Raw genomic sequence first — 57,671 nt, 5'->3', positions numbered from 1 at the left:
GATATCCAGCCAAGTGTCGTCCACCGCTTTATCCGTTTGCTCATAATATATTAAATTTCCGTCATCATCACGTTGTTGAACAGCCTTCTTTAATTTAGAATCCCACACCCTAGCAGTCTGTTGTCTCTTTTGTTCTACTGGGATCCTAATCTTATTAAATATTGGGTTTTTATTTTTTGTATACAAATATAATGTGTCATGATTCAATGGAAATCCAGTTGTTTTACCAGCAAATTTATTATAATGCCATACGATTTCATTTCTAAAATTTCCCTCGCCAAATATTTCATCCATTAACACCTTGATATAGTGAGCTTTATGCCAGTCTAAATGAACATAAATAGAGCCATCTGCAGAAAGAACTTCTCGCAACAAAATGAGTCGTTTTCTCAACCATTCTAAAAATTCTCCACCAGCCAACTTGTCAGAATAAGCTTTAGAATCTTTATTTGAAAAATCTTGCTTAGTTGCAAATGGTGGATCGATATAAACTAATCGAATTCCATCTGTCCCATCAGCATTCTTCAATTCGCCTCGATGCTTCATCTCTACAAGAGTTTTTAATACTTGAAGGTTATCACCAAAAATAATTTTATTTAACCAATCATTTTCAGTAGCATCACCAAATCTTCGATTTTCTTGCAAAGGAACTGCAAAAGTTTGACTAATAATAGCCTGTTCACTTTCTTTGCCGTAATAGGTCAATTCATATTCTTTTCGTGCTGGTGGAAAGAGCACTCGTGCAAATTCTGTTGAAACTTCATTTCCACCCATAACTTCTTCTTGTGCTTGAGCTAAAAGTTCCAAAAGTTCTTTTTGTCTGTCATTATCCATAAATTCTCCTCTATGTACGAGAGACTGTCAGGATTCCTTTGTTATGAATATAACAAAGGAGGCTAGCCTCCTTTGTTATGAATATAACAAAGGAGGCTAGCCTCGCTCTTATTGAAATTATATATACCCATTTTACCATATTTAACACTTAATTTCTCTAAATACCTAAAATGTCCCTAACGTAAAATTAGATATGATTTTTTACTCCACCACCAACTCACTGATATCTTCAATTACTTTGGCGTTCATGGTATTGAGGGTTTCGATTTCTGATTGGTTGTATGGGAATGTGTTAAGCAGGATACCGTCGATGCCTGCTGCTTGTGCGATTGCCATGTCGCTCGTAAAATCATTGCCAACCATAACGGTTTCTTCTGGGTTAAGTTGATTGTCGTTCAAGACCAGATTCATGAATTCAACTTGTGGTTTTTTCATTTTGTAATCAGACGAGATGTAAATCTTATCAAGAAATTCTCTGCAGCCTGTCATTTCAATTTCTGCTTGGGTGAAGGCTCGCTGGGCATTTGACAATAAAATAACTGTTGCTCCTACTTCTTTGAGTGTTTTCAAAGTCGCTAAGGTATTTTCGTAAGCTTGTAATTTCTTGCGTGACAACATTCTAAAAGTTTGAGCAATTAGATTTCCCCATGTTTCAAGGTCTAGAATAATGCTATCTGTGGCGTGTTTGTGCGGTGCTTCTAACAGCAATTCAATAAAAACAACCACCAAATCAACCTCAACATGTTCTAACTGAGAACGTTTGCGTAGCTGATTTTCTTGATGTTTAATAAGGTTATCATAATTTGCTTTAAGCTCCGCAGCAGAATAATCAGCGCCATAAGCGGCATAAAGCGCAGCCATTTGCTCCCAAAGCTTCTCGTCATCCTCGTCTGTCCAAATATCTACAAGTGTGCCATAAAAGTCAAAAATGTAATTCTTATATTGTAAATCTGCCATTTTTCCTCGCCTTTTTAATGATTATGATTACGTTTCCAAATTTCATTATAAAGAAAAATACGTGATTTGACTAGCCTTAGAATGTCAAAGAAAGCTACTTTATGCTACAATATGAGTAAGTATTATATTCAAAAGGAATTGCTATGTCTAAAAATATTGTCTATTTCATTTCTGCTATCATCTTTTTAGCTTATGGCTTGTTAGAGCATAAAGCAATCTTTATCATTCTGGGAATTGTTTTTGGAGTGATTGGGGTAGCAGACTATCTCAACCATAAAGGAAAATGAAATCGCTGAAAAAGCGATTTTTTCTTGACATTCTGCTTAGTTTTAGATAGCATTTAGTTAACCTGAATATTTTGTGGGTTAACTAAAATGGCTAAGGAGATTTTATGTCTAGAAATAAGCTTTTAACGCTCATCTTTCCAGCATTTGGTGCTGCTTTGATTGCAATACTTTCACAGATTGTAATTCCTATCGGAACGGTTCCGTTTACACTTCAAACACTTGCTGTTGGGCTTATCGCGTCGATTTTCCGTCCACGTGAAGCCACACTCAGTGTGGCGCTTTATCTACTACTTGGTGCTATTGGGCTTCCTGTTTTTGCAGGTGGTAGCGGAGGTATTGCAGCATTATCAGGTCCAACATCTGGTTTTCTCTGGGGCTTTCTTTTCTACGCTGCCTTAACTTCTTACCTAACCAATACGGAAAGCTCTTTGGTTAAGATTTTTGTTAACAATCTACTCGGTAATTGTTTAGCTTTCATTTGCGGAGTGATTGGCTTACATTTTTTAGCAAATATGAGCTGGCAAGCTGCTTTCTTGGCTGGCGTTGTACCTTTCATCATTCCTGAAATTGGAAAACTTCTAGCTATTACAGCTATCAGTAAACCTTTATTTATCTCTCTAAAAAATACTGCCTATTTTGCATAAAAAAGGGAGTGAGACAAATAAAATCTCCAGTGGAGACTTTATTCATGAGCCTAAAAATTAAAAAGCGAATCAGTAGTTTCGTAGAAACTTGATTTCTCAGCAAGTCTTAATTTCTTGTTGCTGACCTAAAACGGTCTATCCCCAGACCGTTTTTGACACTTACTTCGTAAGTTTTATTTCCCGATTATAAAGGTTCCCCGAACCTTTATAACCCACCCCCGCATGGCTCAAAAGGTTTGGGGAACCTTTTGAGGTTGGAAATGAAGTCAAGCGCAGCTTGATGTCAAAAGGATTGTAAAAGCTGATTTATCAGCGCATTAGAACCCACTCAGCAGTGATTGATTGCTCAAACAATTGAGAATTGTTTGAGGTTGGAAATCTAGCTTGCAAAGCAAGCGTCAAAAAGTGCCTAATCAATTGTGCATGGGAAACTCTAAGTTGACTAAAGTTGGTAATCGCTGTTTTAATATTTTTTGACATCGACCTTCAACAATCTATCCCCAGATTGTTGAAGTCCAAACTACTGCGCCTTGTAAATAATAACTATATAAATAAAGAAGCTGAGAATTTTGTCTCAGCCTCTTTTATCTCTAACTTAGCCGCGGAAAGCATCCAAAATGATTTTGAATTCGTCATTTGTGAGCGTAATGCCTTTACCCATTTTACTGTGGTCTGGGCTCCATGAACGAATGTCAAATTTTGGTTCAGCACCATTAAAGCTAACACGGTTCAATTCTTTTGTCCAACCTTTATCACTTTCTGATAGGGTAAGTAAGTGTTCAACGATTTCAAATTTAAATTCTGACATAATGATATCCTCCTACTTAATATATTCGTAAAAAATCTCTAAACTTTTGATTATTTATTTTTTTTCTTAAAAGGTGTATAATCATTTTATCAATTTTTAGGATAAATGACTATGAAAAATATTATCAAGCAATTTAAAAAGCAAGCACAAGCCTATATTGACTTTCGTGCACCACAAACACCAGAGATTAATCTAAAATCTAACAAAATCATTACAATTATCAAGGAAGCTCAAGAAAAGCACTTAGCCCTTCATGCTATCTATAAGGACGAAAGTTTTACAGGCGACTTGGTTAAATACGATGCCAAAAATAGCAAATTAATTCTGAAGAACTTTCAAAAGAATATTTCAACCATTATTCCTATCGATGACATTAAACGCTTGAGTCTTGTCCCACCAACAGTTAGAAAATCTCAACTTCAAAATCTTAACAAAAAATGAACGACCGAAACAAAAATGTTTTTAAGTCGTTCATTTTTTATTATTACTGCATTAATTATGCTCGAACTGTTTTGCTTGAGCCATCATTTTTATAAAGGTTAACTAGACCTTCTTTGCAAGCACGAATCATATCTCCAGGCAGAACAGCTTGTGGGACAGTGATTGTTAACAATTCCATTGGGTTTGGAGCGCGGTCAATTTTATTGCCATCAGCATCGTGCAAGTCTTTAATCGTTGTTTCAAAGTGACGAAGACCTGGACCATAAAATTCGACCTTATCTCCTTCGAGGATAACGTTACGTTGACGGATGGTTGCTGTCATTGTGTTTTCATCAAAGGCAACAACTTCTCCAACAAATTTATATTGTGGTATTTTACGACGAGCGCCAAAGAGTTGCTCGTTTTCTGTTGGTGTTTGGTAGTAGAAACCAGTTGCCAATTCACGTTGGGCAACTTTCCAAAGCTCATCAAGCAATTCACCTTTGATTGCTTCAAATTTTGCTGGACTTTCTAGGTAAGCATCAACAGCTGCGCGGTAGCAGTTTGTCACTGTTGAAACATAGTGAATTGATTTCATACGACCTTCAATCTTGAAGCTATCAACACCATTATCAATCAAATCTGGCAAGTGTTCAATCATACACATGTCAACTGATGACATTGAAAATGGTTCTGGAATTTCACCTTCAAGGCTCTTGCGTTCTTGACCAAATGGCATATCGTAAAGGTCATATTTCCAACGACAAGATTGTGAACAACCACCACGGTTGGCATCACGGTGACTCATATGGTTAGAAAGGACACAACGTCCTGAGTAACCGATACACATAGCTCCATGAACGAAAGCTTCAATTTCAAGTGATGTGTGTTTGCGGATTTCTGCGATTTCAGCAACACCGACTTCACGCGCCAAAACAACACGTGTCACACCAATTTCTTCCCAGAAAGCAAAAGCTTCATAGTTAGTTGTAGAAGCTTGTGTAGACACATGGACTTCTAAACCTGGTGCTTCAGTTAAACAAATAGTAATCATGGCTGGGTCTGATACGATAACAGCATCTAAGCCCATGTCACGAAGTTGACGGAACCACTCTCCTGCACCGACTTCGTTTCCTTCGTGAGTAACCATGTTGGCTGCGACGTGCACGCGAGCACCACGAGCATGGGCATAATTAATCCCTTCTTGCAATTCTTCCATAGAGAAGTTACCAGCACGGCTACGAAGACCGTATTGTTGACCACCTACAAAGACTGCATCTGCTCCATAATCAACAGCGACTTTTAATTTTTCAAGAGTTCCAGCAGGCGCTAAAACCTCTGGACGTTTAAACGTATTTTTTGACATTATAATCTTCCTATTTTCAAGATAGTAAAAATGATTTTTGATAAAAGCTAAGCTTTATCCATTTAACTTTGTTTTTTTTGCTTATCATGCCCTGAAATAGTAACTCAATCATGATAAAGCAGCGATTTGCGTGAACTTATTTCACTTCTTCTGGATCAAATTCGTAGAATCCAGTTCCAAGCGTACGACCTTTTGGATGTAATTTACGGATTTCTTCATCAAACAAGAAGGCTTGATCTGATGTAAATTCTCCAGCTTCCATCAATTCTTTTGTTTTCACAAAGATTTTTGCGATTTCAACAAAATCATGACCAGGACAATAAAGCCCTTCTAATTTCCAATGAGTGTAGTTATGCTCTACCAATTCTGTTAATTTTGGCATCATATCAAGGTCATCGGTATCAAAGATGTGTGTCCCGTGTTTGTCTTCATAAATAGAGTAGTGAGTGTCTTTATCACTTGGTTCAGCAAGGAAAAGACCACGTTCACGTGTTTTTTCATCATCGATGTGTGTAAAATTATAATAATTTTGCAACAACGGACGTTTTGAATGATGAATAACAGTTGCTCCGTAAACAAGCACTTCAGCTGGGTAACGAAGGTTTTCTGACATTTTGAATAATTCTTCTGATGGAATTTCGCGAGCTAAAACTGTTTCACTGGCACCGTGATCACCCCAGAAATTCACTTGACGACTTGATGTCACGAAAACTGATGCATCGTAAATCATCTTGAAGTTGTAGCCTTCATGTTTGTTGATGTGGAAAAGACCAGCATCACAAGCCACAACATAATCTGCTTTGATTTCTTTCAAGAAATCAAGGTATGGTCGAACGGCATTAATCATGTCTTGGTGCAACAAAGCATTGCAAGCAACACTCAATTCTTTACCAGCATCATGAACCAATGTCGCAATTTCACGAAGTTCATCGTAAGTGAAATTGTGCGGTAAACGCAAACCATAATTTTTTTCACCCACATAAATGCGGTCAACACCTGCTTCTAAGAGCTCTTTAACTTGCTCAATAGACTCAGCTGTCGCAGTAATAATTATTTTTTCCATAACGTTTTAATTATACCACTCCTATAACAATTCGTCACAGATCTCCTCAGAATCCTATTGTTATAGCTTTCTAAAGTATTTTAAGTAAGCTTCAGAATGAGCAAAACTTTATGAGAGGAGAGGCTCAAAAAGAAATCCTCATTTTGAAACAAAAAAGAGGAACAACTATTTTAAACATATTTTTAGGCAAGAGTCAAGGTCTTTTTTAAAAAAAGGTGACAAATTCATTAATTTGTGGTATCATATCAGTTGAATTAGAGGAGAGGGATTATGTCAACACCGTTAAAGCAACATAAAGACCTTGAAGAGCAACATCTTCAAGAAAACGATACCCCTAAATTTTACGAATTTCAGGAAATTAATCACAGAAGCGCTAAGCTCAAGGAACTCATGTTCTTTGCCCGTATCGCTTTATTTAGTGTTTCTACAGTTGTGGTATCTTTCTTTTTACTAGTCTTGAATCTAGCTCCAATCTGGGCTTTCCTATTTGCCTCTCTCATTAGCCTAGCAATTACTTCAGCTATTTCAAGTATTATTTGGTCACTAAGACATTGATAAACAAAACTCCCATTACTGGGAGTTTTTTAATTATTGTCATCATGACAATAAAAAAGGCTGAGACAAAATGCTCAGCCTTTTCTATTATTCTTTAGTATCTTCTTCTGATTTTTCAGATTCAGTTTTTGTTTCATTAGATGGTGTTTCATCTTTTGCTGTGTAGTCAATGATAATATCAGCAACTTCAGCTTCTGTATCTTCTTTCACATCTTCTGCTTCATCAACAGCATCAGACACTTTTGAAGTGAATTCTGATACTTTTTCAGATGCGTAATCAGCAGCAGCTTGTCCTTTTTCTTTGACTACTTCAAGAAATTCATCAGTTGTTAATTCACCTGATTCAAATTTTTGTTTGTAGTCATTGAATGTATCGACTGCCAAGTCAGTATATTCTGTTGCCTTATCTTTTGCTTTTTGATGGTATTCAGAAGGATTTTCTTTATAAGCTTGATATGCTTTGGTTGCTTTTTTCTGTAATTCTTTACCTTTTTCGGTAGATAGGAAATAGGCAGCAGCAGCGCCTGAGGCAAGACCGATAATCACATTTTTCAATAATTTACTCATGCTTTTTCTCCTTTTTTAAAATTTTTGAGGCAACTTTACCAACAGCAAAAGCTGCACTAGCTTTACCAACATTTGATGTCGCTTGAGAAGCTTTTTGAGATAAGTGTCGAGCTTGAGCATTCAAGTCAGAGACTGTCTCTGAAAGATCAGCGACCGCCACAAACAAAGGATCAATTGTTGAAACCTTACCGTTAACATCTTCTACTAAAACATTAGCTTTAGCTAAGATTTCATTAGCTTGGTGAAGTGATACATTAACATCACTAGTCAACACTTTAATCGTTTGTTTTGATTCCTCAATAGTCTCATTAACAACATCAACTGTTTTATATAGTTTAACACCAATTGGTACAAAAACGCCAACCAAAACTGCAAAAGCAATGGCTAAAATTAATAGAGCTACTTCTAACATCTTATCTCCTATCTACAAAACACCTATTCTTGATAGTATGGAATGTCTTTTTGCTTTCTTCTCCATACAATCATCACTAAACCAACCAAGATTAATATCGCTGACAACCATTGTGACACGCGCATGCCAAGGAACATCAAACTGTCAGTTCGCATCCCCTCAATCACAAAACGTCCAAAACCATACCAAATCAAATAAAAGAATGTCACTTCACCTCGTTTTAAGAAGTGTGGACGATGTCTTACGCTCATAATAATGATAAAACCAAGTAAGTTCCATAGCGACTCATATAAGAAAGTCGGAACCCGATAACTACCATCAATGTACATCTGATTCTTAATAAAATCTGGTAAGTAATTGAGGCTTTTAACAGCTTTACCGTAAGCTTCTTGATTGACAAAGTTTCCCCAACGACCAATAGCTTGCGCAATCATAACCCCAGGAGCAGCAATATCCAAAAAGTCAAGCGGGTTAATCGCATGGTAGTAAGAAAAGATAAATAGAACAATCGCTCCAGTAATCAATCCACCATAAATGGCTAAACCACCATGCCATATCGCAAAAATCTCTGTCCAAGGTTGGCTAGCGTAATACTGCCAATCAAAGATAACATAATACAATCTAGCTCCGATAATAGCTAAAGGAAAAGCCACCAAGATAAAATCTAAGATATCATCAGGAATAATTTTTCGACGAGGGGCTTCTTTCATGGCCAAGTAAACAGCAAGAAGCATACCTGACACAATGAAAAGAGCGTACCAACGAATAGCAAACGGACCAATTTGAATCGCAATCGGATTAATCATTAATTTTCCTCATTCTTGGTAATTAATTGTGTCAAACGTTCTTCAAATGTCTTAGTAGCATCAAATCCCATTTGTTTAGCACGATAGTTCATAGCAGCTGCTTCGATAACAACAGACATGTTTCGACCAGTTTGAACTGGGATGCGAAGGCGTGGGATTTTAACACCTGACAATTCAAGTTCTTCATTACCATTTCCAAGACGGTCAAAGACTTTTCCTGATTCAAAGTTTTCAAGATAGATAGCCAATTGAACTTGTGAAGAATCCTTAACAGCACTCGCACCGTAAAGACTCATCACATCAATAATCCCAACACCACGGATTTCTAGCAAATGACGTAGAATCTCAGCAGGTTCACCCCAAAGTGTTTCTTCATCTTTAGCAAAAACATCCACACGATCATCAGCCACAAGACGGTGACCACGTTTAACTAACTCAAGACCAGTTTCACTTTTACCAATACCAGAATCACCTTGGATCAAAACCCCCATGCCATATATATCCATTAGAACCCCATGAACACTAGTACGTTCTGCCAAACAAGAATCTAGATACCATGACATTTCACCAGATAAGCGACTAGTTGGCACATGACTTTGTAAAATAGCAATGCCTTTTTCCTTAGCAGCAGTAATCATTTCTTCTGGAATGGCCAAATTACGTGCCACAATAAGGGCTGGTGTTTCTGGCTTTATCATTTCTCTCAAAACATGACGACGATTATGTGAGGTCATTTTTGTGAGATAAGACCACTCTTTCATTCCCAAAAGTTGCAAACGCTCTGGTGAATAATAATCAAAATAGCCAGTCATTTCAAGACCTGGACGTGAAATATCTGACGTTGTAATCTCTTTTGATAATAAGTCATCATCACCGTAGATAACATCAAGTTTTACCTTGTCTACTAACATTTTTACAGTAACTGACATGTCTCATACCATGAACTTTTTACAAAAAATGTAAATGAATTGAAAACATCAAAAATAGGGAACTAGTCCATTTTCAATGATTTAACAATTCTGTTCAATCCTTTTCCTCTTTTTTCATTATTATATCATAATCATGCTAAAAAGTAAGCGCTCACGCAGGGTTTTCAAAGATTAATTATTAGCCACTACGTTCACGAAATAATAAAAAAGGCTTAGAAATTTCCAAACCTTTTCTTGTTTCTTAAGACTGCAATAAGTTCCTGTTATACTTATCTAGTCTTTTTGACTGCAACATTAAAAACTCAATCTGTCAGTGATTACCAGAACCAGCCGTCATTGTCATCGTCATCATCGACAACTTCAGCATCCTTTCTTCTACGCGGACCAGTACCATATTGATCACGTGTAATATCTTCTTTGTAAGGAAGAAAAATTGCTAAGAGGATGTAAAGCACAATGCCAAAACCATAAAAGTACATTAACAATGCTGCCAGGACACGTGTTAACGGTAAATCCCAGCCAAACTTATCAGCAATTCCGGCACAAACACCACAAACCAGTTTATTTTTTCGCTGTTTATAAAGAGCTGATTTCACCATTATCCCTTCCTTCTTTTACTATAACTATTATACCTAATCCCTTCTAAAATAAAATCAGCCTTACGACTGATTTTTAGAAGCAGGATTTTTTTCAAAAAAAACTTGTCACTTCTACTTTGATTAATTTTCCGTGACAACGGCCACAGCGGTATTTTTGGGTATTAACGCGACGTTTTCTGTGATAATTTTGTCCACATTTTTGACATTTATAATAATAAAAATGCTCATTTCTTGTCATTGATGGAGCATAGCGAAGACCATCTACTTTTTGCAGTAACTGCTTGAAATCCGCATCAGTATGCTTGTAACCTTTTCCTTCAAAGTATAGATGATAGTGACAAAGTTCATGCCGAACAATTTTTCGGAAAATATCATTTCCAAATGTCTCAAATATCTTGGGATTAAAATCAAGATGACCATCAGAAGGAAAAAATCGACCGCCAGTTGTCCGTAAACGGCTATTCCAAACAGCTATATGACGGAATTCTTTGCCAAAATCTTCTAGTGATACTCTTTTGACGTAATCAGTTAAGTTCACGTAAATCTACCAATGAAAGATTAATTTTTTCACGCTCTTTATCAATTTTTGAAACCCAAACTGTCACCACATCCCCAACTGAAACAACTTGGCTAGGGTGTTTAACAAAAGATTTACTCATTTGTGAAATGTGAATCAAGCCATCATCGTGAAGCCCAATATCAACAAAAGCTCCAAAGTCGACGACATTTCGGACAGTTCCTTCAAGTTTTTGACCAATTTCAAGGTCTGAAATATCAAGCACATCTTGACGAAGAACTGGCGCTTCAAAATCATCACGTAAGTCACGACCGGGTTTTAGAAGATCGGCAATAATATCTTTCAACGTTTCTTGTCCGATATTAATAGTTTCAGCCATTTCTTCAATAGAAACAGCCTGTAATTTTGCTTTAGCCGAATCATCTAAGTCAGTAATCGCTAATTCTTTCAGCAAGCGTTCAACAGCCTTATAAGACTCTGGGTGAACACTCGTATTATCAAGGATATTTTCAGCTCCTGGAATGCGTAAGAAACCAGCGGCTTGTTCAAAAGCTTTAGCTCCCAAGCGAGGAACTTTCTTAATTTCTTCACGTGAAGTGATACGGCCATTTTCATCACGATATTTAACAATATTTTCTGAGATTGTCTTATTAAGCCCTGAAACGTGCGATAGAAGTGCTGGGCTTGCTGTATTGATGTTAACCCCAACTTGGTTAACCACGGTATCAACGACGAAATCAAGATTTTCTGCCAATTTTTTCTGGCTAACATCGTGTTGGTATTGACCAACCCCAATTGATTTTGGATTGATTTTAACCAATTCCGCAAGTGGGTCTTGCAAACGACGTGCAATTGAAATAGCTGAACGTTTTTCAACAGTCAAATCTGGGAACTCATGACGCGCTAACTCAGAAGCTGAATAAACAGAAGCTCCGCTTTCATTGACAATAACGTAAGAAACGTCTGAAAAGTCTTTTAGGACTTCTGCCACAAAAGCTTCGCTTTCACGGCTAGCTGTTCCATTTCCAATAGCAATAATTTCAACGCCATAGTTACGGATTAATTCAGCCAAATCTTTTTTAGATTGTTCAATTTTAGCTTGGCTAGCTGGCGGAACAGGATAAATCACTTGAGTTGTCATCAATTTTCCTGTCTGGTCAACAACTGCTAGCTTGGCACCTGTACGAAAGGCTGGGTCAAATCCCAAGACCATTTTACCTTTTAGAGGCGAAACCAAAAGAAGGTTACGAAGATTTTCTGAGAAAAGTGCGATAGCGCCATCTTCAGCACTTTCTGTTAATTCACTATGAATACGACGTTCCATAGCTGGAACAATTTTTTTCTTAATGGTTTTCGCGATGACATCTTCGATATAGGCATTTTTATTTTTGAAACGAGATTCCATAAAACGCACCATTTTATCGATGTTGTGTTCAAAACCAACTTTCAGAACTCCCAATTTTTCACCACGATTAAGAGCTAAAATTCGGTAGCCTTGAATTTTACAAACTTTCTCTGAGAAATCATAATAAATTTGGAAAGTTTTATTATCATCAGCTGATTCGTCTTTAAGGCTTGAGACGATTGAGCTATATGACCAGATTTCATTGTAAACCCATGAACGAAGGCGATTATCTTCTGAGAATGATTCAATGAGAATTTCACAAGCGCCGGCAATAGCTTTATCAGCTGTCTCAAATCCTTCTGTTATAAAGTCTTGGGCTTCTGTTTCTAAAGAAGCTTTGCTTTGCAAAATTAATCGCGCTAATGGGAATAGCCCTGCTTCTCTAGCAATGGTTGCTTTAGTGCGACGTTTTTCTTTGTAGGGAAGATAGAGTTCTTCAACATCAGCTAATTTTTCAGCTGATTCAATAGCTTTTTTTAGTTCAGCTGTTAGTTTGCCTTGTTCTTCAATTTTTGCAAGAACAGTTGCTTTTCGATCAGCTAAAGCTGTCATACTTTTGTCCAAATCAATAATAGCTTTGATTTGAACTTCATCCAGATTACCAGTCATTTCTTTACGATAACGAGCAATAAAAGGAATAGTATTTCCTTCGCTTGTTAACTCGAGAACTTTGGTAATTTGGTTCTCTTTAATAGATAAGTCTTGAGCAATTTTTTGTATATTTTCATTTTTCATAGCTTATCTATTATAACAAAAAAACGGTTAAATCTGTGTTTTTTACTGATTTATTGATGATATTTAACTTAAGTTTTACCGAATTTTATCAAATTCATTCTTATAAATATCCGCTTAGCTTTTGATGATTTTTTTAAATGATAGTATAATAACTGGTGACTATATTTAGAAAAGAGGTGCCCAATAATGGCTATCACTCATAAACGTCAGGACGATTTAGAGTCAATGTTTGCAAGTTTTGCAAGTTTTCCAAAAGTCTCTAGCGACCCTGAAAAAGAAAAGGAAAGCAAGGATAAAGAAGCGAAGAAAGCGACTCATTAAGTTTTATGGACATTTTTAATCAATTACCGGCTAGTGTCTTACAATGGTTTGCAATTTTTATTTCCATTATCATTGAGGCACTTCCTTTTGTTTTACTGGGAAACATTCTTTCTGGTTTCATTGAAGTCTACGTAACACCAGATTTAGTTCAACGTTTCCTTCCTAAAAATAAATTCCTACGAATTGTTTTTGGAACCTTTGTCGGCTTTGTTTTTCCATCTTGTGAATGTGGGATTGTCCCTATTATCACACGTTTCCTGGAAAAGAAAGTTCCAAGCTATACTGCAATACCTTTCCTAGCGACTGCACCTATTATCAATCCTATTGTGCTATTTGCGACCTATTCTGCCTTTGGAAATAGCTGGCGCTTTCTTGGATTAAGGCTACTTGGTGCCATCATCGTTGCCATGACACTTGGTATTATGCTTGGATTTGTCGTTGACGATAATATTTTAAAAGAAAATGCAGCCCCTTGCCATTTTCACAATTACTCAGGAGAGCCGTGGCATAGAAAAATTCTTCTTGCTCTTGGACATGCTATTGATGAGTTATTCGACACTGGACGTTATTTAGTCTTTGGATCTCTGATAGCATCCGCTATGCAAATCTATCTACCGACACATATCTTAACCAAAATCGGTGGTAACTCTTTAACAGCTATTCTCATTATGATGCTTCTAGCTTTCATCCTGTCACTTTGTAGTGAAGCAGATGCCTTTATCGGCGCTTCACTTCTTTCTACGTTTGGGACTGCACCGGTTCTTGCCTTTCTTTTGATTGGTCCAATGGTTGATATCAAAAATCTCATGATGATGCTAAAATCATTTAAAGTTCGCTTTATTGTAGAATTCATCAGTGTTTCTGTTATCATGATTGTGATTTATTGTATGCTTGTGGGGGTGATTGGATGATTCGATTTCTAATTCTAGCTGGTTATTTTGAACTGACCATGTATTTACAAATCTCAGGAAAATTGAACCAGTACATCAATACCCATTATGCTTATCTTGCTTATATTTCTATGGTTCTGTCATTTCTTTTAGCAATTGTCCAACTGATTGTCTGGGTAAAAGATATGAAAATGCACAGCCATTTACATGGAAAATTTGCTAAGATTACCAGCCCAATGATTCTAGTTATTCCTGTTTTTATCGGACTTTTAGTACCTACAGTAAGTCTTGATTCAACAACGGTTTCAGCTAAAGGATATCATTTCCCGCTAGCTGCAGGTTCTGCAGGAACAGTCAGTGAAGATGGAACACGTGTTCAATATTTAAAACCCGATACTAGCCTTTATTTCACTTCTTCAGCTTACGATAAAGAGATGAGAAAGGAAATGAAGAAATATCAAGGTTCCGGAGATGTGAACATTACCACAGACAACTACATGGAAATCATGGAGCTCATCTATCTCTTCCCAGATGAATTTGCTGGACGAAATATCACCTATACTGGATTTGTCTACAATGAACCAGGACATGAGGGTTATCAATTTCTCTTCCGTTTCGGAATCATCCACTGCATCGCTGACTCTGGCGTTTATGGACTTTTAACAACAGGTAATACCTCAAATTATCCGAATAATACTTGGATTACCGCGACAGGAACTATTAGCCTTGAATACGATAAAACCTTGGAGCAAACCTTACCTGTTTTATACATTTCAAAACTAAAAGAAACTGATGCACCTGATAACCCATACGTTTACCGTGTCTTTTAGAGAATTCAAAACACCTTCCAATTTGGAAGGTGTTTTTTTATGAATGCTTTTTATAAGCAAAAACTAATCTAGCAATGTTAATCAAGGTAAAAGCTCCCCAAATTAACATGATAGTCCACTTACTTTCTGCTAGATAAATCAGAGTTAAAACCAATGTCGACGAAGTTAAAAGGATTGTCGATAAATGTGCTTTAACAAAATTAAGCATGTCTTTAAATAATCCCTTCTAGGAGACCACGGATAAAGTCTTCAGAATCAAATTCACCAATATCATCGATTTTTTCACCAAAACCAATGAATTTAACTGGGATATCAAGTTCTTGACGGATAGCTAGAACGACACCACCTTTAGCAGTTCCATCAATTTTAGTTAAGATAAGACCTGTCAATGGTGTAATTTTAGAGAATTCTTTAGCCTGGCTAAGTGCATTTTGACCTGTTGAAGCATCTAAAGCAAGAAGTGTTTCATGCGGAGCATCTGGTACCACGCGCTTAATGATACGACCAATCTTTTCTAGTTCTGCCATCAAATTATCTTTGTTTTGCAAACGACCAGCAGTATCAATCAGCAAAACATCAACATTTTCAGCAACGGCTTTTTCCATTCCATCAAAAACAACAGAAGCTGGATCAGCTTTTTCAGGACCAGTCACGACTGGAACACCCACACGGCGTCCCCATTCGGCAAGCTGAGCCACCGCACCTGCACGGAAGGTATCAGCAGCAACAAGCATGACTTTTTTACCTTCATTTTTGTATTTGTAAGCAAGTTTACCGATTGAGGTTGTCTTACCAACACCATTAACACCGACAAAGAGCATCACTGTCAAATCATCTTGAAAATTGATTTTTTCATTAAAAACGCCATCTTTTTCATAAATTTCAACCAATTTTTCAATGATGACACGTTTTAAATCATCCGCTTTCTTAGCATTTTCTAATTTGGCTTCATAACGAAGGTCTTCTGTTAATTGTGTCGCTACGTTAACACCGACATCAGAAAGGATAAGCATTTCTTCAAGCTCTTCAAAGAAATCTTCATCCACACGACGAAAATTAGCCAAGAAAGCATTCAAACGAGCACTAAAACCAGTACGAGTTTTCTTAAGGCTGCGATTGTATTTTTCTTCCTCTGTTTCAACCGCTTGTGAAGTAGCTTCTTCTTTTGGTTCATCTTGACGAGTATCGACAGCTTCAAACTCAACTGTTTCACCACGATCAATTGCTTCTTTTACAGCTTCCTTTTTAGCATAGTAATCAGCCATAACGCTAGAAAAATCTGCGCTTGATTCCTCTTTGACTTCTTCAGATTGACTAGCAGCATCTGCAAAAACTTGTTCAGAGTCTTCCACAGTTTCTACTGTATCTGTAACTTGTGTTTCAGCCTCAGTTTCTTCTGCTACTTCGTTTTTCTCATCAGCTACAGTTTCTTCAAGGTTTTGAGCTGTTTCTTGCTCTTCAACAAGCTCTTTTGTATCCTTTTTCTTTCCAAATAAACGATCAAATAATCCCATATTATATTACCAAGAAAACAAGTCAGTTTTCTTTTCCTTTCTACTTCGCATCTAAAATGTATTTTTTAACAGCTTCTGCTACACCTGATTGGTCGTTAGTACGACTTGTTACTGCATCTGCCGTTTCTTTTGCGATGTCAACACCATTTGCCATGGCCACTCCTAAAACAGCCCACTTCAACATGGAAAGGTCATTTTCTTCATCTCCCATAGCCATAACATTTTCTGATGTTAATCCTAGGTGCCCTACTAATTGATTTAAACCAGCAGCTTTATGAACACCTTTAGGCATCATTTCTACTATAATATCACGTGATTTAAAAATTTCAAAATGTTGATGTAGTTCTTTTGGCAATTTTAAGAGTTGTTGATCCAAAAAGTCTGGATTTGTCACACTGACCACTTTGTTGTAAATCACATTTTCTGGAATCTCAGCAAAGCTATTGACATTAACAAAATCAAGTGTCGGGTTAGCTAGCGGGTAATGCGATTCATTACCACGACAAGCTAAACTATAAACAATGCCATCACTAAGCACATCAAATGGGAGAGCAAGTGGCTCCAAATGACTGTATAACAAATGAAGATGATCGCGAGTCAACTCACTTTTAGCTAGGATTTCTCCATTTGTCTTCTGTACCAAACCACCATTAAAAGTGATGAGGTAATCATCATCAGAAATCAAATCCAACTCTTCAAGGAGCCCACTAATTGCTTTTAAAGGGCGACCGGTCGTGATAACCACTTTAACACCCTTATCACGCGCAGCTCTGAGGGCTAATTTATTTTCTCGTGTTACAACTTTTTGACTATTAAAAAGTGTGCCATCTAGGTCCAAGGCTAATAACTTGATATCTGCCATTAATCAACTAATCCTTCCATGTAAGTCATAACAGATTCTTCATCACAGTGTCCGATGATTTCACTTGAAATTTCTTTAATTTCTTTACGAGAATTTTGGGTTGCTACTGCAGTTCCCGCAAATTCAAGCATTTCAAAGTCATTGAGATTATCTCCGAAAGCTACAATTTCTGACGCTTTCATGCCATAAGCCTCACAAAGCGCTTGAAGGCCTGTTTTTTTATTAACACCACGAAGAACAATATCAACTGATTTGAAACCAGTAGTCACGGCTTGTGCATAATCAATGCGTTGATTAAACCAAGCTTCTCCTTTACGGACCGCGTCTTCAGAGAAATTAGCCGTAACCTTCAAAATATTATCTGTCACATTTGCCAAATCATCAACACGTTGGACATTTTCATAGTAATGACTGATAAAATCAAGGTATTCATCACTAGCATCTGGGTGCAAATAAGCGCCGTTTTCACCTGACAATAGAAAATCGTGTCCAAGCATATAAGGACTTTCAATCAAAGTATCAACAATTTCCAAAAATTGTGGTTTGGTTAAACCAGATTCAAAAACAATGTCTTTTCCAACTTTAACCAAAGTACCATTTTCAGCAATAAAAGCCATTTTATCAGCATGATGCTGAAACATTTTTTCCAAAGCCAATAGAGAACGCCCACTAGCTGCTACAAAAAGCATATTATTTTCTTCAAATTTTTCGAGGACATTATGGAGACGATGACCATCAAAGTAACCTTTACTAGTTAAAAAGGTTCCATCCATATCTGTCGCAACAAGTTTTATCATTTCTATCTCCCTCATGAATTACATAATTCTATTCTAGCAAAAAACGCCAACTTTTTCCTGCTAATAATCCATTCTTTTCGACTTATCACTAGCAAAAATATTTTTTAAAATTTTTTTGAAAAAAAGCCATTTTTTTTAAAATTTTTTCGAATATATTATTAAGAAGAATAATAAAAGGGGTAAACTATAATGAAAAAAAACAACCACTATTTTTGGATTTCAGGCTTATTAGTCTTAACAGCTTGCGGAATTGCTTTAGCTGTTAACAATCACTCTCACCACAAGCAAGCTAAAGCACAAACTAATCACCATCTCACCCATAAAACAAGTGCTAATAAAAAAGCATCTAAATCTGCTAAGAAAAAACAGGTCGATAAAAGACTTGATTTATTCCAATTGCCAAATGAAAAAAAGATTACTGATGATTTAGTCAAGGACGGCAAAAATATCGTTAATTCACGCCAAGTTAGCAAACAAGCTAGCCAATTTGATTTTGCAGCGTTAGCTCAAGGTGACTTTTCAAGTCTTGCAGGAACATGGCAAGATGCCAATGGTTATACGTTTGAATTTTCTCCACAAGGATTGGTTTCAAAAGATGGAAGATTAACCTTATCAGCTTTGACTTATGATGATAAAGGAGAAGCTATTTCGCAAGTTACTTCGTTAACTGGCGGATTTATCTTGTACTACTACGCTGCTGGCAATCAAATTCCTAATTGGCATTTCAATATTACAGATACCGATCCATCAGATTATGGTCGCGATCGTCTCTTTGCTGCACAACTTAGTCGCTTCGACTATGATTCAACACAACAATTCGTAAACAGTGTCTTTTACAAAATTTCTGATAACTATAGCAAAGTCACACAAGATGACAAAAAAGAAGCTGAACAGGAAGAAGACACTGAAAATACGCCAGAACAAGAGACAGAAACAAGAGCTGAACAAGCAAGTGAGAGTCAAGAAAATGCTCAAAATGACGTAACAATAGAATCACAAACAGAAACTGCGGCAACCAACTAAACCATTTGAATATAACTAACCTCCCAACTAGAATTAGTTGGGAGGTTGTCTAATATCACAAAAACTATTTACTTTCCAATATTTCTGCCAAATAAGGAACAATTTTTTCTCCATCCAAATCATTCAAATCACTTATCCAACGATAGTCAGTATGTTCTTCGGGATTCAATGTAACAATTATTTCCTTATTCTTAGGAAGATGAGCATCATAAACTAATCTAGTGTATACAATACCATTATCTAAATTACTATCTTCATGAATAATATCATCTATTTTGATCTGAAGTCCTACTTCTTCAAGACACTCTCTGACAGCAGCAGCTTTCGGCAATTCCTCACTCTCTACACTTCCACCAGGAATATCCCAATAAAACGGATAAACATTATTTCTACCATAGCTTGTGGCAACACGCTTTATCACTAAGTATTTTTCGTGATACTTTATTAAACTATGTGCAATTAGTTTATTTACCATTTTTCCCCTTTAATGTCATTCCACAAGATTTTCTGCATCTTTTAACTTAACGGATACGATACGTGAAATTCCTGATTCTTGCATAGTTACCCCATAAATACTGTCAGCGGCAGCCATTGTTCCCTTACGGTGAGTAACAACGATGAACTGACTTGATTTATCAAAACGATTGAGGTAATCCCCGAAACGTTTCACATTTGCTTCATCAAGCGCAGCTTCCACCTCATCCAGAATAACAAATGGGATAGTTTTGACGCGGATAATGGCAAATAGCAGAGCTAAAGCCGAAAGAGCTTTTTCCCCACCAGACATCAAGTTCAATGATTGAATTTTCTTACCTGGAGGCTGAACCGAAATTTCAACTCCTGCTGTTAACAAATCACCTTCTGTTAATGATAAATCAGCAGATCCACCACCAAACATTTGAGTAAAGGTTTGCTTAAATGAATCACGAATAGCATTGAAAGTCACTTGGAAGCGAGACTTCACTTCGTCATCCATGTCATTAATGGTATCAAGCAAAAGATTTTTCGAATGAACCAAATCCTCTTTTTGACTGTTTAAGAAAGTCAAACGATTATTAACTTCATCATACTGGGCAATAGCATCTAAGTTAATTGGACCTAACGCCTTAATACGACGACGTAAGTCTTGAAGACGTTCTCGAGCAGCTGCCATATCTTCAACAACTTGGCTAGCTTCTCTTGCCTCATCAAGAGTCAAATGATAGTCTTCAGTCAAATCATGGTTATAACCACGTAAACGTTCAGAAACTTGAGCCATTTGTGCTTCAACCTGTGCCTGTTTACGAATCAAGTCTTCATTTTTTTGATTTTCTTTAGTAACTTGCTCTTCAAGCTCTTCTAGGTTTGCTTCACAATCTTCCAACTCAAATCGAAGGCTCACTAAACGTTCTTCTTCGCTAGCTTTTCGTTCCACTGCTTCATCATGTTGTTTTTTCAAAAGCGGCAAGTTTTCAACTTCTTGATCACTAGCATGAAAGGCGAGTAAATCTTCGCATTTTGCTATCTCAGCTTTATTTTCAACTAAGCTAATGTCAAGTCGTGTCTTATTAGCTGATTCAAACTTACGTTCACTTAACAATTCACGTTCTTGCAATTTCGCTTGTGATAATTGTTGACGAAGATTTTCAACTTTTTGTGTAATAGTATTTTTATTTTCTTTGATTTGTTCAATCTCACTTGTCAACTCTTGTTTACGTTCAGCCACTTTTGTCAATTCTGCTTCAAAGTGAGCTTTTTGAGATTCCAAATCAGTTGAACTGCTGTCCGTTTCACTTTCTTGAAGTTGTTGACAAAGTTGATTAACATCATTCAAGCGTTCAGCAAGTTGTTGGTATTCCAACTCAGCTTTTTGTTCAGCAAAACGAGCTTCTTCTCCCTGAGCTTTTAAGCTTGCCAATTTTTCTTTGTTAGCTAGAAGAGCCTCGTGAAGGCCTTGAACATGTTTTTCTTGCTCGACTTGTTTTACTTGAAGGTCTTTTAATTCAGCAACAAGGTTATCTAATTCTGGTTTGATAAATGTGGTGTTATTTTGACGATTAGCACCACCAGAGAATGATCCACCTGGTCGAATTTCAGTACCATCCAAAGTTACTAAGCGGACTTGGTAATGCAGTGCTCGCGCAGCTTTATTGGCGTTATCAACCGTATCAAAAACTGCCGTTACACCAAGAAGATTTTGAAAAATACTTTCTAAACGGTTATCAAATGAAACCAAGTCACTAGCCATACCAAGGAAACCTTGACTTGAAGACAAAATGCCATGATTTTGTTGTGACAAATGGCGTGGTTTGATGGTCGTCAGTGGTAAGAAAGTTGCACGTCCTTGACGATTTTTCTTCAAGAAAGCAATTGAGCGTTTAGCTGCTGATTCATCTTCAACAATCACATGTTGACTTGAACCACCTAGCGCAATTTCAAGAGCTGTTTGATACTTACGATCAAAACTTAAATGTTCACTAACCGCACCAATAATACCGCCAAGCTGACCTGAAGCTTGTAAGACTGATTTGACACCAGCATAAAAATTACTATGATTTCTAAGAATAGATTCAAGACTTGACTGACGAGCTTGCTTAGATTTAATGATATCTAACTGATCAAACATCTTAGATTGTTCTGCTTGATAATCTTTTTCAAGCTGACTTGTTTTAGCAAATAGCTTCTGATAGGTATCAAGCAATTCTTTGACTTGTTCACGTGACGCTTCAAAGTTTTCAAGAGCTTCTTTAGCACTTGCTTTTAGTTCAGCCAAATTAGCTTGTGTTTGAGCCAATTCTTCAGATTTTGATTCTGACAATTGTTTTTGATTGTCAATATCAGCAATCGTCATGGTCAATTGGTTAGAAAGGTCAGCTTCTTTTTGCATCAAGCTAACAAATTCTTCACGCAATTTTTCAATGACTTGATCAGGATCAGTTGAGAAGCGATCTAATTCAGCTTGTAATTTTTGGATAGCTGCTGTTGTTTGCGTCAACTGCTCATCTAATTGAGCTAACTGATTTTCTTTTTGAGCTAGTTCTTCTCGTAAGCTTTCCTGACTAGCTTTTAAGTCAGCTAATTGAGTACTTGCTGCTTGTTTTTTCTCTTCTTTTTGGCTTGATTCTAACGCAATCAAATCCATTTGGCGTTCAAGGTCAGAAATTACTTTAGTTATATCAACCAAACCTGCTTGTTTATCTGCCATTTCTTCAGATAATTGATGGCGTTTTTCTTTTAAAGATTGATTTTGCTTTTCAAATCGCTGGCGCTGTTCATAGTAAGCTGACAAGTCTGATTGAATACCAGCTAAATCTTCTCTCAAGCTAGTTAAGCGCAGTTTATCAGCTTGGATATCTTCCACTAAGATATTCAAATGAAGCTGTTTACGTTCTTCTTCCAAGCTCATAAATTCCTTAGCAACTTGTGCTTGACGTTCTAAAGGCTTCACTTGAGCTTCTAATTCGTAAATAATATCGTCCAAACGGTCCAAATTATCTTGGGTTTGATTGAGCTTAGTTTGTGTTTCTTTTTTTCGTGTCTTATATTTTAAAACACCAGCAGCTTCTTCAAAAATAGCACGTCGTTCTTCAGGTTTACTATTGAAAATTTCTTCAACACGACCTTGTGAAATCACTGAGAACGAATCGCGTCCAAGCCCAGTATCCATGAATAAATCATGAATATCACGTAAACGAACCTTACGTCCATCAATCAGATATTCACTATCACCGTTACGATAGATATGACGCTCTACTCGAATCGTCTCTTTAGCATCTTTGATAAAACCATCTGAATTATCCAAACTAACAACAACTTGAGCATAGTTTAGAGGTTTACGGTTTTCAGCTCCAGCAAAAATAACATCTGGCATTTTACCACCACGTAGATTCTTGGCAGATGATTCACCGAGTGCCCAACGCAAACTTTCGGTAATGTTAGATTTACCAGAACCATTGGGACCTACAACAGCTGTGACACCTTTATCAAATTCAATTGTAGTCTTGTCTGCAAAGGACTTAAAGCCCTGCATTTCAATTTCTTTTAAATACATAAAATAAGAGATGAAAAGGCAAAATACCTTCCTGAACTAACAATTAAGAAAATCATAATAGACCTTCTTATTGCCCTCTAGGCTACGTCGAACACGCATCATATGACCTAGGACAGGTTGGACATTTGCCTTTACGAATTCCTTTCAAACGTCTTATTGAAGTAAAGCTAGAGCATTTTTAGCTGCATCTTGCTCAGCCAATTTTTTAGATTTTCCGATTCCTTGACTTTTAGCTTCGTCATTAACATACACAGTCACTTCAAAGACTTTAGCATGCGCAGGTCCAGATTCATTTGAAACACGGTAATCAATAGTAACATCCCCTTGACCTTGTAATAATTCTTGAAGCGTTGTTTTATAGTCTTTAACACGTTCAAAGTTTCCTTTTTCAACTTGAGGAATCATCACTTGATTTAAGAATTTGTTAACGGCCTCAACACCTTGGTCCATCAAAAGAGCACCAAGAAAGGCTTCAAATAAATCTCCTAAAATCGTATCACGATTACGGCCACCAGATTTTTCTTCACCGTTACCAAGTTTGATGAATTCATCAAAACCACAGTAACGTGAAAAACCTGCTAATGATTCTTCACGAACAATAACTGAGCGCATCTTAGACAAGTCACCTTCAGGTTTCTTAGGATACTTTTTAAACAAGTACTGAGAAATCAAAAGTTGAAGAACCGCGTCTCCTAAAAATTCCAAGCGTTCGTTGTGTGAAATGTTTAGGAGGCGATGTTCATTGGCATAAGATGTGTGAGTAAAAGCTGTTTCTAGCAAGGTTTTATCTTCAAAAACGATTCCAAATTCTCGCTGAAGTTTTGTATCTAAATCTTGCATGATAAATCTCCCTTCAAAAATTAGTCTATGATTTTATATCAATAAAACGTTTCCTTTAGAATCAGCCACTTAGCGATTCTAAAATATTTTTTCTAGTATAGACTATTTTATTATACCAAAAAGTTTCAAAAAAAGGGTATTCTCTCAAAAATCCCTACAATTATATTTACATGACAAAGTGTCAAGTAAATGATCAATTAAAGCACTAAAAAAGCCACCAACTGCTTTTTTCAGCAGCTAATAGCTTTTTTGATTTATTAGCATTTAAATCCCAGTCAGCGGTGTTGCCTCTTCAGGCGAAGTATCAAAGACAGTCATGTCATGACCAACAGCAAAATCAGCTTGCATTAAGTTATTTTCCATGGTCATATGTGCCAATTCTTTGATATTATTTTCTTTACTTAAGTGACCAAGATAGATTTTCTTTGTGCGATTACCAATGGTACGAATCATGGTATCAGCACCATCTTCATTTGACAAATGTCCACGGTCAGATAAGATACGTTGTTTCAAACTCCATGGATAAGAACCAGCACGCAAAATTTCAACATCATGGTTTGACTCAATCAAATAACCATCCGCATTCTCAATAACACCTGCCATTCGATCACTAACATAGCCAGTATCCGTTAGAACGACAAATGACTTGTTATCTTTCATTAAACGATAGAATTGCGGATCAACAGCATCGTGACTAACACCAAAACTTTCAATATCAATGTCGCCAAACGTCAATACTTTACCACGTTCAAAGACATGTTTTTGAGCCACATCAAGTTTTCCAATCATATTTCGATCGTCAATCATTTGCCAAGTTTTGGCATTAGCATAAACATCCAGATTGTATCTACGAGCAAGCACACCTACACCCTTAATATGATCAGAGTGTTCGTGTGTAATCAAAATAGCATCCAAATCTTCTGGTTTTCGGTCAATTTCAGCAAGAAGACTGGTAATTTTCTTACCAGTCAAACCTGCATCTATCAAAAGACGTTTTTGTGGAGTTTCCACATAAAATGAATTTCCAGTTGAACCGGAGGCTAAGACACTATATTTAAAAGCATTCTCAGACATCTAGTCCTCGTCATCCTCCCATTCATCATATATATCAGAATCCTTCTCATACGGAAGAACAATTGTAAATGTTGAGCCCTTTCCATAAGTACTTTGAGCCCAAATAAAACCTTTATGTTGTTTGACAATTTCTTTAGCAATTGCAAGACCAAGTCCAGAACCACCTTGAGCACGACTTCGCGCCTTGTCCACACGATAGAAACGATCGAAGATTAATGGCAAATCTTTCTTAGGAATACCAAGACCTTCATCAGAAATCGAAATAATCAACTGTGTTTCGGTTGTTTTCATGCTGACAGTGATTTTTCCACCATCTGGTGAGTACTTAATCGCATTGTTAAGGATATTATCCAAAACTTGCGTCATCTTATCAGGATCAATTTCCACCCAGATTGATTTGATTGGATAATCTCTGACAATTTCATACTGCTTACCAGCAACCGTATGTTGACTCTTAATTTGATCAAAACGATTTAAAATAGATGTCATAAAAGCCGTGAAGTTAGTCATTTCAACTTCCAATTGCACTGTCTGATTATCAATACGAGATAAGTTAAGCAAATCAGAAATCATGCGAATCATACGGTTGGTTTCATCCAAAGAAACTTTGATAAAACTTGGTGCGATATCTTCTTTCAAAGCCCCTTCATCCAAAGCTTCAAGATAAGACTTAACCGATGTCAATGGCGTACGTAACTCATGACTAACGTTAGATACAAACAAACGACGTTCGCGGTCTTCTTTTTCTTGTTCAGTCGTATCATGTAAAACAGCAATCAACCCAGAAATAAAGCCACTATCGCGACGGTTTAAAGCAAAACGAATACGTAAGGTAATAAATTCTCCCGTCTCGTCACGACGATTAAGAACAATTTCTGGTGTCTTAGATACCAAATCATGATAAGTATAATCACTATCATCCCCCAGAATATCAACAATATTCATCCCAAGTGCCTCTTCACGCTCAAGATTAAGTTGTTTCTGGGCTGTTTGATTAATCATGGTAATATTTCCAGAACGGTCAGTTGCTAGAACCCCATCAGTCATGTACGATAGGATACTTGCCAAACGATTTTTTTCTTGGGCAAGATTTTCCTGTGCCAAACGAAAGACAGTCGACAAATCATTCAGTTGACCAGCAAGTTCTGCTAAATCTCTATCTTTCTCAATGATAATATCTTCTGTGTATTTCCCCGTAATCAGCTCTCGAACCTTACCGCTTAAACGACGAATATTAACTGACGTTCTATAGTCTCTAATGGCCAAATGGATAAAATAAATGGCTACAAAAGCCAACAAAAAAAGAATGGCTTGTTCAAAAAAATATGGACTGTGTATCAAAGTATCATTCATAGGACTTCATGTAATACCCTACACCACGACGTGTCAAAATGTATTCAGGACGACTTGGAGTATCTTCAATTTTTTCACGCAAACGACGAATAGTTACATCGACAGTACGCACATCACCAAAGTAATCATATCCCCAAACAGTTTCCAACAAGTATTCACGAGTCATTACTTGTCCCATGTGTGTAGCCAAGTGATGAAGCAATTCAAATTCACGGTGTGTTAATTCGATATCTTCACCTCGTTTTTGGGCCACAAAAGCATCAGGTAAAATTTTCAAATCGCCGATGGTGATTTCAGAATTTGATGCAGAAGCATTTTCTTCAGCAACAGCTGATTCAATATTTTCTGTACGACGAAGGTGTGCTTTTACACGCGCTAGCAATTCACGATTTGAGAAAGGTTTTGTTACATAGTCATCAGCACCGATTTCAAGTCCAATAACTTTATCAAACTCACTATCTTTCGCAGACAACATGATAATAGGAATATGACTTGTTTTACGAACTTCTTTTGCAACTTCAAGTCCATCCAATTCTGGCAACATCAAATCCAAGATAATCAAGTCTGGATTTTCTTCTTCAAATTTTTCAATCGCTTCACGACCATCAAAAGCCGTTACAGTTTCATAACCTTCTTTAGTTAAATTAAATTTAATAATATCTGAAATTGGTTTTTCATCATCAACAATAAGAATTTTTTTCATATGTCACCTCTTCAATTCTATGTCAGTAGAATAAAAATTCTCAAACAACAATTTCTATGTCATTTCATTTACAAAAATGACCACTACCCCTAATTATATCAAATTTCAATACTAATTGGAAACATTGGACACTTTTGAAACCATAAAGTAACATTTGACGCAAGAATTCAATATTCTTTGAGTTAATCAGTTATTTAAATTTTCTGAAATATTTGACAGTTAACATTTCAATGTGGTAATATAAACTAACCTATATTGTTAGATGTTAGAAAAACTAACAAGGAAATCTTATCTTTGAAAAGGAGACAAGTGTGGCACTTATTGAATTTAAAAACGTTGAAAAATACTACGGGGACTATCATGCCCTTAGAAATATTAACTTAGAAATCGAGAAAGGACAGGTCGTAGTTCTTCTTGGCCCATCAGGTTCTGGTAAATCAACTCTTATCCGAACAATGAACGCACTCGAATCAATCGAAACAGGTAGCTTAAAGGTTAATGGTCATGAATTAGCTAACGCTTCTGCTAAAGATTTGGTTCAACTTCGTAAAGAAGTTGGTATGGTTTTCCAACACTTCAACCTTTATCCTCATAAAACCGTGTTAGAAAATGTAACCTTAGCACCTATTAAAGTCCTAGGAAAATCAAAAGAAGAGGCTGAACAAATTGCCGAAAAATTCTTAACTTACGTTAATATGTGGGATCGCAAGGATTCATATCCTGGCATGCTATCAGGTGGTCAAAAGCAACGTGTCGCTATCGCCCGTGGTTTGGCAATGCAGCCAGAACTTCTACTCTTTGACGAACCAACCTCAGCTCTTGACCCTGAAACTATTGGTGATGTTCTTGCTGTCATGCAAAATCTTGCTAAAGAAGGCATGAATATGGTTGTTGTTACCCACGAAATGGGCTTTGCTCGTGAAGTTGCTGATCGTATTATTTTCATGGCTGAAGGACAAATTCTCGTTGATACAACCGATGTTCAAGGTTTCTTTGATAATCCTACAGAGCCACGTGCTAAACAATTCTTGAGCAAAGTCATTAATCACACCAGTGATAATGTCTCTCAACAATAAGGAGGCTCTTATGAAGAAAAAAATTTGTTTAGCCGTTCTAGCTAGTCTCTCATTGCTCTTTATGAGCTTTTTCACTGCTTCAAAAACTTTTGCAGATACAACATCTGAGCAGATTAAAAAAATCCAAGATGCTGGCGTTCTTAAAGTCGGTGTCAAACAAGACGTCCCAAACTTCGGCTATTATTCAGCTGAGAGCGGCAAATATGAAGGAATGGAAATTGATTTAGCGAAAAAAATCGCTAAGACACTTGGTGTTAAAGTTGCTTACACAGCTGTTACAACTCAAACTCGTGAAGCCCTTCTTGATAATGGACAAATCGATCTTTTGATTGCCACTTATACAATTACTGATGAGCGTAAAGCTTCCTATGCTATTTCAAATCCTTACTATTATGACGAGATTGGCTTTTTAGTTAATACAGGTAAAGGTTTAAAAACAATCTCTGACCTCGATGGTAAAACTATCGGAGTAGCTCAAGGTTCAACAACTAAACTGACAATTGAAGAATACGGAAAAGCACATAACTTAAAATTCAAATTTGTTCAACTTGGTTCTTTCCCAGAACTCGCTATTTCACTTCACGCGAAACGTATCGATGCTTTCTCAGTTGATAAGTCAATCTTGACTGGTTATGTCAGCAAAAAAACTGCCATTATAGATGAAGGTTTCAATACTCAAGAATACGGTATCGCAGCTAAAAAATCTAACCAAGCAACCATTGATTATGTCAATGACTTGCTAACCAAGTGGAAAGCTGACGGTAGCCTGCAAAAGCTTTATGATAAATATGATTTAAAACCTGCAAAAGCAGAGAATAATTAAGAGAGGAGAATTGACATGTTTTTATTAACAACCGCAGCAGCGAGTCCATTTGCCCTCTCACGTTGGGCAGATTTCTTTGCCAACTTTGGTGAATTTGTTAAGGGCTTCCTATACACTTTAGGGATGTCTTTCTGTGCTTTGCTTTTAGCCTTTGTACTCGGAGTTATTTTCGGAGCTATGTCATCATCAAAAAGCAAAGTCTTGAAAGCTATTGCTCGTGTTTATGTAGAAGTCTTTCAAAACACACCACTTTTGGTGCAATTTGTTTTCGTCTATTATGGTCTTGCCATTATGACTAATGGTCTTATCATGATTTCAACATTCTTTACAGCAGTCCTTTGTGTTGGACTTTATCACGGGGCATACATCGCCGAAGTCATTCGCTCAGGTATCGAAGCAGTTCCAAAAGGACAAACAGAAGCCGCACTATCACAAGGATTCACTTATAGTCAGACCATGAGTTTGATTATCCTGCCACAAGCTGTGCGTACTATCTTGCCACCACTAACTAACCAAGTGGTTAACTTGATTAAAAATACTTCTACTGTTGCTATCATTTCAGGAGCAGATATCATGTTCACAGCCAAAGCTTGGGCTTACGAAACAACCAACTATGTTCCTGCATTTGCTGGTGCAGCACTCCTTTACTTCATCATGTGCTTCCCACTAGCAACTTGGGCGCGCCACAAAGAAGAAGAAAACAAAAAATCATATTCACTTTAGGAGGAGAATTAAATGTCAGTATTAACACCGACCAACCTTAGCTTCATCCTCCAAGGATTCTGGCTAACCATTTATATTTCATTTATTTCCATTGTACTCTCAACGCTTATCGGAACAGTGCTTGCCGTCATGCGAAATGGAAAAAATCCTGTACTTCATTTGATTTCAAGTATCTATATTGAATTTGTCCGCAATGTACCAAACTTGCTTTGGATATTCATTATTTTTCTTGTTTTCCAAATGAAGTCAACACCTGCTGGTATCACAGCCTTCACTGTCTTTACCTCTGCTGCTCTTGCAGAAATCATTCGTGGTGGTTTAAATGGTGTTGACCATGGACAAACAGAAGCTGGTCTAGCTCAAGGAATGACAAACTTCCAGATTTTTATCTACATTGTCTTCCCACAAGCTTTTCGTAAAATGTTGCCAGCTATCATTTCACAATTTGTAACAGTTATTAAAGATACTTCACTTCTTTACTCTGTTATCGCTATTCAAGAATTATTCGGTAAAAGTCAAATCTTGATGGGACGCTATTTCGAAGCCAGTCAAGTCTTTACCCTTTATGCTCTTATTGCTGCCATTTACTTTGTGATTAACTTTAGCATTTCAACGATTTCTCGTCGCTTAGCTAAAAAATGGGAAAAAGCAGCCGAATAAAACAACAAAAAGCTCCAGCTTTAAAGCTGGAGCTTTTTTATTGGAATAAAGTAAGCAAATAGCTAAGTCCTTTGTAACCAATAATCGTATAGAGATAGAGTGTGACAGGTTTTGTAATCAGGAAAATCGTAACGAATTTCTTAAACGACATTTTCGATAGCCCAGAAACCATGCAAAGAAAGTCATCTGGGAAACCAGGTAGAGCAAAAGCAGCTCCAAGAATCATCGCATAAGATTTCCCGTTATTCTTATCCAAATAACCAATATACTTATCGTAAGTCTCTTGGGAAACAAAAGCCTTCACAAATGTTTCTCCGTAACGTCTCGCTAAAGCAAAGGCGATAAGAGAACCAATAAAGATACCGGTGAAGTTATAAACGAATCCCCAAATCGGACCAAAAGCAATATAACCAATCACACTGGTCATCCCACCAGGAACAATTGGATAAATCACCTGAACCACTTGCAAAGCCATAAAAATCAGCGGTGCAAAGAGGCCAAGATGTCCTAAATAACTTTGGAAAAGCCCGCCAACTTGGAAGTAAGCTGGGTGCTGTTTGAAGAAAATAAACAAAGCAATGGAGATAATAAATCCAATTCCAGTTAAAATCTGAATGTATTTTCTCTGTGATCCTGTTTCTGTCATCGCATCCCCTCCCTTAATTGTCGTAGTCTTATCGTCGCCAACTGATGAGTTTTAACCCAAATACTTCTAAAAGGTAACTAATCAAAGCAAGTGGCAAAACGATTAATAGCAATATATACATAATCTTCTTTTTCATTCTGATATTACATTCAATTCAGCAATAAGATTGAATTCCTCTTTCATTTCATTCTTTACCAATACCAAGCCAAGGCTTATTTTTTCTTGTAGTGTCGTTCGATGATAGAACCTGAAGAAGCATTGATGACATAGCTATACTTTCTTGTCTTTGTCTCCAACTTAACCTCATAGGTAGCCACTAAACCAAGACGCTTTTTTGAAAATTTTTGTAACTGAACGTTCTTACTTGTAACCCCAGCATTTCGGTAAGCAATCTGACTGACATCATTAATAGTCAGATGATAACCAACTTGATTATAGGCATATGCTCCTAAACATAGCAAAGCTGATAAACCAAGCAAGATAAGAGCTAATCGATACTTCTTAAATCTCTTCATCTTTTCCCCGCTTCAATATTGTAATCATATTATAACGAAGATTACTTGAGAAAGCATGGAGAAAGTCTCGAAAAGCTGTGGCAAAAGTGTGGCAAATTTCCCCTAAATTTAGTTTATCGTATTTTCAATTTTTTCCTCTTACAGAATCGTAAGAAAGTAAAAACACTTGTCAGATTTTCTCTGACAAGTGTTTTTTAATTCTGACATAATGGAATCATTATGCTAAAGGTTGTTTTCTCTTCAGTAGAAGTTACTCGAATCGTGCCGTGGTGGCGATCGATGATTTCCTTTGTAATGGCAAGACCAATTCCAAAATGACCACCCTCACCTTTATAAAAACGTTCGAAGATATGCGCTTGATCCTTATCAGAAATTGACTCCCCATCGTTTGACAAACTAATTTCAAGAGCTTGATCACTTAATCGTTTACTTGAAACCCAAATCGTTGTTTTAGCATAACGAACTGCATTTGATAGGATGTTGGTTACGGCACGCTCAATTAATTTTTCATCTGCTTCAATGTCCAAGCAATCTGAGGCAAATTGGTGTTTAAAAACTAATCCACGTGCATCTGCCTTAGCTTTCAAATGCCAGCTAACATCATAGAGCAAATCAACCATATTGAACTTTTCCAATTTCAAAGGCTGCTGAGCAGATTCCATTTTTGACAAGGTTAAAATATCATCTACCAGCTCTGCCATTTTTCGACTTTCATCCAAAATGACACTGGCAGCTTCCCGATCATCAGCAGCCACTCCTTCCTTGATAGCTTCTGCATAGCCTTGAATAGACATGAGCGGTGTACGCAATTCGTGAGAAGAATTTTGGAAAAAGAGTTGCTGACTACGTTGGTTCGCATCAATCATGTCATTCATTTTATCAACCGTCTGCCCAACTTCGTTAAATTCACGATAGGCAAAATTTTCTGGCTGCAAATTGCTTTCACGATTACCAACTCTTAAAATATAAGACTTCAATGCACCAAAATGTTTATCTAACTTACGTGATGTCAAGAAAATGGTTATGATAGCAATCAAACCAACAATCACCATAAGAGAAAGCAAAAGGTAGTTGATATAGGTTTCAAAATCAGCAATCGGAGTAACATTAGCAAAAACAAAAACATAGTAATTCTGTGCTTGGCTATCATCACTATCTTGTTTAATATAGCTTTCGGAAAAAGTACCTGGATATTCTTGCATCTTAACCATGTAAGTTGAATCATAGACTTTTACTTTTCTAAAATGCTGTGTACTATTATCGAATTCATCATTAAACCAGTCAATATCTTTATTATCTGAAAAATAATCAATCACCTTCTCAGAAATTTGCTTTTCAGATAAATCATAGGTCGATGCTGAAATATATTTGATGTCAAATTTATCATCCACAATGGCATAAGTTGTCTCAAAAATATTACCATCAGAAATCTTTGGCAAATCCTCTCCAACATAAAGAGCATCAAGGATATCATATTGATTTTGAACAGCGGAGAACGCCTCTTCAGCCAAAAACAGCTTTAGTAAACCATTAAATACTAATAAAATAATTGCAAAAGAAGTAATTAAAATTGTTAGTGGCTGTAAAAACAAGGTTGTCCGAAAACGTGACTGCCACTTTTTCCTCTTCAAAAGCTGACCTGACTGTTTAATCTTTTTTGATGAGTTTGAACCCATAGCCCCAAACCGTTTCAATAAGGACATGACTCTCAACCCCTCTCAATTTTTTACGCAAGCGTTTAATGGTGTCATCTGTTACACGTGTTTCGACATCACTCTCATAGCCCCATACTTGGCGCAAAAGGTCATCACGTGAAATGGCTTCCTCACTATGCGACATCAACACTTTCAAGAGCTCAAATTCTGTATTGGTTAGCTTGATGTTTTTTCCTTGATAACTAGCAGAGCGGTCTTTGTCCGAAAGAATCAAACCTTCATAGGTTAATTGTTCTGCTTCTTCATTAACCCCATCTTTTGTTGCTGGTTGGCGAGCTAAAATTGCTTTAACGCGCAGGCTCAATTTTAAAGGTGAGAATGGTTTAGTAAAGTAATCATCTACCCCAGCTGAAAATCCTTTAACAAAATCATCATCACTATCTCGAGCTGTTAGCAGGATAATTGGTACCTCTGAACGCTTACGAAGCATGGCTGCTATATCAATACCATTTGTCCCTGGCATCATGACATCAAGAATAACCACGTCAGCTTCTTCCTTCATAAAACGTAAGAACAATTGGTCACCTGTTTCAAAAGCTTCAACTTCTAAGCCCTGGTCACGTAAAAATGAGGCAATCAAATCACGAATATTTTTCTCATCATCTGCCACAAAAACCTTAGCCATTTCACACCTCTACTAGCTTAATTTCTTACCTTCATCATACCATAATTCCTATAAAAAACGGCAAGCCTAGCTAGACTTGCCACAAAAATCTTACAATTTATAGCCTTGTTTTTCCTTGCTTTCCCTAAAAAAGTAAAGTAGAATTAGCCTAATATAGTAAGAATTATTAGATATTTTAGTGCTAAAATTTTAGGAGATATCAAAGATGGACGAAACAATGATAGAAAAAACATTTTAGGTTTATCAAGCAAAGAGGCTGATGAACGTCTTGAAAATGGTCAAAACAATAAAATGGTTGATGAAAACGCAGCAACACCAAGCTCTATCATTCGTCAAAATATTTTCACCTACTTCAATTTAATCTTTGCTATTATCACTTTGTTATTGATTATTGCTGGGTCTTATAAAAGTTTAACTTTTTTACCTGTTATTATCATTAACATTATCATCGGAATCGCTCAACAACTGCGCTCTAAAAAAGTATTAGACCAGCTGAATGTCATTTCAAAATCATCCTACCAAGTTATCAGAGATGGAAAATACCAATCTGTCCCTATTGATGAATTGGTGCTTGATGACATTATTTTACTGGATGAAGGGCGACAAATTCCAGCTGATGCAAGTGTCATCGATATGAATTGCTTCTAACAGGTGAAGAAGATGAAATTGAAAAGGTAATCGGCAGTGATTTAAAATCAGGTAGTTCTATTATCTCAGGAAAATGCCTCGCAAAACTAACCGCAGTCGGAAACGATTCATATGCCGACAAACTAACGCAAAAAGCTAAAGAAGTTAAACACAAAAAAACAGATATGATTCGTGCTATCGAAGGCATCATCAAATTTACTGGGATTATCATTATTCCCATTGGTATCACCTTATTTAGCCAATCACTGTTTTTAAATCACAAAACATTTAGTGACAGTATCGTGTCAACAGTCGGCGCTTTGATTGGAATGATTCCTGAAGGGCTATATCTCTTAGTAACCGTCGCTCTTGCCATCAGTGCAACCAAATTAGCTAGAAAAAAAGTCTTGTTGCATGACATGAAAAGTATTGAATCTTTGGCTCGTGTTAATATTTTGTGTGTTGATAAAACAGGAACAATCACGGCAAATAAAATGACCGTAACGGATCTTATTTTGCCTCAACAAGCTAGCCAAAAGGATTTAATAGCAAATCAGGCAATCTTCTCCAAATACATCAATACAATTTCAGATTCTAATATTACAATGTTAGCGCTGCGAGAATACTTCAAGTCAAAGGAAAAATTCCAAAACACAGAAACAACCCCATTCTCATCCAAAGTAAAATACTCTCAAATCAAAACAGAAAATTCAACTTATCGTTTAGGTGCCCCTGATATCTTGCTTGACCAAGCAGCGCTTGAAGCCAACCAAAATCAACTGACTCAGTAGGCCTCAGATGGTAATCGTATCTTAGCTTTAGTCAAAGTTAGCAAAAACGATGTTATCCCACTCCTATTTGTCGCTATCAAAAACGATATCCGAGCTAACGCTAAAGAAATCTTCTCTTTCTTTAACGACAACGACGTTGCTATTAAAGTTATCTCTGGTGATAATCCGCTAACTGTTTCAAGAATTGCTAACCAAGCAGGAATTTTAGATTCAGAAAACTACATCGATGCTAGTACATTAAAAACTCAAGAAGACATTGAAAAAGCCGCCCTCACCTACACCATTTTTGGACGCATCACTCCTGAACAAAAAAAGGACTTAGTTCTTGCCTTTAAAAAGAATAACTTTAAAGTAGCAATGACAGGTGACGGTGTTAATGACATTCTGGCCATGAAAGAAGCTGATTGCTCTATTGCAATGGGAAGTGGTAGCGAAGCAGCTCGTCAAGCAGCCCAAGTGGTCTTGCTTGATTCAGATTTTTCAAAAATGAAAGATACTGTCTCTCAAGGTCGCCAAATTATTAACAACATCACTCGTTCAGCAACCTTATTCTTATACAAGAACATCTTTTCAATGTTACTTGCTATCTTTTCAATCATCACCATTTTCACTTACCCGCTTGCTCCTACTCAAGTATCACTCATTTCAATGTTTAATATTGGAATTCCAGCTTTCCTATTGTCGTTGGAAACAAATACTGCTAAAAAGAATCAAAACTTTTTAAAAGAAACTATTTTGACTTCTTTGCCTGCTTCGCTGACTTCATTTTCAGCGATTGCTTGTCTGGTTGTCTTTGGTCAATTGTTCGATATTCCTCAAGGAGATATTGGGATTGCGAGCACTTATCTTCTGGCTGTTGTTGGATTCTTGATTTTAAAAAATATTTCAAAACCACTTAACAAGTATAAATTTTCTATTTTTACCGCTTGCTTTTTAGGCTTCATCATTTGCTACCTCAATCCATCGCTACGCTCATTATTCATGCTAAATGAATTCAGCAACGAAAGCATGGTGCTTTGCCTTATTTTTGCTCTTGCAGAGGTGACTGTGATGAGAAGTTTAACCTTCTTATTTGAAAAAATCCCAAGCATTCTTTCTAAGTGGCGATCAACTATTAAAAAGATGCTCGCTGATTAAAGCGGCATCTTACGAATGTTTGCGTAACTCTTTTCGAAATCTTTGAATCAAACCCTTCACCATTTTATAGCTGCTACGTCCTTGATTAGCGTAGTGGCCTTTTTTATTAAAATAGCTGCGCTCCCAGTCTACGTGACGACGACGTTTAATCCAGAGTGGAGCACGAAAAGCATTTCCTTGATTAGCTAAAATGTGTTTACGAAAAAGAGGATCATGACGTTTTATAGCTGCTACGTCAAGCTCATAATGCCTTTTATCATTGTGATTAGCATAATTAAAACTAGCACCATTAATAATACCATTGTGGGTCTGACCTTGAGGGTCAATTTCATTAGCAAATCGTCCCTTGCTATCAAGGATAAATTCCGTGTGAAAAGCCATCAAGATTTTAAAATTAACTGGCAATTCAAACCCTAAGATCGCTCGTTTAGGGGCTTTATTATGAAGACGAGCTGATTCCGTCAAATCAAAATCAAATTGTCTTCGCCAAAAACGACGCTCTCTTTTACCTTTTAAATAGGCCAACAAAGACAACCAATCCGTTTTCTCAGGGAAATGTACTCGAACCCACTGAGCTTGATAGGCAGAAATAACATAGCGAAATTGATGAACCTGGTGAGCTAATAAGGTATCCTCTGCCATATCTTCTCTTGGAAAGGCTAATTGTACCACCTCTGCTAATTCACTCCAAAAAGAATGATCAGGAGCTAGGTCATCTGAAAAATGATTTATCAACTGACGCGTCTGAGCAACTTCTCCTGATAATTCTAAAGGCATATCAGCTATTGTCATCAGTTCTCTTAATACTTGTTTTGCTTGATTACTAGTAGTTACAGCTTTGCTCTGATTCCAAAATAGGAAAAAGTCTTTATCTCCGATTTTCATAGGTCAATTATAGCACATTACAGTGCTAACACCTCTTTTAAGGTGGCTTATGATAAAATTACTATAGATAGAGGGGAATTTATGAAGACGTTAACAGAACAAGCTTTTGCTCAAGCTTTAAAAGAGATTATGACTGAAAAATCTTTTGATAAGGTCACTGTCACTGAACTCGTCCAACGCTTAAAGGTCAACCGTCAAACCTTTTACTATCACTTTAATGACTTATATGACCTTTTGGAACAAATCTACATTTCTGATGGTGAACAAATGATTGGAGACAATCGAACTGATGATTCATGGGAAAAAGGGATGCTAGCTATTTTTCATTATATTCAAGACAATAAAGCTTTTGTCTGCAATACCTACTACTCAGTTAATCGTAATTATTTAGAGCATTTTTTGTATGATCGTGCTTATGAATTAATCAAACCAGTCTTAGAAGAAAAAGGACTTGACTTAACCCAAGAAGAGGTCGAGTTTCGAGTACACTTTTATAAATATGGCTTAGTTGGTTTTATTTTAGATTGGATTGATTCAGGCTTACAAGAAAATCCCAAGCAACTAGCACATCGAATTTACCACTTGCTTGAAAAACTTTAACTAGACAATTTGGCAAATATGTCAAAATTTTAGACAGGGTGTTCACCCTGTCTATTTCATTTTCATCATAAAAGCGCTTTAATGAAAATAATCATAGAAAAGGAGTTGACACGTATGTATTATTCTAATGGAAATTACGAAGCTTTTGCTCGTCCTAAAAAACCTGAAAATGTCGATCAAAAATCAGCTTATATTGTCGGTAGTGGTTTAGCAGCTCTTTCAACAGCTGTTTTTCTTGTTCGCGATGCGCAAATGCCGGCTAATCACATTCATATTTTAGAAGAATTGAAACTACCTGGTGGTAGTATGGACGGGATTAAAAATGACCGCTTAGGTTATATTATCCGTGGTGGTCGTGAAATGGAACCTCATTTTGAAGTCCTTTGGGATTTATTTCGTTCGATTCCTTCACTTGAAAATCCTGAAAACTCCATCTTAGATGAATTTTATTGGTTAAATAAAGAAGACCCTTGTTATGCTAAAACACGTGTTATCCACGACAGAGGGAAAGCTATTCCAGATGATGGTCAACTAACGCTATCAGAAAAAGCCATCAAGGAAATTATCTCATTAATCTTAACGCCAGAAAGTAAACTGGCAAATGTACAAATCGACCAAGTCTTTACAGATGAATTTTTTAAATCTAATTTTTGGCTTTATTGGTGTACTATGTTTGCCTTTGAACCATGGTCAAGTGCCATGGAAATGCGCCGTTACCTCATGCGCTTCATTCAACACGTTGGTTGCCTAAAAAATCTTTCTTCTCTTCGTTTCACAAAATACAATCAATACGAATCATTAATTTTACCGATTGTTCATTACTTGACAGAACATGGTGTTGACTTTAGCTATAACACCACAGTAACTAACATTCTAGTCAATCGTAAAGGACAAGATAAAGTTGCTACAAAAATCGAATTAACCAAAGATGCTCAAGCAAAAGAACTCTTCTTAACACCAGATGACCTTGTCTTTGTCACTAATGGTTCAATCACTGAAAGTACTACATACGGTGACAACGAACACCCTGCTCCTGTTGAACACGATCTAGGAGCTAGCTGGGAACTTTGGAAAAAATTGGCTGCGCAAGATGATAGTTTTGGTCATCCTGAGGTCTTCTGCCAAAATATCCCAGATGCTAACTGGACCATTTCAGCTACTATCACTTTTAAAGATAAACGCATTGCTCCATACATCGAAGCTGTCAACCACAAGGACCCTTATAGTGGTTCCATTGTAACCAGTGGTCCAACAAGCATTAAAGATTCTAATTGGCTCTTAGGCTATTCTATCAGCCGTCAACCACACTTTAAAACTCAAAAAGACAATGAACTAGTTGTTTGGCTTTACCCTCTTTACACAGACCGCAAGGGTAATTTTGTTGACAAACGTCCTGACCAATGTAGTGGTAAAGAACTCTGCCAAGAATGGCTCTACCATATAGGTGTCCCTGAAGCTGATATCAAAGATATAGCTGAATCTGCTTCGACTATTCCATGTCATATGCCTTACATCACCACTTATTTCATGCCACGTGGTTTAAATGACCGTCCACTAGTTGTTCCAGAACACAGTAAAAACCTTGCCTTTATTGGTAATTACGCTGAAACTCCAAGAGATACCGTCTTTACAACCGAATATTCTGTAAGAACTGCTATGGAAGCCGTTTATACCTTACTTGACGTTGACCGTGGGGTACCTGAAGTCTTTGCTTCAGCCTTTGATGTTCGCATGTTACTCAATGCCCTCTACTATCTAAATGACCAAAAATCATTAGCAGAAATTGATATTCCTTGGACTGAAAAAGCTGTTCTCAAAGAAAGCCTCAAGAAAATTCACGGAACATACATCGAAGAACTCCTCAAAGAATATCATTTATTGTAAAGTTTTATAGCAAAGTTTTTATCACTAAAATAGCCCCTCGATTGAGGAGCTATTTTTTTAGATTTTCACATTTACTTTTCCTAGCTTAATAAATATTGAAAGTGACTTTTCCAGGAATTTTATTAGCTTTACAATTAGAAATAATGTTATTTCTAGTATTGTTAACAGCATTGCAGATAGATGATTGACTAGATGATGATGGTGTACTTACTGAACGACCAGCAGGTAATTTATCACCACTCTTACCAGAAAATCCTTGAACAGCTGTCCAACCTTTGATTGACAATGGTTGAATGTAATAGTTATAACCATTATCAAATGCCACACAGTGATCAAAATAACCTGTGACAGAACTATTATTGTTATCAAATCCTTTTTTAGCCTCATCAAAAGCAAGACAATATGATAACTTACGTGTGACACTTGATTTTGAATTTACCGAACCAAGCTTGAAGCCATTCGGATTACCATCAAAAGAATTTCCTGTCCATGCTGAAAGACTAATCGTACCAGCATCTGTTTTTATGAAATTACCCGAAGGTAAAGCAAATTTACCATTAGCAAAATTGGAAGTAAATGAGGCATCTTGAGCTTTAATTAATTGCACTAAATGAAGATTTTCATCCAGAGCATTTTTATGATCAAAATCATATTTCCCAGTAAAGACATCGGGATTACCATTGTTCCAAACGGCACAATTTGTGTAAGTAATATCAGGTGTAACATCCCCTGCTTTATCAAAAGAATCCCATCCATCATCAGAATTATCCCAAGCATAACAGTAAGTAAAAGTATTACCACTACCTGCACCTAATTTTGGAGCAAAACCATCAGCATTACCACCACGAGTATAAACATCACAATTACGATAGCTATAAACTGCCTCAATTGTGTTTTGATAAGCACCTGCAGTCACTTGCAAGCCTGCATCATTATTGTATCTAACAATACAGTTAGAAATCCTGTTATTGCCTGCAGTTTTACCTTTAATTTGAATGCCGTTGTCAGGTGCGTGTTCGATAATCACATTTTGAACTGTGTAATTAGAACCCGAAATACGAACACCTACAGCAGCATCTGACGATGCTTTTCCTACATATTTAGCCATAAAGTCTGAAAAATCAAGCTCCGGATAAGACCCATCCGCATTTTGCACACCAATTATTTGGACATTAGCATTTGTTTTTGAAAGGGCAATTTGACCATCACAAGCAATTTTTGTCCCTTTCACATAAATCTTACCTCCACCAGCTTTTTCTGCCTTTGAAATAGCAGAGCGAAGGTCATTATAAGTTGATACTGTCACTGCGTTAGAAGCTGCTAATGAAGAGGAGATTAAGCTTTCATCAGAGCTTTCTGTATTTGACAGATCAACTTCAGTAGTATCACTTGAACTACTGATTTTCTCAGTTTCTTGACTCTCAGTAACTTCATCATTGCTTGCAGATTCAACCTGGATACTAAATAAATCAAGGCTATTACCTTTAGCATATAAATAGAGCTCACAAGCTTCACCAGAGTAAACATAGCTTTCCTCGCTTACTGCTGTGCCCGCAGTCATAGTGGTTAGTTCTTGACCTTGAGCATTAGCTAAAACAAGATGACTCACTTCAGTCTCTGAGTCACTTTTCAAAATGACTGTGATAACATCCTTATCAGATACTGAGAATTTAAGTGAACCATTTTCCTGATTACCCTCAGCATTTAATTGCAAAGCTGATGAATAATCTGTCCCTGAAAGATTTGCCGTTTCTGATTTAACAGCCATAGAAGACTCGTTAGCTGCTAAGATAGTCAAACCAGCAATTGTTTTTTCAGAAGTCATTTGGCCCAAATCTTTAAATTTTTGGTCACTAAAATTCCACGATAAGACAGAATCGGCTTTAACAATTACAGGTCCTAAATTGGACAATATAGCTGATAAAGCCAGCAATAAACTAAACACCAGAATTAACGGGTGTTGTTTTAAGTTTCGCATTCTTTAACTCCCCCTTTTTGCGAACGCTTTCTATATTTTATCACCTTATCCTTGACTTCCCCTTTTTTTGCAAATATGGAAACGCTTTTATTTTTAGATACAAAAGAAGCCCCTAAACGGGACTTCTTTACCGAATTTATTAGAAGCAAAAGAATTATTCAGCATCTGGACGTGATTTACGAGCGATATCAGCTAGGATATTTTCAACAAACTCATCAATTGATTCAGTGTGAGTTTGTTTGCTACCGTAGCGACGAACGTTAACAGTCTTATCAGCCATTTCTTTATCACCAACGATCAATTGGTAAGGAATTTTCTTAGTTTGGCTTTGACGAATCTTAAGTTGCATTTTTTCGTTACGTTCATCAACGTCAACACGAACACCTTTATCACGAAGAACTTTAGCTACTTCCCAAGCGTAGTCAACGTGAGCTTCGTTAGAAACTGGAATTACAGTTACTTGGTGAGGAGCAAGCCATGTTGGGAATGCACCTTTGTAGTTTTCAATCAAGATAGCTGTAAAGCGTTCCATTGTTGAGATAACACCACGGTGAATCATAACTGGACGGTGTTCTTCACCATCAGCACCAATGTATGTCAAACCAAAACGTTCTGGAAGAAGGAAGTCAAGTTGGATTGTTGACAATGTTTCTTCATTACCAAGAGCTGTTTTCACTTGGATATCAAGTTTAGGACCGTAGAAGGCTGCTTCACCTTCTGCTTCAAAGTATTCAACACCCATTTCATCCAAGGCAGCTTTCAACATTGATTGTGCATTTTCCCACATTTCATCGTCATCATAGTATTTGTGAGTATCTTTAGGGTCACGCAATGATAGACGGAAACGGTAGTCAGTCAAATTGAAGTCTTCGTAAACATCGATAATCAATTGAAGAGCTTTTTGGAATTCTTCTTGGATTTGTTCAGGAGTTACGAACAAGTGACCATCGTTAAGTGACATTTCACGAACACGTTGAAGCCCTGACAAAGCACCAGATTTTTCGTAACGGTGCATCATACCGATTTCAGCGATACGGATTGGCAATTCACGGTATGAGTGTACGTGGTGTTTGTAAACTTGAATGTGGTGTGGACAGTTCATTGGACGAAGAACGAATTCTTCACCATCACCCATGTCCATTGTTGGGAACATGTCTTCACGGTAGTGATCCCAGTGACCTGAAGTTTTGTAAAGATCAACTGAAGCCAATGGTGGAGTGTAAACGTGAAGGTATCCTGATTCAACTTCTTTATCAACGATGTAACGTTCCAAAGTACGACGGATTGTAGCACCATCTGGCAACCAGAATGGAAGACCTTGACCAACTTCTTGAGAAATCATGAACAAATCAAGTTCTTTACCAAGTTTACGGTGGTCACGTTCTTTAGCTTCTTGACGTTGTTTAAGGTAAGCTTTAAGGTCTTTTTTATCGAACCAAGCAGTACCGTAAACACGTTGCATCATAGCGTTATCGCTATTTCCGCGCCAGTAAGCACCAGCTACGTTCAATAGGTGGAAGACTTGGATACGACCAGTTGAAGGTACGTGTGGGCCACGGCAAAGGTCAGTAAATTCACCTTGAGTATAAACAGTAAGTCCGCCTTCATCTTCACCATGTTCTTCGATCAATTCAAGTTTGTAAGGATCATTTTTGAACAATTCACGCGCTTCATCGATAGAAATTTCTTTACGAACGCATGGAAGGTTTTCCTTAACGATTTTTTTCATTTCTTCTTCGATACGAGGAATGTCTTCATCAGTGATTTGACCTGATGTGTTATCAGTATCGTAGTAGAAACCATTCTCGATAGCAGGACCTACACCAAGGCAAAGATCTGGGAAAAGACGTTTTGCGGCTTGAGCAAATAGGTGAGCTGCTGAGTGACGTAAGATATCTAGAGCATCTTCGTGATCAGGTGTTACGACTTCAATGCTACCATCTTCAGTGATTGCACGAGTGGTATCAATCAATTCTCCGTTAAATTTACCAGCCAAAGCTTTTTTAGCTAGTGAATTACTAATACTTTGAGCAATTTCAAAAGTTGTTACTCCAGATTCAAATTCGCGCACAGCGCCATCTGGAAAAGTAATTTTAACCATACTATTCTCCTTTAAAAGATTAACATTGTTGAACATTCCTTTTTGGGAACCAGGTAAAAGGAATGTGATGAGTTTACAAGAATTTTTTCCCGAGATAAAAGAAAAACGACATCCCAAAAGGACGTCGTAACGTGGTTCCACCTTCATTTATCTACGACAAAAAAGAGTCGTAAACCTCAAATCAGCTATATCGTAGCTACCGTTTTATGTTTGCATAAAAAGCAAAGGAAGTAGTATTGAATCAGCCAATCTTGCGCCCTTCTCACCAACCGGCACTCGCTCTAAAGATTGAACCCTGTTCAACTTGTCTTCGATAGTTATTATAACACGAATTTTTTATTTTTCAAGAATTTAATCAAGGAAATCTCGAATCGAATTAATCAAGCGTTTTGGAGCCTTAAAAACTTTCGCAGATGTCTTAACCGTTGCTTTAGCTGCTTCTGCTGGTAATTTAATGGCAGAATGCGCTAATTTAACAGAAGTTTTCTCTTTTTGGCCACGAACTGTCAATGAAAATTTTTCTTTTTTCTTGTTCTTAGCAGAAATCAAAACATCCAAATAAAACGCATAAACTGATTTACCAAAATGTTCAGCAGAGATGGCATACATTTTAGCTTGATAAGCTTTATCATCCAAAGCTGGTGTATTTTTAATGGCATCTAAGATAGCATTTGCCAAATCTTCTTCCTGGTAAAAGAGAGTTCCAAACATCTTTTGATCAATGATATCATCCAAGTAAGGATTTCCGTGCGCAATAACTGGCGTTCCACTAGCAAGACTTTCCGTATAAGTCAAACCTTGTGTTTCACTGGTTGAAGCTGAGATGAAGAAATCAGCTGCTTTGTAATAAATAGCTGTTTCATCATGTGGCACCATACCAGTAAAAATCACATTGTCTTCAATATCAAGTTCTTGAACCATTTCTTTCAAGTCTGACAAAAATGGTCCGTCACCAACAATCACTAGTTTTACACGGTCATTTTGAGCTAAAACATCTGGAAATTGTTGAACAATTGCTTGAATATTTTTTTCGTAAGAAATACGTGACAAGCTAAGCAGCATTGTCTCATCTTCTGCAATGCCAAGTTGCTTACGAAGATTATTGGCATCTTCCTTGGTGATATCCTTACGTTCATATTCTTCAACACGAATTCCTGTTGGGATCACGCGTTTTGGAATTTTAATATCATATCCATCAAGAAGATTTAGAACAATACGAGACGGGCAAATAACACCATCCAAATCATTCATATAGCCACGCATGACGTATTTGACCATACCTGGTTTAATGATTTTTCCTTTAGCAATATACCCTACATAGTCTTCATATTGTGTGTGATAAGTGTGGACTACTGGGATACGAAGAGCTGCAGCAATCATTTTTCCAAGCATTCCAACACTAAATTCCGTTTGGGTATGAATAATATCTAGTTTATATTGTTTGGCAATTTTATAAGACGAAATCAATCCACGATAAACAATGCGGCGATCTGTAAATGAAATAAAAGGCACACTAGGAAGTCGGATAATCGTTGGATCTTCATAGCGTTTCACCGCTTTATCTGTGGTTGTAAAAATATAGACCTCGTGTCCTTCTTTTTCCAACTCTTCCTTGAGGGTACAAATACTCGTTGCTACCCCAGAAACTTGAGGAAAATATGTGTCCGTAAAAAGACCAATTCTCATTTTACAACTCCATTACTTTGTGATAAACATCAATTAATTCATGAGCAACTTTATCAATGCTACGACTTTGAGCAATATGATAACCTGCCTCTTGTTTTTCGCTATTTCCTGATAAAACCTTGCGAAGGGCTTTAACAAAACCAGGAACATCTTGTGCTAACTCCGCACAGCTACTGTCAACCCAGCCGTGATAAACAGGAATATCTCGCAAAACCACATGTTGGTGACTAGCAAGTGCTTCAAGAACGACAATTCCTTCTGTTTCCTCACGACTCGGGAAGAAGAATGCATCTGCCCCACTCATAGCACCTTCAAAAACATCCCCTTTAATGTAACCAGCAAAAATCACATTATCGGGATGCTTACGTGTCACAATACTTCGTACTTTATGAGGAATAACCCATTTATTAGTCTCACCGAACCAAATAAAACGCACATCAGGCATTTGCTCTGCAACTTTAACAAAATCATCAATACCCTTACGCATGAAGTAAAGCCCCGCACAAATTACAACTTTTTCATCTGGTTTAATTCCAAAATGACGTCTAAAGGCTTCTTCTTTTTCCGGTTTTGGAACATATCGTGACAAATCAATTCCATTTGAAACGGCATAAATTGGTTTTTCAACCCCATAGCCACTAATCAATGATTTCGAGTATTCAGTCGGTGTAATAATAGCATCCGCATTATTATAAAAATGACAAAGATACCATCTAAAAATTGGTGATACTAGATTAGAGCCGATAAAAGAGTCGCGAAAATCTTCTTCAGTTGAATGACCATGCATCAACACTTTTTTACCAGCTTTTTTAGATTTTTTCAATAATTTCCAGCTTTTAATACCGTAAGTATTGATGTGAACCAAATCATAATCGTCATTTGGATTAGTTGTATAGTCTTGCCCCACCATTGAAAGAGCACGCTCTTGGTGCTTGATGGCGCGGCCAATTCCTGATTTTCTTAAATAATTTTCGGCTTCCAAATACAGTAAAACTTTCATAATTTCTATTATAGCTTATTTTGTAATTTTTTTCACTAAGACTAAAAAAAATCAGCCCCAAGGCTGATTTTCTGATACTATCCTGTTTTGGATTATTGACGTGTTGTTCCACGCAATTTAAGACCATGATTAAGAATGATTTCTTTTTCTTCAAGCTCTTCTTTGTTCATGATTTTTGTCAACATACGCATGCTGACAGCTCCAAGGTCATAAACTGGTTGACTGATTGAGCTAAGATTTGGTCGTGTGTATGATGTAATTGGTGAATCATTACTTGTAATGATTTCAAAGTCTTCAGGAACTTTTTTTCCTGCTGCAAACAAACCGTTCAAAAGACCTGCAGCCAATTCATCTTCAGCTACATAAGCAGCTGTAGCACCAGAATTCATGACACGTTGAGCCAATTCGTAACCATCTTTGTAGTTGTAGTTGGCTTCAAAAACAAGTCCTTCTTTGAATGAAAGATTGTTCTTTCCAAGTCCTTCTTTGTAACCTGCAAGACGAACTTTTCCGTTAATGTCATCAATAAGTGGTCCTGAAACAAAGGCAATATCTTTGTTATTTTTAGCCAAAATATCAACAACATCAGCCACGGCAGCTTTGTAATCAATATTAACACTTGGAAGTTGGTGTTCTAAATCAACTGTTCCTGCTAGAACCACTGGTGTGCGTGAGCGAGAGAACTCTGCACGAATTTTTTCAGTTAAATGGTGTCCCATGAAGATAATACCATCCACTTGTTTTGCAAATAAAGTGTTAACAACATTAACTTCTTTATCGTCATCTTCATCACTTGACGCAAGAACGATATTGTATTTGTACATTGCTGCAATATCGTCGATACCTTTCGCTAAGATTGAAAAATAGCTATTAGCGATATTTGGAATAACAACACCAACTGTCGTAGTTTTTTTACTTGCCAAACCACGAGCAACTGCATTTGGACGATAGTCTAAACGGTCAATAACTTCAAGGACTTTTTTACGAGTGTTTTCCTTTACATTTTTATTGCCATTTACAACACGACTAACTGTTGCCATTGAGACGCCTGCTTCTCGTGCAACATCATAAATTGTAATCGTATCATCAGTGTTCATTATTGGACTTCCTTTCTATTTGAAAATTTCGCTTTCACAAATATTTTAGCACCTTTTGGAAACACTTTCAAGTGCAAACTTAGAATTTTTGAAAACTTTTCATATTTTGAAAACGTTTAATTCATATTTTTTTCCTAACTTTAAATAAAAATGATAAAATCGATAGCTTTCCTATCAATTTGTGCTATTTTTCTGTCATAAGTCCAACAAAAAAAGGGGGTTTTCAGAGACTTTTAGCCTATTTCTATGAAAATTAAGTATCTTTAATTTTTTTGTATCAAGCTCTTGATTTTTTCGTCTTTTTTTGAAAAAATGGGGATAATTAGAAAGAAGGTTTCTCATGTCAAAATTAGATCAAATCCGTTCATACCTTACTCAAGAAAAAGCAAATATTGCTGTTTTCTCTGATCCAGTTACTGTTAACTATCTAACAGGCTTCTACTGCGAACCACACGAACGTCAAATGTTCCTTTTTGTATATAGCGATCGTGAACCATTCCTTTTTGTCCCAGCACTTGAAGTTGCACGCGCTAGCCAAATCGTAAACTTCCCTGTTTTTGGTTACGTTGACTCTGAAAACCCTTGGGAAAAAATTAAAAATGGTCTTCCATCAACTGAAAGTGCCAAAGTCTTTGCCGAATTCGACAACCTTAACGTCACAAAATTCCAAGGCTTGCAAACTGTTTTTTCTGGACGCTTTGTAGACTTAACACCATTTGTTCAAAAAATGCGCCTCATCAAATCGCAAGACGAAATCGATAAAATGATGGTTGCTGGTCAGTTCGCTGATAAAGCTGTTAAAGTTGGTTTCGATAACATCTCACTTAACAACACTGAAACTGACATTATTGCCATGATTGAATTTGAAATGAAAAAACAAGGTGTTGAAAAAATGAGTTTCGACACTATGGTCTTGACTGGTAATAATGCCGCTAACCCACACGGTATCCCAGGCACAAACAAAATCGAAAACAATGCTTTGCTTTTGTTTGACCTTGGAACAGATATGCATGGTTACGCTAGTGATATGACTCGTACTGTTGCCGTTGGTAAACCTGACCAATTCAAAAAAGACATTTACAACTTATGTTTAGAAGCTCACATGGCAGCTCTAGAGTTCATCAAACCTGGTGTTCTTGCTAGTGAAGTGGATGCTGCTGCTCGTAAAGTCATTGAAAAAGCAGGTTACGGTGAATACTTCAACCACCGTCTTGGACACGGTATTGGTATGACATGTCACGAATTCCCTTCAATCATGGAAGGTAATGATATGGAAATCCAAGAAGGTATGTGTTTCTCAGTTGAACCTGGTATCTACATTCCTGGCAAAGTTGGTGTTCGTATCGAAGATTGTGGTCACGTCACAAAATCTGGCTTTGAAGTCTTCACACACACACCAAAAGAATTGCTTTACTTCGAAGGATAAAACAATTAATCACACAAAAATTCCCAGTCTTTCTGGGAATTTTTTTATTGCAGGAAAAAGCAATTGCTGTTAAAATGAGCCTAAGAAATCCCAAAAGAGGTTCTTATGTTTTATAAAACAATGACATATTGTCCTGAATGTGGACATCCTTTAGAAAAGAAATTCCTAGAACATGAGGGGGATATTCCTTACTGTTCCCAATGTGATAGTTTTCGTTTTCCAGTCTTTAACACTGCAATTAGTGCCATTTTATTCAACGAAACTCACGATAAAATTCTCCTGATTAAGCAGTATCAAATGACAGAACACATCTTATTGGCTGGTTATGTATCACAAGGGGAAAACGCTGAAACAACTCTAGCTCGAGAAATAGACGAGGAGTTGGGATTGCAAGTCAAATCGTTAACATTTAATGCTAGTCAATACTACGAACGTAGCAATTCTCTTATGATTAATTTTGCTGTGACAGTAACTGGGGAAGTCACACCCAACCATGAAATTGACGATTGGGATTGGTTTAGCATTTCAGAAGCCAAAAAAGCCATTAAAAATGGTTCACTAGCAGAAAGTTTTTTACTAGAATTCTTAGATAAAGAGCAAAAGAGACTGGGATAAAAATACCCAGCTTCTTTGTTTATATGTTAATATGTTATTTTTTACAAGACGCAGTAGCTGAGTGGGTTCTAATACGCTGATAAACCAGCTTTTACAATCCTGCTCAACCTTGTGAGGGTGAGACGACGAAATCGAATTTCTTTGAAATTACCGATTTCTGTCTCACTCACTTTTTCTCATACTTGTCTTGCATTTCTTGCCAAAATTGCCGAACAGCTTCTGATTGATTTTCCTTTAATTTCATCAAGACCATCATCGAATCTTTCTTAATATCAAGTGGCCGCCAAATAATGTTTTTTCTTTCAAAAGGTCGAACCATCTTTTCCATCATTAAAGAGATTCCCAAATCATTTTCAATCAAATCAATAATCATATTAATACGATTTCCCTTATAGGTAATCTGTGGTTCAAAATGATTCAAATGACATAACTCTAAAAAAGGTTGTAGCAGCTGTGTCTGTTCACTAAGTTGTAGGAATGTCTCTGATTTTAGCTCTTCTATGCTTATACTTTCCTTATCAGCCAGTTGATGATTGCTTGGCAAAACCACTACCCAACAATCTTGATCAATGGTTATTTTTTCAACATTCTCTGGAAGTGTTTCATTGAACTGTCTTGCAAAAATGATATCGCACTTGTGCTTTAATAAATTATCGAGCAAGACATCCGCCTCTTCTTCTTCGACGTTTACCTCAAAGGTTGGATGGTGCTTTTTAAAATTAGCCATTTCTGAAATAATGGCATAAAAAGGCATGCTTGGAATACCATGCAGCAATAATCTACGGTCTTCTTTTTCTTGTAATTGCCCCACTTCAGCAATTATTTGCTGGTAATTTTCCAAAATCTTTTTGGCATATTTTTCAACCACTTCTCCTTCTTTAGTGATTCTGATATGGCGACGATTTCGGTCAAAAAGCAGTACTCCAAGTTCCTTTTCAAGTGCCTTAATTTGCTTTGAAACATTTCCTTGGCTAATATAAAGATGCTCTGCTGTTTCAGTGTAACTCAGGGTTTCACATAAGGTTAAAAATACTTGTAATTTTTGAAGATTCATTGCTTTGCTCCTATTTATTCCATTTTAGAATATCTTATCGCCAAAAGCAAATTGATTTTTAGCTAAATCATGTTACACTAGTTAATGAACTTAGGTTTTCATTTAAGTCACTTTATAGAAGTGAGCTTTTTTTGTCTTATTTTTAATCATAAAAGGAGGAATTTTATGCCAACTGGTGTTATTATCAATTCTTTTGCCATCATTTTTGGCGGCATTCTAGGTGGAATTTTTGGTCATATCTTATCAGAGGATTTTAAAAATCAATTAAACCTTATTTTTGGGGTTTGTTCAATGGGAATGGGAATCTCATCTATTGGTCTTATGAAATACATGCCTGCTGTCATCTTTGCCATCGTTGTTGGGACAGCTATCGGACTTGCTATTAATCTAGGAGAATGGATTAATAAAGGTGGCTCATTGATGCAAAAAGCCGTCTCAAAAATCTTACCTCAAAAGCACAGTAAACTCTCAAATGATGAATTTCTAGCAACCCTACTAACCGTTATCGTACTTTTTTGTGCTAGTGGTACGGGGATTTATGGGAGCCTTGATTCAGGAATGACTGGCGATTCAACCATCTTAATCTCAAAATCTATTCTTGATTTCTTTACTGCTGCTATCTTTGCTTGTAATCTTGGCTTTGTAGTTTCTTTGATTGCCATTCCACAATTTATTATTTTTACCGCACTTTTCTTGCTAGCAGGTATCATTGTCCCTTTAACTACACCTGATATGATTGCTGATTTTAAAGCCTGCGGTGGTTTCTTAATGGTGGCAACTGGTTTTCGTATGATTAAAGTCAAAATGTTCCCAACCGGAGATATGATTCCAGCTATGGTCATTGTCATGCCTTTATCTTGGTTTTGGGTCAAAGTTATCATGCCATTATTATAAAATCTAATATTTTTAGAAAAATTAGAAAAAGTCAGTTGATATTTTAGACAACTGACTTTTGTTTATCTTGTAAAAACGCTTTTTATATCAAAGATTCTTTTATTAGTTCACTAAGAAAATAATTTGCAATCTTTTTTTAAGTTTGTTATCATACTTGCTATAAATAAAACTTTGAGGAGAACTCTATGCCCAAAACTGCTCAAGAATCTTTAGACTCTTGTCTCTTTTTCGCTATTAAAAAACTAGATCGAGCTCTTGATAAAATCACGGAAGAGGGTTTCCAAAAACTTGGCTTAAGTCCATCTTATTCTACCCTTCTTCTGATTTTAGACCATGATAATGGTAAGCTTCAAAAAGATTTGGCTAAAATGCTTTGTATTACAGCACCTACCTTAACAAGAATTGTTGAAAAACTTGGTAATAAAGGCTTTATTCAAGTTATCAGTGAAGGTCGAACAAAGCGTGTTTATATCACTGAAAAAGGTAGAAAATTAATTCCTGATATTCATCAAGCTCATATTGACACTCAAAAAGAATTTAATCGTTTAGTCAAAAACGGCTTTTCTGACACTCTCGTTTCTGAACTAAACCAAATCACTGAGCAATTGAAATAATAAAAGTTTTAGAGATACTAATCTTGGGTATGTGATTGAGTCATTTGGCTCAATTTATCCTTATAGGTTTATATGGTCGTGGTCACTCACCATGGCCTTTTTTAAAGGCTTGGAATATACTATCAAGTGGATTTGTCATCTTAATCCAAGTGTGCTAAGATATTCTTTGTAGATTTATTACTAAGGAGATTATTGTGCCCGATAACATTCAAGAAACGTTGGAGGGGTGCCTATTTTTTTCTATCAAGAGACTTGATCGAGCTCTTGATAAATACACAGAAGAAGCTTTTAGAAAAATTGGAATGTCACATTCCTATGCTTTAGTCCTTTTTATTCTGAATCAAGAAAATGGTAAATGTTATAAAGAACTTGCTAACATTCTTTGTATTGCCCCGCCTTCTCTAACAAAAATCATTGATAAACTAGCTAGTAGAGAGTTTGTCACTATTGCTCGTGATGGACGCACAAAACGTGTTTACATCACCGATAGAGGAAGAGAACTTGCCCCTATCATCTGGGAAGTTTTTCATGACACACGACAAGAATTCATGAAAATGACTCAAACTTATAATCTTGCTACCATTATTGATCAAATCAATTGTTTAACAAAAAGAATTAAGTAAAGAAATCCTCTCTTTCTTTACTTAATTCTTTTTTTAAAAGCTAGCGAAATATAAATGAAAATGCTATGATAGAAAGAAAACTAGGAGGCTAGCATGAGTAAAGAAGCTATCAAAAAAAAAGTCCTCGATGCCTTTGATCATCGAGTTGCCGTCCGTGTCTATAATGACCAAGAAATCTCACGTGATGATATGGAATATATCCTTGACACTGCCTGGTTAAGCCCTTCTTCAATCGGTCTTGAAGCTTGGCGCTTTGTTGTTCTTGATCGTAAACAAATTGCTAAGCTCCGTGATGAGCTAAAGGCCGTTGCCTGGGGAGCACAAAGTCAACTTGATACAGCTAGTCATTTCGTTCTTCTTCTTGCTGAACAGAATGCTCGTTACGACTCTGAATCTGTTAAAGATAGTCTGGTTCGCCGTGGTCTTGGTGATGGTGATGCTCTTAATAGTCGCTTAGCCACTTATGAATCATTCCAGAAAAACGATATGGTTTTAGCTGATAACCCACGCGCTCTCTTTGATTGGACAGCTAAGCAAACTTATATTGCCCTTGGTAATATGATGACATCAGCAAGTATGATTGGTATTGACTCTTGTCCAATCGAAGGTTTTAACTATGAAAAAGTTAATGCCATTCTTACTAAAGCTGGTGTTATTAATCCAGAAAAAGAAGGTATTGCTAGCATGGTATCATTTGGTTATCGTCTTAAAGATCCAAAGCACCCTCGCTCACGTAAACCTAGAAAAGAAGTCATTACTTGGCTTGACTAAAATAACAAAAACCTTGAACAATAGTTCAAGGTTTTTTATTACAATAAAGCCATTTTCACTGCGCTAATTAAACCACTACTTGTTCCTGGGAAGGCAAAAATCATTTGGCTTAAATCACTTGCTGTTACTTTTTGATTAATCATTAGTGTCAAAAGATTAATCATCTCGCCAGCTTCATTTCCTAAAAAGCTAGCTCCAACCAATTCTTTCTTTTGGTTAATAATCAAAGTCACATGCGCATCATCTTCTAATTTTGTCTGGAATTTTAATTGTTGTCCAAATGGGACTTCGACAACACGATAATCGTCATTACCACGAGCCTCATCAATAGTCACCCCGACTTGTGCAATACGTGGGAAGGTATAAACTAGATTTGGAATTGCTGGATAAGTAATCGCCTCAGTATTCATGCCTAAAATAAAAGCTGCAATATAATCAGATTCAAAGCTTGCTGTCGGAGTTAAACGTGGAATGGTTTTATCAACGACATCGCCACTTGCAAAAATATTTGGTACTGCAGTTTGTAAATGCTGATTAACAACAATTCCTGAACGATTGTATTCAATCCCTAACTCTTCGAGTCCAAGATTTTCAACATTTGGGATTCGACCAGTAGCATCAAGGACATAATCTGTTTCAAGGATTAACTCTTGAGCTGTTGTCACACGTAATCCATCATCAATGCTCTCAACTTTTTGAACCGCTTGATTGAAATGGAAGTGGACACCTTCTGCTGCCATTTTAGTGACGACAGTATCAACGTAATTTTCTGGATAAGCAGCCAAGGCTCTATCGGCATATTCAATCACATGTACTTCTGAACCCAGTTTTGCTGCCATAGTCGCAAATTCCATGGAAATAATTCCTGCACCGATGAATGTGATACGTTTTGGCATAACATCCAAATCAAGAAATTCTCGACTATCATGTAAGAATTCTTGTCCTTGAATAGCTAGACGAGCTGAACGTTGCCCAGTTCCTAAGACGATATAATCGGCAGTGACTTGTGTATCATCCACATCAACCGTATGAGCATCAAGCAATTTTCCATACCCTTTAAGTAAATCAATATTTAATTGCTTAAACATTCCTTCCATAAGAGGTGCATAAGTTGGAATCTCAGCTTTTTTAAATGCCATAAGTTCTTGCCAATTAACCTCTGTATTTCCTGTAATGCCAGCTTTTTCATAGCGTGATAAGGCATCTACGAATTCAAATGGACTATCTAATAAGAACTTAGCATTACAGCCATAATTCGTACATGTTCCAGCTGTAACATCCTTTTCAACAATAGCAACTTTTTTTCCAACTTTAGCCAAAGTCACTGCGGCATGCCAGTTTGCATGCCCTGAACCAATAAAGACAATATCATAATCAAAAGTCATTTTTGTCTCCTTAAAGTTGTTGTAACAACCAATTTTGATAACCAATAAAATTAATTAAATCTAATTGCTGTTGCGTCCACTGTAAATCAGCCTCTTCATCTTTGTAATAATCTTTAAGTAAATCATACGTCACCAAATCTTCAGATACCGCTTTTACCATTGGCAGTAAATCCTGCAAACCATTTTTTGAGATCTCTAGATCCTGCCTAAGCCATTCGAGAGCTGTTGTGGGAACTTCGAAAGCTTCTTGACTCTGGTAAGAGAGAATGCCACCTAAATCTAAAATACGGTTAAAAAGTTGCTGGGCAAAGTCACGTTCTTCTTCAGCATGACTTTGATATTTTTCAGCTAATTTTTTAAACCCTTGTGCTTCAAATTGCAAAGCAAGCATCTGATGTTTATTTGACTGGCTTAAAACACCATTTCCAATTTTTTGTAAAATATCAATAGTATTCATTATTCATTATCCTCTTTTTCAAAAAATAATCGTGCGCGATTGATTAAAGTTTACTACTCAAAAAGCAAGTTGTCAACTTTTACATTTATTTTTTTCTATGTTATGATAAGAGCAAGTAAATACAAAGAAAGAGAAGTTATGACAGAACAACATCCTACCTTAACTAATCAATTATGTTTTGCGATTTATAATGCTAATAGGGTTTTCAATCAATTTTATAAACAAAAACTAGCTAAATTTGATTTAACCTATACACAATATATTGTTTTACTTGCATTGTGGGAAACTGATAATCTTCCTTTGCGTGAGTTGGGAAAACAATTAGACCTTGCTAGTAATACACTGACACCGCTTCTTAAACGTTTAGAAGAAAAAGGTTATCTAACACGGATTCGTCCCGAAGAAGATCAACGTCAGCTGATTATTGCCCTTACAGAAGCTGGCAAAGCCCTTCAAGCTGATGTTGAACAAGAATTACACACCTGTGTAGGAGAATTTACACCTGCTTTACAAGGAAAAATTGAAGAAATGATTGAAGACAATCACATCTTGATTGAAGAATTAAAAAAATTATTATAATAAAAAAGAGTTTGGATTTATCCAAACTCTTTTATCTTGCATTAAAATTTTTCATTTGGCGTTTGATATCGCGGTCTTGTTCACGACGTTTGATGGTCTCACGTTTATCATAATCGTGTTTTCCTTTAGCCACACCAAGTAAGACCTTAGCAAAGCCATTTTTCAAATAAACTTTAAGAGGAATAAGAGTCATCCCTGTTCCTTTTAAGTCATTTGATAGTTTTTCAATTTCACGTTTTTTAAGTAACAATTTACGTGTACGCTCTGGTTCTTGGTTCCAGATATTTCCTTGTTCAAAAGGAGAAATGTGGACATTAATCAACCAAGCTTCGCCATTTTTAATTTGAGCGTAACCGTCTTTTAGCTGAATACGTGCAGCACGAACACTCTTGATTTCAGTTCCCGTCAAGACGATTCCAGCTTCAATGGTATCAACAATATTATAGTCATGACGTGCTTTTTTATTTTGAGCAACGACATTTCCTTCACCTTTTGGCATATTAAGCTACCTCTCTTATGTCAAATTTTGGGTTAGCAGTTTCAACCTTTTACTTTTTAGCTTTACGTGATTTTTTCTTAGCGACTTCTTTGTAAAAAGGTTTCTTACCTGATTTTTTAGAAGATGATTTTGAAGATTTATAATTACGTTGTTTGTTTGATTTGTGGTCTTTTTTACGATCTTTGTGATTATCAGATTTCGGACGGCGTTTATCTTTTCCTGAACGATCTTTGCGTGATTTTTTCACTTTTTCAATCACATCATAATCACTTGGAATATATTCAAAATCAATGTCACCAGTCTCTTTGTCAGCACGTGTCAATTTAATCTTAATTTGTTGACCAACTCGGAAGACTTTACCTGATTTTTCACCTTGAAGTGTCAATGTACGCTCATTGTAGTTGTAGAATTCTGGAAGAGTTGTGATGTGAACCAAACCTTCAATGGTATTTGGTAATTCGATAAACATACCGAATTTCACAACACTAGCTACAACACCATCAAATTCTTGGCCAACATATTCTTCCATGTATTCAGCTTTCTTCATAGCTTCAACCACACGTTCCGCATCAATAGCGCGACGTTCAAGGGTTGATGATGACGTTGCCAATTCAGGAATAATATTTCTAAAATGTTCGATTTTATCATCTGTGACTTGTGTGTACTCACGAATCATACGGTGAACAAGCAAATCAGGGTAACGACGAATTGGACTTGTAAAGTGTGTATAGTATTCAGCAGCCAAACCATAGTGACCATGATTATGTTCAGAATAACGCGCTTGTTGCATTGAACGTAGCAACATCATATTCAATACTTCGGCACCTGGTTTACCTTCCACTTTAGCCATGAAATCTTGCAAAGCTTGCTGGCTAATTTTATTAGCTGTACCATGAATTTGTACTCCAAAAATACTTGCATAATCAAGGAATTTCTGTAATTTTTCAGCCTTTGGATCTTCGTGGATACGGTAAATAAATGGTAATTTGCGTTTTGCAAAGTGCTCTGCCACTGTTTCGTTAGCTGCTAACATGAATGATTCAA

At 36.7% G+C, this 57,671-nt stretch carries 60 protein-coding genes (1 of these 60 running past the window's edge); 24 read left to right on the top strand and 36 right to left on the bottom strand.

What is annotated here, in order from left to right; genetic code table 11:
• Both B4D49_RS05730 and B4D49_RS05725 read right to left on the bottom strand, forming a co-directional pair.
• On the bottom strand, window positions 1-834 hold the 5' end (the start) of the coding sequence (locus tag B4D49_RS05730; protein ID WP_286783498.1) for a DNA methyltransferase. Its footprint begins 1,017 nt before the window's first position; only the first 834 of its 1,851 coding nucleotides appear in the window; the start codon lies at window positions 832-834; its stop codon lies beyond the left edge, outside the window.
• Window positions 835-1,035: 201 nt separating this feature from the next.
• Complete coding sequence (locus B4D49_RS05725) at window positions 1,036-1,791, bottom strand: HAD family hydrolase (protein WP_286783497.1); 756 nt, start codon at window positions 1,789-1,791, stop codon at window positions 1,036-1,038.
• Window positions 1,792-1,934: 143 nt separating this feature from the next.
• Here B4D49_RS05725 and B4D49_RS05720 point away from each other — a divergent pair, with 143 nt between their 5' ends.
• Both B4D49_RS05720 and B4D49_RS05715 read left to right on the top strand, forming a co-directional pair.
• Window positions 1,935-2,078, top strand: a complete 144-nt coding sequence (locus B4D49_RS05720) for a hypothetical protein (RefSeq protein ID WP_009854618.1) — start codon at window positions 1,935-1,937, stop codon at window positions 2,076-2,078.
• A gap of 104 nt (window positions 2,079-2,182) precedes the next feature.
• Window positions 2,183-2,722 carry a biotin transporter BioY gene (locus B4D49_RS05715; RefSeq protein WP_286783496.1) on the top strand — a complete coding sequence of 180 codons (540 nt, stop codon included), beginning with the start codon at window positions 2,183-2,185 and terminating at the stop codon, window positions 2,720-2,722.
• Window positions 2,723-3,317: 595 nt separating this feature from the next.
• Here B4D49_RS05715 and B4D49_RS05710 read toward each other — a convergent pair.
• Window positions 3,318-3,530 (bottom strand): YdbC family protein, encoded by a 213-nt coding sequence (locus B4D49_RS05710; protein WP_004232736.1) that lies wholly within the window; start codon window positions 3,528-3,530, stop codon window positions 3,318-3,320.
• Window positions 3,531-3,641: 111 nt separating this feature from the next.
• On the opposite strand from B4D49_RS05710, the gene B4D49_RS05705 reads away from it, so the two are divergent.
• Window positions 3,642-3,971, top strand: a complete 330-nt coding sequence (locus tag B4D49_RS05705) for a hypothetical protein (RefSeq protein ID WP_286783495.1) — start codon at window positions 3,642-3,644, stop codon at window positions 3,969-3,971.
• A 55-nt stretch (window positions 3,972-4,026) separates the two neighbouring features.
• Here B4D49_RS05705 and B4D49_RS05700 read toward each other — a convergent pair whose 3' ends face one another.
• Together B4D49_RS05700 and B4D49_RS05695 are read right to left on the bottom strand one after the other, a co-directional pair.
• Window positions 4,027-5,316, bottom strand: coding sequence for a peptidase U32 family protein (locus B4D49_RS05700; RefSeq protein WP_286783494.1), 1,290 nt, complete (start codon window positions 5,314-5,316; stop codon window positions 4,027-4,029).
• A 136-nt stretch (window positions 5,317-5,452) separates the two neighbouring features.
• Window positions 5,453-6,379 (bottom strand): peptidase U32 family protein, encoded by a 927-nt coding sequence (locus B4D49_RS05695; RefSeq protein ID WP_199542660.1) that lies wholly within the window; start codon window positions 6,377-6,379, stop codon window positions 5,453-5,455.
• A gap of 270 nt (window positions 6,380-6,649) precedes the next feature.
• On the opposite strand from B4D49_RS05695, the gene B4D49_RS05690 reads away from it, so the two are divergent.
• Complete coding sequence (locus tag B4D49_RS05690; RefSeq protein WP_199542663.1) at window positions 6,650-6,934, top strand: DUF3270 domain-containing protein; 285 nt, start codon at window positions 6,650-6,652, stop codon at window positions 6,932-6,934.
• An 87-nt stretch (window positions 6,935-7,021) separates the two neighbouring features.
• Here B4D49_RS05690 and B4D49_RS05685 read toward each other — a convergent pair whose 3' ends face one another.
• From B4D49_RS05685 to B4D49_RS05655, 7 genes are all read right to left on the bottom strand, one after another.
• Window positions 7,022-7,501, bottom strand: a complete 480-nt coding sequence (locus B4D49_RS05685) for a YtxH domain-containing protein (RefSeq protein ID WP_286783493.1) — start codon at window positions 7,499-7,501, stop codon at window positions 7,022-7,024.
• Entirely contained in the window at window positions 7,494-7,913 is a 420-nt protein-coding gene (locus B4D49_RS05680; protein ID WP_286783492.1) for a DUF948 domain-containing protein, read from the bottom strand. Before B4D49_RS05680 ends, B4D49_RS05685 begins: the two co-directional genes overlap by 8 nt.
• 23 nt (window positions 7,914-7,936) lie before the next feature.
• Window positions 7,937-8,719 carry a prolipoprotein diacylglyceryl transferase gene (gene lgt / locus B4D49_RS05675; RefSeq protein WP_286783491.1) on the bottom strand — a complete coding sequence of 261 codons (783 nt, stop codon included), beginning with the start codon at window positions 8,717-8,719 and terminating at the stop codon, window positions 7,937-7,939.
• Window positions 8,719-9,648, bottom strand: a complete 930-nt coding sequence (hprK, locus tag B4D49_RS05670; RefSeq protein ID WP_132869972.1) for an HPr(Ser) kinase/phosphatase — start codon at window positions 9,646-9,648, stop codon at window positions 8,719-8,721. The genes lgt and hprK overlap by 1 nt, the downstream gene beginning before the upstream one ends.
• Window positions 9,649-9,965: 317 nt before the next feature.
• The gene (locus tag B4D49_RS05665) at window positions 9,966-10,244 is read right to left on the bottom strand and encodes a PspC domain-containing protein (protein ID WP_074481443.1); all 279 of its coding nucleotides are present in this window, start codon (window positions 10,242-10,244) and stop codon (window positions 9,966-9,968) included.
• Window positions 10,245-10,338: 94 nt separating this feature from the next.
• Complete coding sequence (locus tag B4D49_RS05660) at window positions 10,339-10,785, bottom strand: SprT family protein (RefSeq protein WP_286783490.1); 447 nt, start codon at window positions 10,783-10,785, stop codon at window positions 10,339-10,341.
• On the bottom strand, window positions 10,772-12,904 hold the full coding sequence (locus tag B4D49_RS05655; protein WP_286783489.1) for a Tex family protein: 2,133 nt from the start codon (window positions 12,902-12,904) through the stop codon (window positions 10,772-10,774). Before B4D49_RS05655 ends, B4D49_RS05660 begins: the two co-directional genes overlap by 14 nt.
• Window positions 12,905-13,090: 186 nt before the next feature.
• On the opposite strand from B4D49_RS05655, the gene B4D49_RS05650 reads away from it, so the two are divergent.
• The 3 genes from B4D49_RS05650 to B4D49_RS05640 are packed head-to-tail and all read left to right on the top strand — an operon-like array spanning window position 13,091 to window position 14,945.
• Window positions 13,091-13,225: an SPJ_0845 family protein gene (locus tag B4D49_RS05650; RefSeq protein ID WP_199542678.1), complete on the top strand. Its 135-nt coding sequence runs from the start codon at window positions 13,091-13,093 to the stop codon at window positions 13,223-13,225.
• Window positions 13,226-13,230: 5 nt separating this feature from the next.
• Complete coding sequence (locus B4D49_RS05645) at window positions 13,231-14,136, top strand: permease (protein ID WP_286783488.1); 906 nt, start codon at window positions 13,231-13,233, stop codon at window positions 14,134-14,136.
• Complete coding sequence (locus B4D49_RS05640; RefSeq protein WP_286783487.1) at window positions 14,133-14,945, top strand: TIGR03943 family putative permease subunit; 813 nt, start codon at window positions 14,133-14,135, stop codon at window positions 14,943-14,945. The genes B4D49_RS05645 and B4D49_RS05640 overlap by 4 nt, the downstream gene beginning before the upstream one ends.
• Before the next feature lie 212 nt (window positions 14,946-15,157).
• On the opposite strand, the gene ftsY is transcribed toward B4D49_RS05640, so the two are convergent.
• From ftsY to B4D49_RS05625, 3 genes are read right to left on the bottom strand one after another with little or no spacing between them, the layout of a single operon-like run.
• Window positions 15,158-16,459 (bottom strand): signal recognition particle-docking protein FtsY, encoded by a 1,302-nt coding sequence (ftsY, locus tag B4D49_RS05635; protein WP_286783486.1) that lies wholly within the window; start codon window positions 16,457-16,459, stop codon window positions 15,158-15,160.
• Window positions 16,460-16,499: 40 nt separating this feature from the next.
• Window positions 16,500-17,321 carry a Cof-type HAD-IIB family hydrolase gene (locus B4D49_RS05630; RefSeq protein WP_286783485.1) on the bottom strand — a complete coding sequence of 274 codons (822 nt, stop codon included), beginning with the start codon at window positions 17,319-17,321 and terminating at the stop codon, window positions 16,500-16,502.
• Window positions 17,321-18,118, bottom strand: a complete 798-nt coding sequence (locus B4D49_RS05625) for a Cof-type HAD-IIB family hydrolase (RefSeq protein ID WP_286783484.1) — start codon at window positions 18,116-18,118, stop codon at window positions 17,321-17,323. Before B4D49_RS05625 ends, B4D49_RS05630 begins: the two co-directional genes overlap by 1 nt.
• A gap of 189 nt (window positions 18,119-18,307) precedes the next feature.
• Between B4D49_RS05625 and B4D49_RS05620 the strand changes: the two genes are divergently transcribed.
• Window positions 18,308-19,141: a DUF6287 domain-containing protein gene (locus B4D49_RS05620; protein WP_286783483.1), complete on the top strand. Its 834-nt coding sequence runs from the start codon at window positions 18,308-18,310 to the stop codon at window positions 19,139-19,141.
• A gap of 64 nt (window positions 19,142-19,205) precedes the next feature.
• Here the strand turns inward: B4D49_RS05620 and B4D49_RS05615 are convergent, their stop codons facing one another.
• The 6 genes from B4D49_RS05615 to yycF form a co-directional block, all read right to left on the bottom strand.
• A complete protein-coding gene (locus tag B4D49_RS05615) occupies window positions 19,206-19,616 on the bottom strand; it encodes an NUDIX hydrolase (protein ID WP_004232778.1) in 411 nt (136 codons plus the stop codon).
• Between the two features lie 15 nt (window positions 19,617-19,631).
• Window positions 19,632-23,171 carry a chromosome segregation protein SMC gene (gene smc, locus B4D49_RS05610; protein ID WP_286783482.1) on the bottom strand — a complete coding sequence of 1,180 codons (3,540 nt, stop codon included), beginning with the start codon at window positions 23,169-23,171 and terminating at the stop codon, window positions 19,632-19,634.
• Between the two features lie 153 nt (window positions 23,172-23,324).
• The gene (rnc, locus tag B4D49_RS05605) at window positions 23,325-24,011 is read right to left on the bottom strand and encodes a ribonuclease III (protein WP_286783481.1); all 687 of its coding nucleotides are present in this window, start codon (window positions 24,009-24,011) and stop codon (window positions 23,325-23,327) included.
• Window positions 24,012-24,275: 264 nt separating this feature from the next.
• Window positions 24,276-25,085 (bottom strand): MBL fold metallo-hydrolase, encoded by an 810-nt coding sequence (locus B4D49_RS05600; RefSeq protein ID WP_132869857.1) that lies wholly within the window; start codon window positions 25,083-25,085, stop codon window positions 24,276-24,278.
• Window positions 25,086-26,438 carry a cell wall metabolism sensor histidine kinase VicK gene (gene vicK, locus B4D49_RS05595; RefSeq protein WP_132869856.1) on the bottom strand — a complete coding sequence of 451 codons (1,353 nt, stop codon included), beginning with the start codon at window positions 26,436-26,438 and terminating at the stop codon, window positions 25,086-25,088. It abuts the gene before it with no gap.
• The gene (gene yycF, locus B4D49_RS05590) at window positions 26,431-27,141 is read right to left on the bottom strand and encodes a response regulator YycF (protein WP_074481427.1); all 711 of its coding nucleotides are present in this window, start codon (window positions 27,139-27,141) and stop codon (window positions 26,431-26,433) included. The genes vicK and yycF overlap by 8 nt, the downstream gene beginning before the upstream one ends.
• A gap of 311 nt (window positions 27,142-27,452) precedes the next feature.
• Here yycF and B4D49_RS05585 point away from each other — a divergent pair, with 311 nt between their 5' ends.
• The 4 genes from B4D49_RS05585 to B4D49_RS05570 are packed head-to-tail and all read left to right on the top strand — an operon-like array spanning window position 27,453 to window position 30,423.
• Complete coding sequence (locus B4D49_RS05585; RefSeq protein WP_074564150.1) at window positions 27,453-28,217, top strand: amino acid ABC transporter ATP-binding protein; 765 nt, start codon at window positions 27,453-27,455, stop codon at window positions 28,215-28,217.
• A gap of 10 nt (window positions 28,218-28,227) precedes the next feature.
• Window positions 28,228-29,040: a transporter substrate-binding domain-containing protein gene (locus B4D49_RS05580; RefSeq protein WP_132869001.1), complete on the top strand. Its 813-nt coding sequence runs from the start codon at window positions 28,228-28,230 to the stop codon at window positions 29,038-29,040.
• 15 nt (window positions 29,041-29,055) lie between these two features.
• Window positions 29,056-29,763 (top strand): amino acid ABC transporter permease, encoded by a 708-nt coding sequence (locus tag B4D49_RS05575; protein ID WP_074564153.1) that lies wholly within the window; start codon window positions 29,056-29,058, stop codon window positions 29,761-29,763.
• Window positions 29,764-29,775: 12 nt separating this feature from the next.
• The gene (locus tag B4D49_RS05570; RefSeq protein ID WP_286783480.1) at window positions 29,776-30,423 is read left to right on the top strand and encodes an amino acid ABC transporter permease; all 648 of its coding nucleotides are present in this window, start codon (window positions 29,776-29,778) and stop codon (window positions 30,421-30,423) included.
• 37 nt (window positions 30,424-30,460) lie between these two features.
• On the opposite strand, the gene B4D49_RS05565 is transcribed toward B4D49_RS05570, so the two are convergent.
• From B4D49_RS05565 to B4D49_RS05550, 4 genes are all read right to left on the bottom strand, one after another.
• Window positions 30,461-31,069 carry a TVP38/TMEM64 family protein gene (locus tag B4D49_RS05565; RefSeq protein ID WP_199542734.1) on the bottom strand — a complete coding sequence of 203 codons (609 nt, stop codon included), beginning with the start codon at window positions 31,067-31,069 and terminating at the stop codon, window positions 30,461-30,463.
• A 212-nt stretch (window positions 31,070-31,281) separates the two neighbouring features.
• Window positions 31,282-31,584 carry a hypothetical protein gene (locus B4D49_RS05560; protein WP_132869003.1) on the bottom strand — a complete coding sequence of 101 codons (303 nt, stop codon included), beginning with the start codon at window positions 31,582-31,584 and terminating at the stop codon, window positions 31,282-31,284.
• 194 nt (window positions 31,585-31,778) lie between these two features.
• Window positions 31,779-33,260, bottom strand: a complete 1,482-nt coding sequence (locus B4D49_RS05555) for a sensor histidine kinase (RefSeq protein ID WP_286783507.1) — start codon at window positions 33,258-33,260, stop codon at window positions 31,779-31,781.
• Complete coding sequence (locus B4D49_RS05550) at window positions 33,232-33,924, bottom strand: response regulator transcription factor (protein ID WP_132869004.1); 693 nt, start codon at window positions 33,922-33,924, stop codon at window positions 33,232-33,234. The genes B4D49_RS05555 and B4D49_RS05550 overlap by 29 nt, the downstream gene beginning before the upstream one ends.
• A 291-nt stretch (window positions 33,925-34,215) precedes the next feature.
• On the opposite strand from B4D49_RS05550, the gene B4D49_RS05545 reads away from it, so the two are divergent.
• The 3 genes from B4D49_RS05545 to B4D49_RS05535 are packed head-to-tail and all read left to right on the top strand — an operon-like array spanning window position 34,216 to window position 36,479.
• Window positions 34,216-34,572 carry a hypothetical protein gene (locus tag B4D49_RS05545; RefSeq protein ID WP_286783479.1) on the top strand — a complete coding sequence of 119 codons (357 nt, stop codon included), beginning with the start codon at window positions 34,216-34,218 and terminating at the stop codon, window positions 34,570-34,572.
• Entirely contained in the window at window positions 34,563-35,342 is a 780-nt protein-coding gene (locus tag B4D49_RS05540) for an HAD-IC family P-type ATPase (RefSeq protein WP_286783478.1), read from the top strand. Before B4D49_RS05545 ends, B4D49_RS05540 begins: the two co-directional genes overlap by 10 nt.
• Before the next feature lie 18 nt (window positions 35,343-35,360).
• Window positions 35,361-36,479, top strand: coding sequence for an HAD-IC family P-type ATPase (locus B4D49_RS05535; protein ID WP_349678999.1), 1,119 nt, complete (start codon window positions 35,361-35,363; stop codon window positions 36,477-36,479).
• Window positions 36,480-36,488: 9 nt separating this feature from the next.
• Here B4D49_RS05535 and B4D49_RS05530 read toward each other — a convergent pair whose 3' ends face one another.
• A complete protein-coding gene (locus tag B4D49_RS05530) occupies window positions 36,489-37,364 on the bottom strand; it encodes a DUF3114 domain-containing protein (protein ID WP_199542740.1) in 876 nt (291 codons plus the stop codon).
• An 81-nt stretch (window positions 37,365-37,445) separates the two neighbouring features.
• Between B4D49_RS05530 and B4D49_RS05525 the strand changes: the two genes are divergently transcribed.
• Window positions 37,446-37,964, top strand: a complete 519-nt coding sequence (locus tag B4D49_RS05525; RefSeq protein WP_074481411.1) for a TetR/AcrR family transcriptional regulator — start codon at window positions 37,446-37,448, stop codon at window positions 37,962-37,964.
• A 114-nt stretch (window positions 37,965-38,078) separates the two neighbouring features.
• Complete coding sequence (locus tag B4D49_RS05520; RefSeq protein WP_286783477.1) at window positions 38,079-39,848, top strand: oleate hydratase; 1,770 nt, start codon at window positions 38,079-38,081, stop codon at window positions 39,846-39,848.
• Between the two features lie 85 nt (window positions 39,849-39,933).
• Here the strand turns inward: B4D49_RS05520 and B4D49_RS05515 are convergent, their stop codons facing one another.
• From B4D49_RS05515 to ccpA, 5 genes are all read right to left on the bottom strand, one after another.
• Complete coding sequence (locus B4D49_RS05515) at window positions 39,934-41,826, bottom strand: right-handed parallel beta-helix repeat-containing protein (RefSeq protein WP_199542752.1); 1,893 nt, start codon at window positions 41,824-41,826, stop codon at window positions 39,934-39,936.
• Between the two features lie 154 nt (window positions 41,827-41,980).
• Window positions 41,981-43,927 carry a threonine--tRNA ligase gene (thrS, locus tag B4D49_RS05510; protein WP_286783476.1) on the bottom strand — a complete coding sequence of 649 codons (1,947 nt, stop codon included), beginning with the start codon at window positions 43,925-43,927 and terminating at the stop codon, window positions 41,981-41,983.
• A 351-nt stretch (window positions 43,928-44,278) separates the two neighbouring features.
• The gene (locus B4D49_RS05505) at window positions 44,279-45,613 is read right to left on the bottom strand and encodes a glycosyltransferase family 4 protein (protein WP_132869359.1); all 1,335 of its coding nucleotides are present in this window, start codon (window positions 45,611-45,613) and stop codon (window positions 44,279-44,281) included.
• Window position 45,614: 1 nt separating this feature from the next.
• The gene (locus B4D49_RS05500) at window positions 45,615-46,613 is read right to left on the bottom strand and encodes a glycosyltransferase (RefSeq protein WP_286783475.1); all 999 of its coding nucleotides are present in this window, start codon (window positions 46,611-46,613) and stop codon (window positions 45,615-45,617) included.
• 92 nt (window positions 46,614-46,705) lie between these two features.
• Window positions 46,706-47,710 (bottom strand): catabolite control protein A, encoded by a 1,005-nt coding sequence (gene ccpA / locus B4D49_RS05495; RefSeq protein WP_132869361.1) that lies wholly within the window; start codon window positions 47,708-47,710, stop codon window positions 46,706-46,708.
• Window positions 47,711-48,050: 340 nt separating this feature from the next.
• On the opposite strand from ccpA, the gene B4D49_RS05490 reads away from it, so the two are divergent.
• Both B4D49_RS05490 and B4D49_RS05485 read left to right on the top strand, forming a co-directional pair.
• The gene (locus B4D49_RS05490) at window positions 48,051-49,136 is read left to right on the top strand and encodes a M24 family metallopeptidase (protein ID WP_199542768.1); all 1,086 of its coding nucleotides are present in this window, start codon (window positions 48,051-48,053) and stop codon (window positions 49,134-49,136) included.
• A 105-nt stretch (window positions 49,137-49,241) separates the two neighbouring features.
• A complete protein-coding gene (locus tag B4D49_RS05485; protein WP_132869685.1) occupies window positions 49,242-49,751 on the top strand; it encodes an NAD(+) diphosphatase in 510 nt (169 codons plus the stop codon).
• Between the two features lie 166 nt (window positions 49,752-49,917).
• Here B4D49_RS05485 and B4D49_RS05480 read toward each other — a convergent pair whose 3' ends face one another.
• Window positions 49,918-50,805: a LysR family transcriptional regulator gene (locus B4D49_RS05480; protein WP_286783474.1), complete on the bottom strand. Its 888-nt coding sequence runs from the start codon at window positions 50,803-50,805 to the stop codon at window positions 49,918-49,920.
• Between the two features lie 165 nt (window positions 50,806-50,970).
• Here B4D49_RS05480 and B4D49_RS05475 point away from each other — a divergent pair, with 165 nt between their 5' ends.
• From B4D49_RS05475 to B4D49_RS05460, 4 genes are all read left to right on the top strand, one after another.
• Complete coding sequence (locus B4D49_RS05475) at window positions 50,971-51,699, top strand: DUF554 domain-containing protein (RefSeq protein ID WP_286783473.1); 729 nt, start codon at window positions 50,971-50,973, stop codon at window positions 51,697-51,699.
• Window positions 51,700-51,884: 185 nt separating this feature from the next.
• Window positions 51,885-52,313 carry a MarR family winged helix-turn-helix transcriptional regulator gene (locus B4D49_RS05470; protein ID WP_199542783.1) on the top strand — a complete coding sequence of 143 codons (429 nt, stop codon included), beginning with the start codon at window positions 51,885-51,887 and terminating at the stop codon, window positions 52,311-52,313.
• A 194-nt stretch (window positions 52,314-52,507) separates the two neighbouring features.
• Complete coding sequence (locus tag B4D49_RS05465; RefSeq protein ID WP_286783472.1) at window positions 52,508-52,936, top strand: MarR family winged helix-turn-helix transcriptional regulator; 429 nt, start codon at window positions 52,508-52,510, stop codon at window positions 52,934-52,936.
• Between the two features lie 93 nt (window positions 52,937-53,029).
• Complete coding sequence (locus tag B4D49_RS05460) at window positions 53,030-53,707, top strand: NAD(P)H-dependent oxidoreductase (RefSeq protein WP_286783471.1); 678 nt, start codon at window positions 53,030-53,032, stop codon at window positions 53,705-53,707.
• 38 nt (window positions 53,708-53,745) lie between these two features.
• Here the strand turns inward: B4D49_RS05460 and B4D49_RS05455 are convergent, their stop codons facing one another.
• Both B4D49_RS05455 and B4D49_RS05450 read right to left on the bottom strand, forming a co-directional pair.
• Entirely contained in the window at window positions 53,746-55,092 is a 1,347-nt protein-coding gene (locus tag B4D49_RS05455) for a dihydrolipoyl dehydrogenase family protein (RefSeq protein WP_199542800.1), read from the bottom strand.
• A gap of 10 nt (window positions 55,093-55,102) precedes the next feature.
• Complete coding sequence (locus tag B4D49_RS05450; protein WP_286783470.1) at window positions 55,103-55,549, bottom strand: ferritin-like domain-containing protein; 447 nt, start codon at window positions 55,547-55,549, stop codon at window positions 55,103-55,105.
• A gap of 138 nt (window positions 55,550-55,687) precedes the next feature.
• On the opposite strand from B4D49_RS05450, the gene B4D49_RS05445 reads away from it, so the two are divergent.
• A complete protein-coding gene (locus tag B4D49_RS05445) occupies window positions 55,688-56,128 on the top strand; it encodes a MarR family winged helix-turn-helix transcriptional regulator (protein WP_286783469.1) in 441 nt (146 codons plus the stop codon).
• 31 nt (window positions 56,129-56,159) lie between these two features.
• Here the strand turns inward: B4D49_RS05445 and smpB are convergent, their stop codons facing one another.
• Together smpB and B4D49_RS05435 are read right to left on the bottom strand one after the other, a co-directional pair.
• Window positions 56,160-56,627, bottom strand: a complete 468-nt coding sequence (gene smpB / locus B4D49_RS05440; protein ID WP_006532795.1) for an SsrA-binding protein SmpB — start codon at window positions 56,625-56,627, stop codon at window positions 56,160-56,162.
• A gap of 49 nt (window positions 56,628-56,676) precedes the next feature.
• A partial coding sequence (locus tag B4D49_RS05435) for an RNB domain-containing ribonuclease (RefSeq protein WP_286783468.1) occupies window positions 56,677-57,671 on the bottom strand: 995 nt, incomplete at its 5' end.

It is taken from the genome of Streptococcus sp. UBA4344, from assembly GCF_002393675.1.
GTDB lineage: Bacteria > Bacillota > Bacilli > Lactobacillales > Streptococcaceae > Streptococcus > Streptococcus vicugnae.
This window is presented reverse-complemented; position numbering and strand designations above follow the sequence as displayed.

Coding starts and splice junctions, on each gene's coding strand:
- B4D49_RS05725 (WP_286783497.1), bottom strand. CDS start 1,791: ATGGCAGATTTACAATATAAGAATTACATTTTTGACTTTTATGGCACA.
- B4D49_RS05720 (WP_009854618.1), top strand. CDS start 1,935: ATGTCTAAAAATATTGTCTATTTCATTTCTGCTATCATCTTTTTAGCT.
- B4D49_RS05715 (WP_286783496.1), top strand. CDS start 2,183: ATGTCTAGAAATAAGCTTTTAACGCTCATCTTTCCAGCATTTGGTGCT.
- B4D49_RS05710 (WP_004232736.1), bottom strand. CDS start 3,530: ATGTCAGAATTTAAATTTGAAATCGTTGAACACTTACTTACCCTATCA.
- B4D49_RS05705 (WP_286783495.1), top strand. CDS start 3,642: ATGAAAAATATTATCAAGCAATTTAAAAAGCAAGCACAAGCCTATATT.
- B4D49_RS05700 (WP_286783494.1), bottom strand. CDS start 5,316: ATGTCAAAAAATACGTTTAAACGTCCAGAGGTTTTAGCGCCTGCTGGA.
- B4D49_RS05695 (WP_199542660.1), bottom strand. CDS start 6,379: ATGGAAAAAATAATTATTACTGCGACAGCTGAGTCTATTGAGCAAGTT.
- B4D49_RS05690 (WP_199542663.1), top strand. CDS start 6,650: ATGTCAACACCGTTAAAGCAACATAAAGACCTTGAAGAGCAACATCTT.
- B4D49_RS05685 (WP_286783493.1), bottom strand. CDS start 7,501: ATGAGTAAATTATTGAAAAATGTGATTATCGGTCTTGCCTCAGGCGCT.
- B4D49_RS05680 (WP_286783492.1), bottom strand. CDS start 7,913: ATGTTAGAAGTAGCTCTATTAATTTTAGCCATTGCTTTTGCAGTTTTG.
- lgt (WP_286783491.1), bottom strand. CDS start 8,719: ATGATTAATCCGATTGCGATTCAAATTGGTCCGTTTGCTATTCGTTGG.
- hprK (WP_132869972.1), bottom strand. CDS start 9,648: ATGTCAGTTACTGTAAAAATGTTAGTAGACAAGGTAAAACTTGATGTT.
- B4D49_RS05655 (WP_286783489.1), bottom strand. CDS start 12,904: ATGAAAAATGAAAATATACAAAAAATTGCTCAAGACTTATCTATTAAA.
- B4D49_RS05650 (WP_199542678.1), top strand. CDS start 13,091: ATGGCTATCACTCATAAACGTCAGGACGATTTAGAGTCAATGTTTGCA.
- B4D49_RS05645 (WP_286783488.1), top strand. CDS start 13,231: ATGGACATTTTTAATCAATTACCGGCTAGTGTCTTACAATGGTTTGCA.
- B4D49_RS05640 (WP_286783487.1), top strand. CDS start 14,133: ATGATTCGATTTCTAATTCTAGCTGGTTATTTTGAACTGACCATGTAT.
- ftsY (WP_286783486.1), bottom strand. CDS start 16,459: ATGGGATTATTTGATCGTTTATTTGGAAAGAAAAAGGATACAAAAGAG.
- B4D49_RS05630 (WP_286783485.1), bottom strand. CDS start 17,321: ATGGCAGATATCAAGTTATTAGCCTTGGACCTAGATGGCACACTTTTT.
- B4D49_RS05625 (WP_286783484.1), bottom strand. CDS start 18,118: ATGATAAAACTTGTTGCGACAGATATGGATGGAACCTTTTTAACTAGT.
- B4D49_RS05620 (WP_286783483.1), top strand. CDS start 18,308: ATGAAAAAAAACAACCACTATTTTTGGATTTCAGGCTTATTAGTCTTA.
- B4D49_RS05615 (WP_004232778.1), bottom strand. CDS start 19,616: ATGGTAAATAAACTAATTGCACATAGTTTAATAAAGTATCACGAAAAA.
- smc (WP_286783482.1), bottom strand. CDS start 23,171: ATGTATTTAAAAGAAATTGAAATGCAGGGCTTTAAGTCCTTTGCAGAC.
- rnc (WP_286783481.1), bottom strand. CDS start 24,011: ATGCAAGATTTAGATACAAAACTTCAGCGAGAATTTGGAATCGTTTTT.
- B4D49_RS05600 (WP_132869857.1), bottom strand. CDS start 25,085: ATGTCTGAGAATGCTTTTAAATATAGTGTCTTAGCCTCCGGTTCAACT.
- vicK (WP_132869856.1), bottom strand. CDS start 26,438: ATGAATGATACTTTGATACACAGTCCATATTTTTTTGAACAAGCCATT.
- yycF (WP_074481427.1), bottom strand. CDS start 27,141: ATGAAAAAAATTCTTATTGTTGATGATGAAAAACCAATTTCAGATATT.
- B4D49_RS05580 (WP_132869001.1), top strand. CDS start 28,228: ATGAAGAAAAAAATTTGTTTAGCCGTTCTAGCTAGTCTCTCATTGCTC.
- B4D49_RS05575 (WP_074564153.1), top strand. CDS start 29,056: ATGTTTTTATTAACAACCGCAGCAGCGAGTCCATTTGCCCTCTCACGT.
- B4D49_RS05570 (WP_286783480.1), top strand. CDS start 29,776: ATGTCAGTATTAACACCGACCAACCTTAGCTTCATCCTCCAAGGATTC.
- B4D49_RS05565 (WP_199542734.1), bottom strand. CDS start 31,069: ATGACAGAAACAGGATCACAGAGAAAATACATTCAGATTTTAACTGGA.
- B4D49_RS05560 (WP_132869003.1), bottom strand. CDS start 31,584: ATGAAGAGATTTAAGAAGTATCGATTAGCTCTTATCTTGCTTGGTTTA.
- B4D49_RS05555 (WP_286783507.1), bottom strand. CDS start 33,260: ATGGGTTCAAACTCATCAAAAAAGATTAAACAGTCAGGTCAGCTTTTG.
- B4D49_RS05550 (WP_132869004.1), bottom strand. CDS start 33,924: ATGGCTAAGGTTTTTGTGGCAGATGATGAGAAAAATATTCGTGATTTG.
- B4D49_RS05545 (WP_286783479.1), top strand. CDS start 34,216: ATGGTTGATGAAAACGCAGCAACACCAAGCTCTATCATTCGTCAAAAT.
- B4D49_RS05530 (WP_199542740.1), bottom strand. CDS start 37,364: ATGAAAATCGGAGATAAAGACTTTTTCCTATTTTGGAATCAGAGCAAA.
- B4D49_RS05525 (WP_074481411.1), top strand. CDS start 37,446: ATGAAGACGTTAACAGAACAAGCTTTTGCTCAAGCTTTAAAAGAGATT.
- B4D49_RS05520 (WP_286783477.1), top strand. CDS start 38,079: ATGTATTATTCTAATGGAAATTACGAAGCTTTTGCTCGTCCTAAAAAA.
- B4D49_RS05515 (WP_199542752.1), bottom strand. CDS start 41,826: ATGCGAAACTTAAAACAACACCCGTTAATTCTGGTGTTTAGTTTATTG.
- thrS (WP_286783476.1), bottom strand. CDS start 43,927: ATGGTTAAAATTACTTTTCCAGATGGCGCTGTGCGCGAATTTGAATCT.
- B4D49_RS05505 (WP_132869359.1), bottom strand. CDS start 45,613: ATGAGAATTGGTCTTTTTACGGACACATATTTTCCTCAAGTTTCTGGG.
- B4D49_RS05500 (WP_286783475.1), bottom strand. CDS start 46,613: ATGAAAGTTTTACTGTATTTGGAAGCCGAAAATTATTTAAGAAAATCA.
- ccpA (WP_132869361.1), bottom strand. CDS start 47,710: ATGAACACTGATGATACGATTACAATTTATGATGTTGCACGAGAAGCA.
- B4D49_RS05490 (WP_199542768.1), top strand. CDS start 48,051: ATGTCAAAATTAGATCAAATCCGTTCATACCTTACTCAAGAAAAAGCA.
- B4D49_RS05485 (WP_132869685.1), top strand. CDS start 49,242: ATGTTTTATAAAACAATGACATATTGTCCTGAATGTGGACATCCTTTA.
- B4D49_RS05480 (WP_286783474.1), bottom strand. CDS start 50,805: ATGAATCTTCAAAAATTACAAGTATTTTTAACCTTATGTGAAACCCTG.
- B4D49_RS05475 (WP_286783473.1), top strand. CDS start 50,971: ATGCCAACTGGTGTTATTATCAATTCTTTTGCCATCATTTTTGGCGGC.
- B4D49_RS05470 (WP_199542783.1), top strand. CDS start 51,885: ATGCCCAAAACTGCTCAAGAATCTTTAGACTCTTGTCTCTTTTTCGCT.
- B4D49_RS05460 (WP_286783471.1), top strand. CDS start 53,030: ATGAGTAAAGAAGCTATCAAAAAAAAAGTCCTCGATGCCTTTGATCAT.
- B4D49_RS05455 (WP_199542800.1), bottom strand. CDS start 55,092: ATGACTTTTGATTATGATATTGTCTTTATTGGTTCAGGGCATGCAAAC.
- B4D49_RS05450 (WP_286783470.1), bottom strand. CDS start 55,549: ATGAATACTATTGATATTTTACAAAAAATTGGAAATGGTGTTTTAAGC.
- B4D49_RS05445 (WP_286783469.1), top strand. CDS start 55,688: ATGACAGAACAACATCCTACCTTAACTAATCAATTATGTTTTGCGATT.
- smpB (WP_006532795.1), bottom strand. CDS start 56,627: ATGCCAAAAGGTGAAGGAAATGTCGTTGCTCAAAATAAAAAAGCACGT.